This window comes from Simiduia sp., assembly GCF_058345725.1.
Genome location: NZ_JBTUOC010000019.1, coordinates 1 through 46,447, shown reverse-complemented (window position 1 = coordinate 46,447; position 46,447 = coordinate 1). Strand labels below are relative to the sequence as shown.

Below are 46,447 nucleotides of genomic sequence, written 5' to 3'. Positions count from 1 at the left end.
GCGGTTCTAACTGGACTACCTTCTACTTGCAGTGCAACGTGCGCTGATTCCGCTAAAGGCGCAGAATAGTAAAAAGGCGACCCCCAGGGTGTCGCCTTTTTGGGTTTAAACGCGTCGAGTACTTAGCGCAACTTGCCAAATACAGTCACAGCGGTTCCCTCGGCTAGCGCGCTGCCCGCCAAGCCCGGCACATGGGTAGCACCGGTTGCATCGGCTAAACGCGTCCAGCTACCTGTGGGCAGATTTATGTACTGATTGGCGCCGCTGTTATACACCACAAATAAGTCGTGGCTATCGCCTGGGTAGGTGATGTGCGCCGTTACAACCTGACCTCCAAACTCAGCCGGCCGCCCCACCGACAGATACTGCGCGATTGCATTTTGATCTGTTATACGCAGCCCGGCGTGGGCCCTTCGCAATGCAATCAGGTCGCGAAAATAAGTAAAGGTCGCGGCATTGTTCTGCTTGTTGTGCCATTTAATACTGTTAAAGCTGTCGGGCGAATTGTAACTGTTGTGGGTGCCGCCGTGCTGACCGTAATTCCACGCTGCGGGATTAGCCATCTGTTCATTCTGCGTTTTGGTGCGCAAAAACTCATCGCCGGCGTGCACAAACGCGATACCCTGGCTGGTAAAGATTTGCCCCATACCAAAATTCACCACGCGCTTGGGATAGGCGAGATCCGCGGGCGGCGTTAAGCTCAGCACCTGGTGCGAGCTGTTTTGAACTACATTGGTAGACAGACTCAAATACACTTTGTCCCACAAACCAAAGTTATCGTGCGCTGAAATGTAGTTGATACTTTGCTCCGGGTCAGCGGTAAAATTACGAAACCAGGTACCATTGCGACTGTCGTTGGCATTATAAGGTGAGCCGCGCAGACCGTCGTAGATAGCCCAGCCACTATCGGCAGGTGTTAAGTTGTTAAACATGTAGCCGGTGGCGGTACCATCATTATTACCTTTTAGCGCCTCGCGGTAGGCGCCATTAAAAACGCCCACATGTTCTTCAGCCATGAACCGCGTGGTGCCGTAGCGCACGCGCTGCCCCTCTTTGGGGTCGGAGGCATAGCCGTTCCAAGGCTCGCCGTAGAGCAACAAATTGCGCTGAGGAAAGCGGCTATTGAGATGGGCGCCCCACTTTTCCACTTCGGCGTGGGAAAAAATACCAATCAGGTCAAAGCGAAAACCGTCAATGTTGTACTCGTCCACCCAGTAGGCCAATGAGTCCTGAATCATGCGGCTAACCATTGGCACATCTGCATCGATGGCATTGCCAGTTCCCGACAGGTCTGTGGGCGTGTAATAGCGGGTAGAAATATTCTCGAACATTTCTTTGCTGTAGGTGTGGTTGTACACCACATCCATAATTACCCGGATACCGGCCTTGTGCAGTTCATTCACCAGGGTTTTGAATTCGCGCACACGGTTTTCATAATCCGTGGGTGTTTGCGAATAGCGGTCTTCCGGGACATTGTAGTTGCGCGGGTCGTAACCCCAGTTATAACAGGGATCTGAATCAGGGAGTCCATCGCAGGTGGCGTAGTCGTACACAGGCAGCAGCTGTACGTGCGTAACGCCCAACTCCAGCAAGTGATCAATCCCCGTTTTAACCCCATTGAACGCCGTACCAGTTTGTACCAGGCCCAAGTATTTACCGCGTTTGGCCGCATCGACCCCAGAACTCACATCGATTGTGAAGTCGCGCACATGCAGCTCGTAAATTACGGCCTCTTCGCGCGTATTTAATTCAGGCCTTTGCGCCCAGCCCCCGGCGGGCTCGATACGCGACATATCCATCACCACATTGGTGTCGCTCTGCGGTACTGCCATCTTGCCGTAGGGGTCGCGCACGCGCTGCCCGTTAACGGTGAAATAATAGCGCGCCAAGTGCAGGTCGCCTTCCACCTGCACCTGATAGACATCGGAATAGCCGTTGAAGTTGGCCACCTTGGCCATGGGGTAGGTGACGTTATTGAGTACCAATGCAATCTGGTCAGAGTCTGGCGACCACAGCGAGAAGATGGTCGACGCAGCACCGTAAACAGCGCCCAGCGTCGTAACTTGCGCCTCGCAGTGCGGCGTGCAGGACACAGGCTCCAAGCTGTACTGGCGAGTTTGGTCATTCACCGTCAATAAATAGTCGCCCGTGCCCAGCACATAAATATCAGCACCGGTTTGATCCAGCACGCCATCGCCACCGTTGTCGCCGTAGTTAACCGACCAATCGCCGTGTACATCCAGCTTGTAGCGCTGGTTCGCCTGGCCATCGAGCGTGACGGTCAACATCCAGGTGTGATCCGCCACCAACGACAGTGGCGCGGCACCCCAATCATTGGCAGTACCGCGAAAATTCAACGACGGCCAATTACTGACAAAACCGTTGCACTGTGCCACGGGGGTAGCGCTGATCGCTTTGGTTGTGCTGTCAAACGCAATTTCATAGGCAGTATTGGCGCTCACCGAAAAATCCGCCGCCGGATAGCTCTCCAGCCAATCGCCCAGCCGATCTATTTTGAATCGCGGGCCACCGCTGCTATCTCCGGCGCCAAACTGCTGGCACGTCGTTAAACTATTGGCACCGGACGGAACCAGTGCCGTAGTCCCCCAGCCATTAGTGGTTCCACGAAAAAACCAGTCGGCGTGCGCCTGGCTGACAACACCTGTTGCCAGCAGCACCATTAAGGATAAACAATATTTCATTATTCTTTGCCTCGCTTATTCACTTCAGATACAGGCCATCGACGCCAATTTTTCCCGGGCCGTTTAACACCCAAATTCGCGCACCGTAGGCCGGCACGTTAAAATTCAACTGCCCGTTATTTACCGTTTTTGTGGCGCCAGTCACCAGATCCACGTAGCTGCCGTTGGCAACAGACGCGACGTTGATGGACTGCCCGCTAGCGGCGGCAAGACCGACCACTGCATAGCTGCCTTCGCCAGACAGGTCGCGAATAAAACTCATACCGGCCCCCCATTCATTGACCTGACTCATCGGCGCTTTTTGCAATGCCGGCACGGCCTTGCGCATCTGATTCAAACGCTTAATGTGCTGATAGAGGGGATGGCTCTGAGTGGCGGTAAGGTCGTCGAGATGCGGTCCAAAATAGGCGCGACCGGTTTGGTCAATCGTGTCGTTGGCGCTGGCAATGTCTTGCGGCAGCCCGGCCTGAAACATGATTTCTTCACCGTAGTAGAGGGTGGGAATACCGCGCGCCGTCCACAATAGGTTGTACACCATGGCGGCGTGGGCCTGATCGCCACCAAAGCGGTATTTGAAATCATTGTCCGGACCGACGTCGTGATTTTGAAAAAACGTCACAAGCTTGGTGGCATCGCCATAGATCCAATCCATGGAAAAGATACCCCCCACGCCGCCAAAATGGCCGCGCGTCACATTGTCGCGAAAGGTCGAAAACAGCGAGAAATCCAGTACGGATAAACCGGAATCGCCACCAGCGTTCGGGTTGGACGGGTCTTGCGTGGTGCGGGTATACCACCAGGGTCGAATCACGGCCGAGGCATTGTCGTTCGCAATTTCAGAGCCCCAACCCGTACCCTTCACTAAGTTTTCGCCAAATACAAACAGCCCCGGCTTGTGCGCTTGCCAATTGTGAATATAGGTAAGCAGCTCGTCGCGCTCAACATGCTTTAGGGTATCGACGCGAATGGCATCCACGCCCATATCCAGATAGCGTTGAATTGCGCTGTTGAGGTAATCCTTCACATTTTGGTTTTCGGTGGCCAAGTCAATGGTGTCGCCGGCCATGTGTTTGCGCTGCAACGCGGTGGGATTTTCCCAATCGCCACCGGCCATGAAGCCATCCAGGTGGTACCAGGCGGGGTCCAGCGTCTGGGCATCAATTCCAAAGAAACGACTCGGGTTGTAGCCCGCCTGCGGCACGGTGACACCGGTTTTTGGATCGATCAAAGGTTCGATACCCTCTGGATCTGACTGACAGCGCGCGCGATACCAGGCCGGCGCAAGGTTGTTGTCGTCGTCACAGCGGTTAACGGTGAGGTAATCGCCCAAATTGCCTTGATAGGGGCCGTTATCAATCATGCCTTGGCTGGCGCCCGCGGGAACGTAGTACTTAATGGGCAGGTGATCAATCCACACCTGATTGCGCAAGCCGTATTGGCTGGAGTGATTAATTACAACATCCTGAATCACCTTCAAGCCCTTGGCGTGGGCGGCGTCAATAAAAGCCTGATAGTCCGCGTCGGGCGACTCGAGTCGCGGATCAATTTTGTTAAAGTCGTAGGCGTGATAGCCGTGATAATCCAGACCGGAACGGTTTTCCACCGGAGGCGTAATCCAGATGGCGGTAAAACCCAGGTCTTGGATGTAATCGAGCTTTTGAATCAAGCCTTTAAAATCGCCGCGCCAGTGCGGATCGCCAGCTTTGTAGCGATCGCGGTTGTAATAGTTGTTGCTGCTATCGCCGTCGTAAAAGCGCGCAGTCATTAAAAAGTAAATGGTTTCCGCCCGAAAATCGCCCGCCACGCTGTTCTCGCCAATGCGGTATTCGAAGGCTTGCCGTTGTTCATTGCCGCTGGCGTCTACCGCCAGAGTGCGCAGACGGAAATCGACACCCTCACCCACATCCTGAGCCAACAGCGATTGACCGCTGTACATGGACGACGCCGTAGTTGGCGCCGAGCCGTCCAGTGTGAAATACACTATGGGGTGCGGGTCTTGGTTATCGGTGACGGTCAGACTCAGCGACTGCGACTGCGCATAGCTGCCGGCTGGCGGCGTAACAGCGACCTGGGGCGGCTGGCTATCTGCGCCTTGCAGCAGCACAACGTCCAGCGCTTTGGTCTGAGCATTAAAGCAAATGTTGTATGCATTATTAGGCGCTACGGTGTAATCCTGCGCCGGATAATTTTCCGTCCAATCGCCATAGTGATCCACCTTAAAGCGCGGGTTGTTGGCGCCAAAAGATTGCTCGGTACAGAAACTCACCCCATCTTCGCTGTCCATGGCCGTTGCCCCCCAATTGTTGGGCGTGCCCCGAAAAAACCAACTGTCCGTGCTGGCATCTTGCACCTGAATGATGACGCTGTCGGTACCAGTCGCACCCAAATCATCGGTGACGGTCAGAGTCACTGCAAATTCGCCCACGCTGGTCGCCACGTATGTCAGCTGCGGTTGATCGCCGCCACCGCTCCAGGCATAGCTGGCGATCAGACCGTCGGCATCGGTGGAGCTGGCACCATTCAGTGTCACTTGATCACCCACCGTCAATTGCAACGTACCGCTGGGTGAAATGACCGCTATGGGCGGTTGATTGCTGCTACCTAAGGGACTGACGCTATAGGCCAAGCTTTGGTCGTTCACCGTCAGCCGGTAGTTGCCGGCACCGGCGATATACACATCCGCGCCACCGGCATCCAGCACACCGTCGTCATTGGCGTCGCCGTAGTTGTTGCGCCAATCTCCGCCGACATCAAACTTAAAGCGCTGATTGGCTTGCCCATCAAAATACACATCCAGCTGCCATTGGTGGTCTGCCACCAGCGCCATTGCCGAGTTTGACCAACCGTTAAATGTGCCTCTGCCGTATAGCGAGGGAAAAGTTTGCGTAAAACCGGAAGGCGCGCAATTTGCCACCGCCTGCTGTGTAATGGTTTGAGTCTGCGCGTTAAAAGTAACCTGTACAGCACCGCCTGCTACGGCAGCTTGATCTGCTGCCGGATAGCTCTGCGTCCAATCGCCCCAGCGATCTATTTTAAAGCGCGGCCCGCCACCGCCATCGCCACCGTCAAACACTTCGCAGTGGCGAAAAATATCATTGCCAAGCGCCTCCATAGGCGACGCCGCCCAGCCATTGGGCGTACCTCTGAAATACCAGTCTGCACTGGCGCTAAACGACAGCCCGGTACCGGCAATCGCCAGCAGAGCAAGGGGTAACAGTTTCATTGCTTTAGCCTCTAATTATTTTTTTAGGCTTGGATTTCTAACCGACAATCATCGCGCAGCCACAAGGACCGCTGGTAGGACGCTTACATTCACTCCATGGGAAAGCACCAGCTAAGGCACTCAGGGATACAGGCTTCTGAGGCAAATACGCTCAAGCCAAAACACTGTGACTTGTCGAGGGCATTGTGGATTAATGAACCCTCTGCCCCAAAGTGTCGGGTCTACACCGCGCCGGACGCAAGCCAAAGCGCCATGAATACGTATTCATAGCAGGCATCGCCAGTCGCTAAAAAGTCAAGCTGAACCAGTGCACCAACTGAACCAAGGCTATACTAAGAGATAAGTGATTCGCTCGTGAGACACCGCTGATGACGGCCACCTACGATTCTACGCAGCACCTTATGCAGGCCTGTTTTACTCACACCGGCGCGATCAGGTGCAGCCCATCCCTATGCTCACGGTACGACCACAGCGCGCAGTCGCTATTGGCAATTTTTTGTGCTGGGCGAGGCCGCCATGATTAAAGTCTACACGGCGCCCGATCTGTTCTGGCTGCAACATGCGCGCAACCAACTCGACTTTGCGGGAGTAGCCACGTTTGTGCGCAACGAATATGCCGCCGGTGCTCTTGGCGAACTTGCCTTCGTCGATTGCTGGCCTGAATTGTGGGTGACCGACACGTGCAGTGCCGTAAAAGCAAAGCAGGTACTAATGGACCTGTTTGACGATAGTGCCGCCGACGGGCCCGAACGGCTGTGTCGCTATTGCGACGTTAGTTGCCCAAGCAATTTTCAGCGCTGCTGGCAGTGCCAGTGCCCGCTGGATTGCGCGAATTCATCATAACCGTTGCACGCACTCACAGCCCTAGTCCCTGAGGGGCAGCTCCACATCGCGTTCGAGGCTGGCATCGCGCTGCCCGCGCCATTTTGCCCAACACCAATGGGGCAACGGTTTCAGCGGGGTTTTAGACTGCGTAGCAGACTGTGTTAATGGCCACCGCCCGGTAAACGCAACTCTAAAATCCCAGCTAGATAAACCTAGCTCTATGAATCTAGTTCTATGAATCTAGCTATGTGAATGTCGTTGTATGAACGTCGGACGGTGAAACTGTTACGCACATGCAGCGAATGGGGTACGCCGATCAGTTACTTTTTTGCAGTGCACAGATGTAAGTGATCTCACAAGCATTGTGTGGCGTATACCCTGTTAATGGCCAGGCGCCAAACGTGTCGCCCGGCAAGGAGTACAGCAATATGCATATTTTAATGACCGGCGGTACCGGGCTAATCGGCCAGGCAATTATTAAGGCCGGCTTGCTAGCGGGCCACCACTTTACCCTGTGGGTTCGCAATTACGCCAAAGCCTCGCGATTGTTCGGCCAAAAAGTGGCATACATTGATTCGGCCCTGCAACTTTTACACCTGGACACCGTCGACTGGGTAATCAACCTGGCGGGGGAACCCATTGCCGACCAGCGCTGGCGCACCCATCGAAAACACCAGTTGCTGGCATCGCGGTTGCAAATTACTCGCGCACTGGCGAGCTGGATCAACCAACAAACCAACCGCGAACTGGTGTTTTTATCTGGCTCCGCCACGGGCATCTATGGCGACACTGGTACTGCTTTGGTCGACGAGAATACGCCGCTAGAGGGCGCCAATGATTTTGCCAGTAATCTATGCCAACAATGGGAGGCCGAGGCCAACAGCGCCACGCGCTGCCGGAAAATTGTGCTGCGCACGGGGCTAGTACTGAGCGCACAAGGTGGCCTGCTGCAACGTCTTAAGCCCGTTTTCACTTGGGGGTTAGGCGGAAAACTCGGAGCTGGCCGGCAGTACATGCCGTGGATTCACATCGACGACTATGTGGCTGCTCTGTTTTATTTAGGGCAGCAGCCAGGGGCTACAGGCAGTGTCAATCTCTGTGCGCCGAATCCGGTTAGCAATGAGGAATTCACACGCACTCTGGCCGCCCTACTGCACCGGCCGGCCTGGCTACATCTGCCCAGCCCAGTGCTCAAGGTACTGTTGGGCGAGTTATCCCAGTTGTTGCTAACCGGTCAGCGCGCGCGTCCCGCGCGCTTGCTCGACGCCGGTTTTGCGTTTGGCTACCTGCAACTGTCGGATGCGCTAGCCATGTTATTATGTCGCCCCCAAAACACTATCGCTCGACACACATGACGTCACAACACACTCGCGAAGCCTTTGGCATTCAATATCTGACCAGTTCACATAAAGACATTCGACGCTTGCGTAAAGCTCAGGGCGTGGCCCAACTGCACGGCAACAAAGTGTGGAAATCTGCGCTGGTGTTAATGGACTATTTGCGAGAATGCCCGTTTGAACAGGGGAGCCGCGTGTTAGAGCTAGGTTGTGGTTGGGGCCTTAGCGGCATTTTTTGCGCTAAAACATTTAACGCCCAGGTGGTCTCGCTGGACGCAGACGAATCGGTGTTTCCCTTTGTCGAATTGCATGCCGCCTTGAATGGCGTCACCCTCCACACCTACTGCGAACGTTTCGAGCACCTAACGGTGGAAGCCCTGTCCGGCTTCGACGCTATCATCGGTGCCGACATTTGCTTTTGGGATGAAATGGTGGGACCACTGGAACACGTACTGGATTGCGCACTGGCGGCAGAAGTAGGCCGCATTGTGTTGACCGATCCCGGCCGGCCCACCTTTCGGGCGCTGGCCAGCGCCATGGAAGAGAGTTATGAGGATGTGGTTTACACCGATTGGGACGTGCCAGAGCCGCACAATCTCTGGGGCTTGGTGCTGGATATCTAGCGACTACATCTGCCTATCTAAAAGCACAATCCGCGAGCGCCGCCCATAAAAAAACCCGCAATAGCGGGTTTTTTTTATGCCTGAAATGCCTCAGATTTTTTCTTCGTAGGGCACCAGGGCAATGTTATACACATCGGCCTCGCGCGCGGCATCGGCAATGGCTACGTACATTTTGGCCGTAGACTTTACATGGGCCCGCACAACAACGGCTGCTTTGGGGTGCTCGGCGTGCATACGCTCGATGTTAGCTCGCACAGCGCGCACATCAATGCGACGATCTTCCATCCAGATTTCATCGTTGGAGCGAATGGTAACCACAATGGAAGGGTTGTCTTCATCTGGTGGGTTTTGCTGTTCGTTTTTGGGCGGAATAGACGTATCGATAACCGACTCTTTAACAAACGAAGCGGTTACGATAAAGAAAATCAACATGATGAAGACCACGTCGAGCATGGGCGTCAAATCGATTTCTGAATTATCTTCTGCATCGCCGTGCTTTCTTCTACGACTCACTTTTTATTCTCCTCAACTCACGGCAATCGCCGCGTCTGTTTACCACGATATTCCGGCCCAGCGCGCGCTGTTAACCCGATAACCACCAATCTCAGCCCGAGCCGTTCAGCTCCAAGCGCAATGGGCGGGTACGATACCCACTAAGCCCCATCGCAGGCAAGCCCCTATTGTGCCCCAAGTCGGGCCTATCAGTCACTAGAGCCCGGGCTAATCGCGGGAAATCCGTCTAATTTGCCGGGCAAAATTGGTCAAATAACAGCCAATCACACTTTAACAGCCCAGGAACTACCGGTTAACGCCGGCGTTTGACCCGTTCAGCCACCTTGGCCCGCTCGTCCAGTTTAGCCAAAATAGCGGCCATTTCATCAGCCTGTGCAGCCACACTGGCCTCTTTTTCAGCCTGACGAGCGGCTTTTTGCTCGGCCAGCGCGGCCTTAATTCGTCGTTCGCGCGCTGCGGCGCTCTCACCCTTTGCCGCACGCGAAGCCTGAGCCGCGACACTGCGCATGGCGCTGGTCCCTTTCTTAGGAGTTTTTGCCGGGCTTTTACGCTGCGACAGGCGCCGCGCTTCGATCGCCGCCATCACGGCCTTCATGTCTGCCGCCTGCGACGTACTGCGCGAATCGCGCAGTACCGGTTTTTCCACCGCCACTTTCACACTGGGTGCCTTAATCGCTGCCGGTTGGTTGGCTGCCGGCGCCGCCGCTTTGGCCTGGGCTTCGCGCCGATCGGCCAGCCAGCCGTCCACGTCGTCGTCATCCGATTCGGTAGCAACCTCAGCTTCCAGTGCGCGGGTATCTACTACGGGCTTCTTCACTTGCCGTACAGCGGCTTTAATTAGCTCACCGCCCAGCTCCTCCGCTGCTTCCCGACACAATTGGGCCAACTCGCGGGCCGAATCAGCTTCTGCATACTCGGCGACCTCAAAGGCCGTCACGCCGTCGGCGCGCAAGCAGTCAAACAAAGGCCCAGGTACATTTTCATCGGCCTGCGTCACCAGCATGGCCCAATGAAAATCCAAGTCTACCCGACAGCTACCCACGAATACCCGCCCGGAAGGCTGATGAGTGGCAGAAAAAACGATCACACAAATACCTCTGTCTCTTTCAAACAAGCAAAGGCGCGGAATTATATAGCTCAGCGTGAAAATCACCAGATTGACAAACCCGAAAAGGTCTGAAAAACGACAATGAGTTGGAATTGCGCGGGCTGAGTGATGTACCACACATTAAGTGCCTCACTCGCCGCTTTTACAGAGAATCATTGCACAGGCCGTCAGCACCTATCTTCAGGCTCAGACCGGCGCTACACAGCGCTATGCCCACAATGGTTAACCCCCACGCACGGGACTGAACTCCAACTAAAAGGCCCGGTCTTTTTGGCTGGCCAATGGCGTCCATTTTGTATGCATCTAGCGCCCGCCACCCGCGTCCAATGCTCGCGCTTTCGCAGATTTCACACTGCAAAAAACGCGCGGCCGACAGGCAATGTCGTCAGACAACTTTTACAGCGCCGCAAGTCAGGTATTACATTAGCACTAGTGGTGCCCAGGGCCTGCAAGTCAACGCGCTGACCTTTCCGCTGAGCGCCATCTTCTTAGCTCATTTTTGTAAGACCCTGCCACTAAGTTCTTTCTTCTATATATAGAAGGCTGTTCTTGGGCATGCACCTGGATGCCTGAGCAAAAAACGAAATGCTGTCTGGCGTGCAGAAAATCGTCTAGCGGGCGGGCGCCGAGGCAGTGCCAACTGCCAACACATTGGAAGGCTAACAGGGCGTTCGAACCAAACGGCTGATATCGGACGGCGCCCCGTCGATTCTTGCACTCAGTGAAGAAACAAATCCAATTGATCGGTCGCCGTACGGGCCGGATCAATAAAACGCACGCCCGCCCCCAATAATCGTACGGCTAAATTTTGGCGTTTAAGCGCCTCTAACAATAGCGTCTGAAAGGTCGCCTCGCTCACATCGGCCGTCACGCGCTCTAAGGTAGTGCTGGTGAAGTCGGAAAACTTTACTTTGACAAAACACTTATGTACCCGATAGTCGCCGTGCAACCGTTCCAGTCGCTCAGTCAATTCCGCCACGAGCGACGGCAACTTTTCAATACAGGCGTGATCGCCCACCAAATCCTGCTCATAGGTATGCTCAACACTCAGTGATTTGCGAACCCGGTGGGGCTTAACCGGCCGGTCATCCTCACCGCGGCACAAGCTGTATAACCGCTCACCAAAACTGCCAAAACGTTCGACCAGGTCCAGCAATGACCACTGCTGCAAGTCCCCACAACACTTAATTCCCAGCTCAGCCATCCGACCAGCTGTTACCTTACCCACCCCAAAAATTTTACCCACCGGTAAGGCCGTTACGAAGTTGGCAACCTGCTCCGGCCGCACTACAAATAGGCCGTCGGGCTTACGCCAGTCACTGGCCACCTTTGCCAGGAACTTATTGGGCGCAACACCGGCAGACACCGTAATACCGATTTCTCGCTTTACTGCTGCCCGAATGGCTTCTGCAATCCGAGTCGCGCTGCCCTGTAGTGCCGGGCACTCGGTCACATCCAAATAGGCTTCATCCAACGACAGCGGTTCTATCAGGGGGGTATAGCGCGTAAATATTTCCCGCATGGCCTGCGACGCCTCGCGATAGGCTTCAAAACGGTGCGGCACCAGGGTCAATTGGGGACACAACCGCAATGCTGTTTTGCTGGCCATAGCCGAGCGCACACCAAAAGCCCGGGCCGCGTAATTACAGGTAGAAATCACACCTCGACGATCAGGATCACCGCCTACGGCGATGGCCTTACTTCTCAACGTCGGGTTATCACGCATTTCCACGGCGGCGTAAAAACAATCGGCGTCGATGTGAATTATTTTTCGAGACATTCGCCCTCCTGATACTGTAATTATATACAGCAAAGATTTTGGCACCAACAATCCTTTTGCATTTGGGACTCTATTTTCTCACAGAGTCCCAAGGTGCTTCGTCAATGAAATACGGCGAAATTTTTTGCTCCGGCCACGCTTCCGCCCACCCCCTTGAACTGTCCACCGGATGAGTTCGCGGCGGATATCCGCCAAGCAATGGCAACCCACCTGCGGGTCTGGCCGTAAAATTCATCGACAATATCAATTAATCAACCAATTTGAGGACTCAATATGCCCTGGATTTTTGGCCCACCAGCGACGAAAATTGCGCGCCCGAAGGGGCCTGCTTTATGTTCGCTCAAGGTTTTGGCTAGCCACGCAAAACCGGTGGCTGAATGCGTATTTTTCTTAACAAAGGTCAACTCTGGGGCAATTTCGATATTTTTTTGGTTTTTTTTACAAATAAGTTCGTTTTTCGTCGGATTTTTTTTGTAATTTGCTTGAATTTTCACCACAATTGCTTAACTTATACACGCCTAATTATTTTTAGCTAACAGCTGGCAAATTTTTCACAAAAACAACCAAGGAAACACACCATGGCTGCACGTAAAACCAAAGCTGCTAACCCAGTTGCAGAACTGCAACAACAACTGGCCAAAGTTCAAGCGGATCTGGCCAAAGCTCGCGTTAAGCAAGAAGCTGACGCCGCCAAAGAAATCGCTGCTCTGACCAAGGCAGCCAACAAAGCTGCTGCAGATGCCAAGAAAGCCGCATCTGCCTTAGCCGCCGCCAAGAAAAAGAAGAAATCTGCCGCTTCAGTTAAAGCTGTAGCCGCTGCTTCAGCAAAAGCTGCCGCTGCTAAATCTGCCGCTGCCGATGCCAAAGCCGCCGTTGCCGACGCCAAAGCCGCGCTGAAGGCGATCAAGGCCGACAACAAGATTGCCGCACAGCTGGACAAGGCCTACGCCAAGCAACAAGCTGTAATCGCCAAGAAGAAGAAGGCAGCAGAGAAGAAAGCCGCCGCCAAGGCCAAGGCTAAAGCCAAGAAAGACGCTGCCAAAGCCAAAGCCAAAGCCAAAAAAGACGCGCTGAAAGCCAAGGCCAAGGCCAAAGCTCAAAAAGCCAAAGAGAAGGCCAAGGCTAAGAAAGCCGCAGCCAAAGCGAAAGTAGCAGCCCGTAAAGCCGCCGCTAAAGAAAAAGCCAAAGCCAAAAAAGCTGCCGCCAAAGCCAAATTAGCCGCCAAAAAGGCCGCTGCCAAAGAAAAAGCCAAGGCTAAAAAGACCAAGGCACCTAAGAAAGCTAAAGCCGCTAAGCCCGCAACTGCCAAGCCTGCTAAAAAAGCCAGCGCCAAGCGCGGTCGCAAGCCAAAGGCTGCCTAAGCACAGATGTAAGTCAGGTGCCTCGGCACCTGACTTATTTCTTCACCTCGCCGTTACCTCCCCCCCGCTCATTTAATAAGAAATCCGCAAACAACCGATTGGCAACTGACCGGTAGCTGTCTTTTCGCCACGCAATACCCAATTGCAAGTTGAACGATGGCTTAAAGGCTATCGCCTTCAAGCCAGGCTCTTGCTCCGCCACCCGCGCCAAAGCAAACCCAACCGCACCACGAGCCAAAACCAGGCTCATCATTAGACGCAGAATATTGGTCTCCAGCGCTATTGTCGGCGTCAGTCCTAATTGCGCGCATTGCTTATCGACCAGTTCGCGCAAATAGTAGCCTTCACCGTAAAGTGCCAAGGGCTCAGCTGCGAAGGTTTTAAAGTCGATGGCCGTTTGCGCAGCCAAGGGATGATCTTGCGCCACACACGCTACTATGGGCTCGTCGATTAAAGGATGCGCCTCTATGGCGGGTGACACCTTGTGCAGATTAATCATGGCCATGTCGATCTCGCCGGCCAATAATTGCTCTTGAGCCCGATTAGTACCTTCACCCGTCACCTGAAAGTTAATGCCAGGGTAGCGAGCGCGAAACGCCGCAATTTGCTCGGGTAAATAATAGGACCCCAGCATCGCCGACGTTCCCAGTCGAACGGTGCCCCGTTGCCCACCTTTTAATTCCTGCAACTGCAGTTCGGTTTGCTGAAACTCGTACAGCAGAAACTTCGCCCGCTCATACAGATGCTGCCCCTCCGCCGTCAGCTTAATTTTCCGTTCGGCTCGATCGAAGAGCGTCACGCCGAGCGATTGTTCCAGTTTCTTAACGGCAATGCTCACCGCAGATTGGGCAATATGCAGCTGCTCTGCCGCTGCGGTGAAACTCCCTGTGTGCACCACACTGCTAAACACCTTGAGCTGTCGAATATCCACTGTGCCTCCCAAAACAATCTCAATATGAAATGATTATCATATATTTAATATATTTTTTATATAGCTCTCCCATTGCTATACTCTCGCCATTGGCTATTGATCGCCGGACTCCTTCACCCTTTCCCGAGGCATGCAAGCATGAGCGCACAACAACATTGGTCAAAGCACTTTGACTGGGCTGATCCCTTTATGATGGATCAACAACTCACTGAAGAAGAGCGCATGGTGCGCGATACTGCCCGCCAGTACGCCCAGGCAAAACTCCAGCCGCGCGTTCAGGAAGCCTACCGCAACGAGTACACAGACCCGGCAATCTTCCGAGAAATGGGCGAGTTGGGGCTGCTGGGCTCGCCACTGGAGGGCTATGGTTGCCCCGGTGTCAGCTATGTGAGCTACGGACTGATCGCGCGCGAAGTGGAGCGCGTTGACTCGGGCTTTCGCTCCATGATGAGTGTTCAGTCGAGCCTGGTAATGTACCCCATTTACGCCTACGGCTCAGAAGCCCAGAAAGAAAAGTACCTGCCCAAGCTGGCCACCGGCGAATGGATAGGCTGCTTCGGTTTGACCGAACCCGATCACGGCTCAGACCCGGCGGGCATGGTAACTCGCGCCCGAAAAACTGACGGCGGTTACAAGCTTAGCGGCGCCAAAATGTGGATTACCAACTCCCCCATTGCCGATGTATTTGTCGTGTGGGCCAAAGACGACGAAGGTGTGATCCGCGGATTTATTCTAGACAAGGGCATGAAAGGATTAAGCGCACCTAAAATCGAAGGCAAGCTGGCATTGCGTGCATCGATTACCGGCGAGATTGTGATGGACGAGGTGTTTGTCCCCGAAGAAAACCTGTTGCCAAATGTCACCGGCTTGAAAGGACCTTTTGGCTGCTTAAACAGTGCCCGCCTGGGTATTTCCTGGGGCGCGCTGGGTGCTGCGGAGGCCTGCTGGCACTCGGCCCGCGAATACACACTCGAGCGCAAGCAGTTTAATCGCCCCCTGGCGGCCAATCAGTTGATTCAGAAAAAGCTAGCCATTATGCAAACCGACATTAGCCTTGCCCTGCAGGGGTGTTTGCGCGCGACGCAACTGAAAGACGCCGGTCAATTGGCACCAGAACTTATTTCGCTACTCAAGCGCAACTCCTGTGTAAAAGCCCTTGAGATTGCTCGCGAAGCGCGCGATATGCATGGCGGCAATGGCATTTCCGACGAGTACTCCGTCATGCGTCACATGATCAATTTGGAAGTCGTAAATACCTATGAAGGCACACAGGATGTGCACGCGCTGATCTTGGGACGCGCGCAAACCGGTATTCAAGCCTTCTATTAATGTACTCCGGGCCGGCAATCGCTGGCCCGCTCTTCCCGCCGTGCCAATCAAAAGTGGAGCCCTTCATGAATACCCCGCTCGCAGGCGTTCGCGTATTGGATTTATCCCGCATTTTAGCCGGGCCCTGGGCCGGGCAACTATTAGCCGACCTGGGTGCAGAAGTCATTAAAGTAGAGCGCCCAGGCGCCGGCGACGACACCCGCCAATGGGGGCCGCCCTACCTGAAAAACGCGCAGGGTGAAGACGCCGAGGCGGCCTACTACCTGGCCGCCAACCGGGGTAAACAATCCATTACCGTAGACATCACCCACCCCGATGGTCAGGCGTTACTGCGCGAATTGGCAAAAGAGGTGGACGTTGTCATTGAAAACTACAAAGTCGACGGGTTAAAAAAGTACGGCCTGGATTACGCGAGTTTACAGATCATTAACCCAGCACTTGTTTATTGCTCGATTACCGGGTTTGGCCAAACCGGCCCCTATCGGGATCGCGCCGGCTACGATTTTATGATTCAAGGCATGGGCGGACTAATGAGTATCACCGGCGAAGCCGACGGCAAGCCAGGCGCAGGCCCGCAAAAGGTGGGCGTGGCAGTGACCGACATTTTCACCGGACTGTACGCCACTATCGCCATCCAGGGCGCACTGTTGGAACGGCACCGTTCTGGGCTGGGGCAGTATATCGACCTGGCGCTGTTTGATGTGCAAGCCTCGGTGCTCGCCAACCAAGCCACCAACTATTTAGTGGGTGGCGTCACGCCACAGCGCATGGGTAACGCGCATCCGAACATTGTGCCCTACCAGGCGTTTGCCACGGCCGATGGCTATATTATTTTGGCCATTGGCAACGACGGCCAGTTTAAGAAATTTTGCGACATTGCTCAGCTGCCCGAGCTGGCCCAAGATCCCCGCTATGCCACCAACCCTGCACGGGTGGCCAATCGCGATGCGGTATGCGCCAAGGTTGCCGAGGCACTTGCACAACGCGACAGTGATTATTGGCTGCGCGAACTGTCGGCGCGCCAAGTACCCTGCGGACCCATTAATTCCATTGACCAGGTGTTCAACGACCCCCAGCTGTTAGCGCGCGACATGCGCATCCGAGTAACACACCCCAGCGCCGGCGACATAGAGCTTGCGGGAAATCCCATCCACTACAGCCGCAGCCAATTACAGCAGTCTGTACCGCCACCGCAGTTAGGTGAACACACGTCGCATATATTGCGAGAAAAACTGGGTTTGTCGGCAGACGCAATTCAAGCTCTGCGCGACAAAAAGGTCATCGATTAACAAGCTGTTCGCTGAGGCAGGTGGTTCGTTATCCGCCTGCCCAATGCATAGCGGCTACAGACGACGCGCCAAAACGCTAAGCCTAAATGCAATAGAGGAACTAAGGTGTGCGCCGAATATCAATACGGGTGCGCACGTCCACCAGACTGGTTGCTTCACACACCGCCAGGTAGCGCAATTCGACGCCCGCGGCATTGCGCGCATTGAAGCGGCGGCGCGCACTGTAGTGCACAACACCTTCGGCATCTTCCTCGGCCGCCATTGGTACAACCGGCTCCAGTGCATCCAGCCACACGAGTTTTTGCATAAGTTTGACATCGCTCTGCCATTGGTTCTGACAGGCAGCGTATATCGCCAGCGATATATCCGGTTCGGGCTCGGGCTCGAGCTCTAGCACCGCCTCCTCCTCCGTCGGCTCGGGTTCCGGTGGGCGAATAATGGCTTGTTCGTAGGATTCCAGCACCAAACCGTCAAATTTTTCCACATAGGTTGTCCGAAGGTTATCGCGACACATAATGGCAAATACCGGCTGCGTTTCACTGCTCTCTGCGCGGGCCAATTCCCCGCGGATCACTTCTGTGCAGCGCTCGGAGGCCAGCTGCATTTCGGCAATATGGCGCAGGTTCGACCAGTATTTAGTGTAGGAACTGGGCAGCCAAAGGCGGTCCAGATTGAGGGGCTTATCCGGGGTTTCGCTGACAGCTTCGGTAGCGGTCGACACTGGCGCGGTTGCCTCGTCCACCTGCTCATTGGCGTCTGTCAACGCGTGCCCTGCCTGCGCCCACCCAATCGCCGGCGCGATACAGCTAAGAAGCAGGAGTGTAATTAAGGGCCGTCGCATCTACTTCGCCAGCAGCGAAAACACATAGGCGTAGAGCAGCAACCGCTGCTCATCGCTCATGTCGGCAAACTCGATACCATAAATGGCGGGGAAATCGGCTTCTTGTTCCCGTGTGCTGCGCTCAATACGCGAACGAATCACGGCCGGCAGCTCCAGTTGACCTTGCAAGCGCGCGATAGTGACATCGCCGCTAATCGCAATGTGGGCACCCACCTCCCCCACTGACTGACTGAGCTCGATGCGCGCGCCCGATAGACTGATGTCAGAAATAAAGCCCTTGGCCGACACTGTGGTCAACCCCTGCGTCGATTGCACACTGATCGGCGTACGGCTTTCAACCCGTGTGGCGCCGCGCACTTCTTTAAAGCTCAGCTTGCTCGGATAACGCAAAAAAACCAGCGCGCGCGGTTGCGCATGAATCTGCTCCACAACAGAGGCAAAGGCCATGACACCATTACCCGCCATTATTTTGATCAGCAATTTTTGGCCCGAGCGCAACTGCGAAGCGCTGGCGGCCCGGGGTTGCGTTATGACAATCAGCTCGCCCGGCAAGCAGCCCACCAGTTTGCTGGCGTACTTAAAGGGCTCGCCACCTGCGCTGGTGCCTTCAATAGCGACGGGATAACCGTAGGGCAACTTAAACTCTTCAAACTTCATGACTGATCTTTCTGATTGTGTACCGGTTCATTCTAGCTGTTTACGCCCGCCTTTGCCGGTCTAATTCCCGCGCCTGCGCGAGCATAAGGTGACGGCTACTAGCCCCTAATGCCGTAGGCAGAAGAGCCTCGGCCTTTTATACTTAATTCATCCAATCCGCAGCTCATAGGCTCCACCATGCCACAGTTTCACCGCATTTCCGCAGCTGACGCTGCCGCCAAACGCCAACAACCGGGCACACACATTGTCGACATCCGCGATGCTCACAGCTATGCCGCAGGCCATATCGCCGGCAGCCAGCACCTAGACAACGACAGTTTCGCGCAATTTTTAGCAGACGCAGACAAACAAGCCCCGCTCATTGTGTGTTGCTACCACGGCAACAGCAGCCAAAGCGCCGCTCAATTTTTAACAGAACAGGGCTTTGCAGAAGTCTACAGTTTGGACGGCGGCTTTGAAGATTGGCGACTACACTACCCAAACGACTGCGCATCACAGGGCTAACACATGAGTGTCATCGTTATATTGTTGTTATTGGCTATTGTTTTTCTGTTGAGCCGGCTGCAGTTTTTACTCAAGGCTCAGCGCGATGATTTGGCAGATCTTCGCCAACAAGTCGCCTATTTGCGCACGGAGTTTCGCAAACCTGCCGTCGCCGCACTGCCACCCAGAAGTGACGTCGCGCCGGCACCGAAAGCGGCCGGCATTTCAGAGGAGCAACTAAAAACCGCCACCGAGCGTATAAACATCAACACCATTTCAAAAAACGGTCTGCAGAAAATTCCAGGGGTTGGCGCCACCTGCGCTCAACGCGTGATTGACGCCAGACCCTACCAAACCCTGGCGCAGCTCGACGCGGTAGAGGGCCTGACCAAAGCACAGCGCCACCAGTTAAAAATGCACCTTACCGTTTAGCGGCTTGATTGCGTCATCTTGTCGACCAGCTCGGGATTGGGCGCCGAGTGACCCTCTGCGGCCAGGGAGAGACTGCCAAACTGTTGGTTCCAATCCAATAAAAGGCGCGCAAGGGCCTGGGCCTGCTCGTAAATAGCGCGCAACTCTTCCCGGCCACCTTTTGCACCCGTGTAAAGTTTAATCGCGCGATGTTTAGACGCCAGTGGGTTTTCCGGGTAGCGCATCCGGTACACCTCCAGCTTCCAGCGCAAGCTGTGCACACAGTTGCGAAAATACGCCAATTTGGTGTTTAGACTAATGACCCCAAAATTTTCCAGCTCGCCAAAGGCTTTAAAGTCCGTACCGAAAACTACCACTTGCTTGCAATTGTGATCGGCCACTACCGTGGCAGAGCGCTCTTTTTGCACCAGCGCCGCCAAATCGCCAAAGACCTCGCCTGGGGTGATGTAATTAATAACCTGCTGCCCCTGTGCGTCGCTGGCGTAAACCGCTAACTGCCCCTTGAGCAAAAAATACAGCCACGGGTCGCGTTCGCCGCGGCGTAACACCACTTCGCCGGGACGAAATTCCACCAGGCGCGAATGGCGCAGTAACACCTCAAACTGGTGAGGGTCGTCTTGTTTAACAGCTTTATAAAAAGGGATGGGCGCCAAAAGAGATTCGAGAGCGGCTCTGGGAATCCGGTCTAGTAGCTTAATCTCCATGCAATACCTGCGTCGTCAAATGGATAGGATAGATATATAAAACCCCGTATAAGTTAGCACCAGTTGGTCTTAAGACAGGCCAAATTCAGTGCCAGCGCCCACTATACTGGTAGAGAAGTGGTGAGATTACACCACTAATTGTACCATTGTACTAAATATATCCCTATGCTGCTTGCGGGAGGCTTCCCATGCAACGCTTATACTACCTCGCCGACGACATTTCAGCCGCCGAACACCTCACAGAAGATTTACAAAGACAGGGCATTACACGCGACCACCTGCACCTAGTCGCCAACAACGATACCGAGCTCGAACGCCATCACATGCCCACAGCCTCGCCTCTGGAAACCACGGATCTATTGCCCGCCGGCGAAAGCGGTCTACTGGCGGGGGCCGCGCTGGGGTTATTAGCTTGTGTCCTGCTCTACACCGCAGGGATTGCCGGCGACGCGCCGCTGGCCTATGTGGGCCTATTCATATTTTGTACAGGTTTTGGCGCCTGGTTTGGTGGATTCGTGGGAATTGGGCGGCCTCACTACAAGCTCAACCCCTTCGCAAAAGCGCTCTCTAGCGGCAGCGTCTTGGTGATGATCGACACCCACGAGCAAGAGTCCGATCAAATTGAACGCTTCATGTCCCATCAGCCCCACGCTGCTCTGGCGGGCAAAGGCAGCACCTGGAACAATCCCCTACACCCTGCCCACCTGTAAACCAACAACAGCGGGTACCACCGGTGCCCGCTGCCACTGTCTCTCGGCCGCCGGCTCGGCCCCAAAATGCCTATTGAAGTTACGTCTAAACGCTGTAGAGTAAGCCTTTGGCATGATTACAAAAACCACAAGGCCACATAACGTTACGCTATATAGCGATTCAGCTGACAAAAACAGAGTGACTTTCCGCCATGACAATTCGCTTCCACCGCTGGCTACTGGCTCTTTGCGCCGGTCTCGCCGCTATGACACTTCAGGCAGAGCCGTTACTGAACGGTATTTCCCCCTACACCAAACTCGGCAAAGAGCAGTTTTTGGCCGGCCTGTATCTACCCGCTGGCACCACTGATGTAGGTTCGGCCTTAAACGTGGGTGGCGAGCGGCGCCTGGAGTTGCGCATCACCGCCAGTAGCGTGTCGGCGCGCAGCCTGAGCCGCATGTGGATTGAAGGTATCGCTATCAACATCGCCGGCGATCAACTGCAGGCCAACGCCGACGGCATGGTGGAATTTACCCAGCTCACTAAAGGGCGTCTGCGCAATGGCGATGTTTTGGTAATTGACGATATCCCCGGCGAAGGCATCAGCGTCAGTGTCAATGGCGTGGACATGGGTAAAATCCGTCGCGCCCCCAACCTCTTTAACATGTTGTTATCTACCTGGATCGGCTCGGTGCCCCTGTCCTCAGAATTCCGCGAAGGCGTCATGGCCGGTGCTGAAATCGATGCAAACCTGCTCGGACGCTATCGCGCTATCACGCCCTCCGAGGAGCGCATTGCCGAAGTCGAAAGCTGGAAGTCGCCCAAGCCCGCCGCTTCGGTTGCGGAGGCCAAGCCCGCTGCCCCTGCCGTAGCGACACCCAAAGTCAGCGCGCCCAGCGTCGCTGCTCCCACGCTGGCCGCGGCGGCAGTGGTCGCCAAGCCCGAAGTGACAGCACCAGCAGCCGTGGAAGACAAGCCTAAAATTGAACAGCCCAAGGTGGAAAAGCCCACGCCCGCACCTACGCCTACGCAAGTGGCAGCAGCCAAACCCGTCAATAATGCATTTTTAGATGACGAAGAGTTAGAGGAAGAGGAGGAGCCGCTGCTCACGGCCGCGTCGCTGGTGAGCCGCCAGTTGTATCACTCTAAATTGTTGCGCTGGACTTACAAGAATATCCGCTATCCTAAACGCGCGCTGCAGCGCGGTCAGGAAGGCTCCGTGCGTATTGCAGTGATCATCGACCGCAACGGCAAGGTGTTGAATATGCAGCCCTTAGAAGAGTCGCGTCATAGCCTGCTAAACTCTGAAGCCGTAAAAGCCGTGGAGCGCTCAGACCCCTTCCCGCCCATGCCGCAAGACCTGCAGGGCGAGCGCTTTGAGTTCACTCTGCCAATTACCTTCAGCATTCCAAAGGGTTAATCAACCACCCATAAAAAAACGGCCCAAACGGCCGTTTTTTTATGGGGTCTCGCCCAGCGCCGCCAACCGTTCGGTGATTACGCGCGCAATGGCCGCTCGATCCAGTGCCGACAGATCTGTCAGTTTTTCAAGATTCAGCGCATGCAAGTGCAAACAGGGGGTTGCGGCATCCATCTCGCGCAAATCGCCCTTCATGAGCACCGGTAAAAATGGCTGGCCAGCGGGGCGCTGCTGGCTCACTAGGCGAATACCCACCTGCAACGGCACCAGCCGCTCCTTAGTTTTACCACTTTTAAAGGGAATGCTCAGCAGTAGACTTTTACCTCGCCCAGGCACAATGTGCAGCCCCGTTGCCATGAGCGCCGCCGGGTCGAGATTATTAAAGGTGTCAAAATGCGCATAGGGATTGGGCAAAATCACGAGTTTACGGTTTTCTTCTCGGGGCACAAAAATATTGTAATTGGTATACAGTTGATTAACGGACTGGGAAAACACGCACAGCTTATTTTCAAACCCCATCACAAAGGCGTGCGCCCGCTCGCGTTCGGTGAACGTATCCAGATCCCAAACCAGGTCTTTATTTTGCGCCATTTGCCCTTTATCTCCATGGTAGCCGGCCACCGCCACAACACGGCGTCACTGCCCGTAGCGCGCATGTTGCAATCCGCGCTGCCCCCTGGCGCAACACCCGCCGCGCCGCCATCTGTGGCATCATAGTTAACCACTGCCTTCGAGTATAAAAGTAATGACTGCCGAGTTCGACAACTCCTTTGCCAATTTGGGTGCTAACTTTGGCACGCACTTGGCACCGCAGCCGCTGGACAATCCCACACTGATCCACCTGAATCGCGCCTTGGTCGAAGCGCTGGAATTACCGGCAACACTGGTGGAGCAACTGGTGCTTGGGCAATCGCTTCCCACCGAGTGCACCCCCTTCGCTATGGTCTACGCCGGTCATCAATTCGGCGGTTTCAGCCCCCAGTTGGGCGACGGGCGCGGACTGCTCTTGGGCGAGTGGCGCCTTAGCTCGCAGCGCTGGGACTTGCACTTAAAGGGCGCGGGGCGTACACCCTACTCACGGTTTGGCGACGGCCGCGCGGTGTTGCGCTCCAGTATTCGCGAATACCTGGGCTCGTGCGCCATGGCGGGCCTTGGCATTCCCACCACCCAAGCCCTGGCTTTGGCCGGCAGCAGTCAACAGGTTGTGCGCGAATCCCTAGAGACTGGTGCCACTTTGTTGCGCGCCAGTCGCTGCCACATTCGCTTTGGGCACTTTGAATACTTTTTCTACCAGAATCAAACTGAGCCATTGCGCCAGCTGATCGACTATTGCGCACAACGCTATTTGCAACTGCAGGCACGCAGTGCAGAACAAGCGCTGGCACTGTTGACGATGGCCGTCACACGCACCGCGCATCTCATTGCCCGTTGGCAGGCAGCCGGTTTTGCGCACGGGGTGATGAACACCGACAACATGTCGCTGATTGGCGAAACCTTTGACTTTGGCCCCTTTGGCTTTTTAGACGACTTTGAGCCCGGTTTTATTTGCAACCACTCAGACGACCAGGGCCGCTATGCGTTCGATCGCCAACCCAACATCGGACTGTGGAATTTAAATGCGCTGGCTCACAGCCTATCGGGCTTTATCGCCATCGACGACATCAAAACACAATTGGCCCGCTACGCACCGCAACTCACAGAAACCTACAATCATTTGATGGCCGTTAAGCTGGGGCTAATTGCTTCCACGAGGACAGCCGAACCAAACCAAATTTCGAGCGATCACCAGCAATTACTGGCCGATTTGCTCGCGCTTTTGGCTGCACATCGCATTGATTACCACGGCTTTATGCGCACACTTAGCCATGATCCCGAACTCGCATGCGACATGATCCCCGACAGCAACGCCGCGACCAGCTGGCTAACACGTTATCGCGCGCTATGTCTCTCTGAGACCGCCAGGCAATCGCAGATGCTGACCCACAACCCGAAATTTGTCTTGCGCAACTATTTAGCACAGCGCGCCATCGAATCGGCCCAGGCCGGGGATTACGGCCCGTTAACGGAGCTGTTTACCGTATTGACTGCGCCTTTCGACGAGCACCCAGAGCTGGCACACCTCGCCCAACCGCCGAGTGAAGACCAGAAGCACCTGCCGGTGAGTTGCTCAAGTTGATCTACACTTGGTGAGTCCACTGCCCGATAACCCTGTAAGCCGTCGAGACGCACCATGACCCAGAGCCCGCTATCACCGGCCGCACAGGCCATTGCCCAATCGCTGCAAGCCAGCATCGACAATCGTCAATTGGAGGTGCCCATGCTGCCCGAGGTGGCCAGTAAAGTGGTTACCCTCTCGCAAGACCCAGAGTCTGACGCCACACAACTGGCCAGACTAATTCAAAGCGACCAAGCGCTGGCGGGCCATGTAATGCACATAGCCAACTCGGCCGCTTACTCGCCCAATGCGTCGCTCGTGTCGCTGCAGCAAGCTATCACGCGCTTGGGCATGAACTTGATCAGCGATATCGCGCTGGCTGCGTCCATATCCGCCAAAATGTTTAAGGCACCTGGCTATGAAAAACACATTGCCGGCATTTGGCGCCACGCACTGGCGACGGCACTTTGGGGCAAAGAGATTGCACGCTTGTGTCGACGCAATGTGGAAGCCACCTTCCTGTGCGGCCTACTACACTCCATTGGCCGCCCGGTGGTAATTCAAGCCGCACTGGATTGCGCCAAAAAAAATGGCATCAATCTCACCGAAGCCGACATGCAGGTGCTCGAGTCGGACCTGCACACAGCCGTCGGCGTCGCCGTGGCGCAGCGCTGGGAAATGCCGCAGATAGTGTGCGAATCCATTGAGTTTTTTCACGAATACGACAAGGCCACTCTCGCGCGCGAGCAAACCACCATGATTAACGGTGGCGCAGCTTTTGCCACCCACCTATTGATGCCCGAAGCCCTGACAGCGAAAGATCTCATCGCCAAGCCCGTATTGGCCGATTTAAATTTGTACGAAGACGAAGTGGACAGTCTGCTAGACAAAAAAGACGATGTGAAAAGCACCATGGAGGCGATGCTCGGGCGATGAGTTACGACTACGATTTAATCGTCATTGGCAGTGGTCCAGCGGGACAAAAAGCCGCCATTCAGGGCGCCAAGGCCGGTAAAAAAGTGGCGCTTATCGAGCGCGATCGCGTATTGGGTGGGGCCTGTGTACACCGCGGTACCATTCCATCCAAAACCCTGCGCGAAAACGCCCTGCGCGTGAAAAACATGCGCGCAAATGCCGCGCTGGCCAATTTCGAATTGGCCGAAGACACGGAAATGACTGCGTTAATTACGCGTCTAGACGAGGTGCTGTCGGCGCACGATGAATACATGCGCCGGCAAATAGAGCGAAATCGCATCGACACTATTCACGGGCGCGCCAAATTTTTGGATACCCATCGACTTGGCGTCGCTAAAGTGCGTGGCGAAGCAGAAGAGTTGAGCGCCGAAAATTTTGTCATCGCCACCGGTTCCTTTCCGCGTAAACCAGACAATATCCCGGTAGATCACGAGTACCTGTTCGACAGCGATTCCATTCTGTCGATGCTCTATCTGCCCAAAAGTCTAACGGTGCTCGGTGGCGGCGTCATCGCCAGCGAGTACGCCTCGATTTTTCAGGCGCTGGGGGTCAAAGTCACCATGATCGATAAATACCCCCGCCCCTTGGGATTTCTGGATCAAGATCTTACCGATAAATTTGTGCACGCCTTTGAGGCGATGGGCGGCACCTGGCTGGGTCAACACACAGTCACCAGCGCAAAGTTCGATGGACTGGCGGGCGTCATTACCGAGTGCGACAACGGCGTGCGCGTTCACAGTGAAAAATTATTGTGCGCCGCAGGTCGCATTGCCAACGTTAAGGATTTACATATCGAAAATGCGGGCCTGGCCTTGAACGAGCGCGGCCTCATTTCAGTGGACAGCAATTTGCGCACCAGCACACCCAACATTTACGCCGCCGGCGATGTTATTGGCCCGCCTAGCCTCGCGTCCACTTCCATGGAGCAGGGCCGGCGCGCCACTTGCAATGCACTGGGGATGGCCATGGGTCGCATTGCCAGCACCATTCCGTCGGGCATTTACGCCATTCCCGAACTGTCTGCCGTGGGGCTCACCGAACAACAGGTGCGCGAGTCCGAAGGTGGAGTCGTCGTCGGGCGCGCCAATTTTGAAGAAATTGCCCGCGGCCAAATTTCCGGTATTCAAGACGGCATGTTAAAACTCATTTGCGATGCCCAGGGCAAAAAGCTCTTGGGCGTGATGATCGTAGGCGAAGGCGCCACCGAGCTGATTCATATCGGCCAGATGGCACTGCTGTACGAAGCCGACGTCGACATTTTTGTGGAAAGCATTTTTAACTTCCCCACCCTGGCGGAGGCCTACCGGGTCGCGGCCCTGGCGGTAATCGGCCAGCGGGCCAAAATGACAGCTAGCTAGCGGGCCACACACCTGCCGGGCCACTTAGCGCAGCGGCGATGGACACCCCTGAGCACGGAAAAATACCACCCGGCTAAAGGCCTCGGGCTCGCCGAGGTCGGGCCAGGTGCAGGCGCTGGCCGTGCCCACCGCGTCAAATCCAGGGACCTGCGCGTCGCGCACTCGCGAGTCGGCCACCGTGACCCGCGTCGCCAGCTCCCCGAGCCGATCGAGCAACGGCCAATTTTCCACGTCGTAGAGCACATCTGCGGCAAAGGCGACATCCAAACCTGCCGGCGCCTGCGCCAGATCGCTCACGGGGATTAGCGTTACCTGGTTGAGCGCTGCATTGGCCTGGGCTGCCGCCAAGGCCAGGGGATCGTTATCGCAAACCCATACCTCCGCCGCCCCTGCGCGCGCCGCCGCAATGGCGACCACCCCGCTGCCAGCGCCAAAATCCAGCACCCGGGCGCCGCTGACGCTATCGGGATTGGCAAGGATATGAGCCGCCAGCGCCTGTCCACTGGCCCAGCAAAACGCCCAATAGGCGGGCGCCGCCAGCACCCGGGCCGTGGCCTCAGGACAGAGCGGCGGGGCCGAGAGCGACGCCTCATCCAGGAGCCAAAGCGCGATGGGTAGGCCGGGTAGCGACGTGATTTTCAGCCTTCCAGCGGGCAGTGTCTGTCGCAAATTGGCCTGCAACTGATCAGTCATTGCCCAACGCCTTACAACGAATTTCTAGCATAAGCACCTAACTTATAGGCATAAAGTATTAAATTCGGAACTGGTGCACAGAAATTGACCGGTCCTTGAGGCACAGTTAAGGCATGGAGAAACGGGAAGGGAAGCGCCAAGATTACCCCGTAGAGAGCGGCCAACATGAAAGCAGCCACATACGCCAGTTTACTGACCTCCGCCTGCCTCGCGCTTGCCATCACAGCCGCGCAAGCCGGCGAGACCTTCTCTCAAACCTTTTACGCCGGCGAAGACAGTGCACTCGACCAGGCCCGCACCCAGGCCATTCACTTTTATCAGCACGCCAATACCCGCCAGGCTAAACGCCAGCAGAGCCACATCAACGGCCTGACCGGTCTGCTGGCCAAGGCGTTAACGCCCAGCCACCTGGAGCGCCCTGTGCACCAGTCCGGCTTTCGCATTCAGACGCAGTCGAACGACAACGGTTTTGAGCTAAACGCGGCCTACCGCTTTTAAAAACTCGCCGCCTTAGGGCGTTTTACCCGCAGCCACTTCTTCGGCTGCCTCCACCAACGCTTTTACCGGGCTGTTACCCATTGGCTCGCCATCGGCGGGCACATCGCCCAACACCATGCCCATCCAGGCAGTCCCAGGATAGCTTTCCAATGCAATTTTTACGGTCATAGTTAATGGGACCGACAGCAACATGCCCACCGGGCCCAGCACCCAGCCCCAAAACACCAATGAAAGAAATACCACCAAAGTGGACAAGTTGAGTCCACGCCCCATCACCCGCGGCTCGATCACATTGCCAATCAGCAGATTAATGGCCACATAGCCGGCTGCGGTCCACAGGGCATCCGGCACGCCCAATTGCACCAGCGCCAACAGCACCGCAGGCACTGCCGCCAACAGCGAACCCAGGTTGGGGACAAAATTCAACAGAAATGCCATGGTGCCCCACAGCAAGGCGTAATCCACCCCCAGCACCCATAACCAGAGGCTCACGAGCGCGCCAGTGGCCAGGCTCAGCCCGCTTTTCAGCGCCATGTAGTGATTCACACTTTTGGTAAACCGGTTAATGCCGTTGATAGTACTGTGCATGTCTTCGTGCGCGCGCGCCAGCCGATCTGCGAAGCGCATCTCCTCGGCCAAAATAAAAATTACGGTCAGCAGAATTAAAAACGCATTGGTCATCAAGTTACCCAGCGACGAAAGCGTGTTGCCCGCTAGCGCCAACGCCGCCGAAGGCTTAACGTTGTCTGCCCAAAAACGGCTATCGATTTGCAGGCCACGCGCTTCGAGCCAGGCGCGCAAGCCCGCACTCATCTCCTGCAGCCGCGCCTGGTACTCGGGTAAATCTGCGCGGAAGGATGTGATTGACGCCCCGACTACCGCGCCCACAATGGCGCCCATCAAAACGATGAGCAGTATCATTACAATCACCGCCACCGCGCTGGGTACACCGCGGGCTTTCATCCACAAGAGCGGCGGCGAGCAAATTACGGCAATAAACAACGAGAGTAAAAACGGCACCAGCAGTGATTCCGCCGCGCGCATGCCCGCCACCACCACCACAAAGGCCGCCAGGCCCAGCATAAACATCAACACCGGTCGGTTGTGTGTGTCACTCATGAACCAATTCCTAGAATAATTTGCGGCGGGCCACGGAGCCGGGCACACCTGTGTGGAGGCGATTGAACCACCAATGGCGCCGCCGAACAACTGTGCCTGGGTTAAGTGTGCGGCCCTAACGCCTCCACTTCGCGCAATATCTCCGCCAGTTTCTCGCGCCCTCGCGCGTCAAACAGATAGCGCCCCTGATCGCCCAACAAGTGCGCCTCTTCCACGGCCAAGCACCGCAAGCGAATGGCTTCCAGCGCCGGGTCGTAACGAATGGGTATAGCAGTAAACACCAACCAGTCCTGGTGGCGCGCCTCACCTTCAGCAACAGCGCGCAGCAATCGCGCCACATTCTGGCTATCGATACGGTAGAGTGGCCGACGCAAATAAAGCATTAAGCCCAACACCAATGCAAATAATAAAAGGCTCGCCGCCAGCGTCAGGAAAACCATGCCCGCCATACCAAATTGAGCGCGATCAACAGAGTTACCCCCACTAGCATTGGCTTTACTAAACGCGCGCCCTGGCTAATCACCAAATTAGAACCTAAGCGCGCGCCAACTATCTGGGCCACCGCCATAAGCAGCGCCAAGCCCCACCATTGATAGCCCGCCAGCACAAACACCACCATCGAAGTGGTATTCACAACCAGTACAAAGGGCTTGGTACTCGCGGTGGCCGCGCGCATCGGCATGCCCCGCCAACGGGCAAAGGCCGCCGCGTAAAATGACCCCATACCGGGCCCAAAAAAACCACCGTACACCCCCAGACCGCCGCCCACCAGCGCATTAAATCGCCGCTGGCTAATACGCTCGCCGCGCGGGCTATCGGAGATATCGGGTGAGACGGCGAAATAGAGCGCCAGTGCCAACAGTAAAACCGGCAACAGCAGCGTCAGCCATTGCGAGGGCAGCCGCTGAATGAGCCAAGTACCTAAGAGCGCGCCCAGCAGTGCCCACAACAAGCCCGCACGCAGCGGTTGCAGATCCAAGTGGCCCTTGCGGAAAAAGTTAACTGTGGAACTGAGAGTGCCAAACACACTCTGGAACTTATTGATGGCCAGGGCATTCAGCGGCGGCACGCCCGCCCACAGCAACACAGGCAGCACGATTAAGCCGCCGGCGCCGGCAATAGAGGAGACAAAGCCCGCGATAAAAGCCACGGTGGCTAGCGCCACATACACCCACCAAGCCCATTCCATCTACGCCCTCCGGTGGGTAAGTACTTACTGCATTGCGGGTCGTTTACCGCGAAAGCTCTGGATAAAGGCCTTAACTCGCGCCAAATCGGCTTCCATGTCGTCGCTGACAGTGAATAGATCGCCAAAGTAAATGGACTTGCTGGGGTAGTCCATCCCCACCAGCAGCACGGGCACGTCGGCGCCTTTGGCAATGCGCAGAAACCCGGTTTTCCACTGTTCGACCTTGGAGCGCGTGCCCTCGGGCATCAGCGCTACTATTTGGTTGGCATTGGTTTTAAAACTGTCTACGGCCTGCTCAACCATGCCAGTGGCCGCCGAACGGTCGACGGGAATACCACCCAACTTCAACCACAGCCCCGTGAGCGGCCAGCGAAAAATCGTGTGTTTGCCCAGCCAGGACACCTTTACACCCAGAGCCAGAATGGCGAACATCGCCACCACAAAGTCCCAGTTTGAGGTATGGGGCCCACCGGCTATCACCAGTTGGCGCGCATCCGGCACCTGGCCCGCACAGCGCCAGCCCATCAGGCGCAAACCGGTACGGCCCAACCAGCGGGTAAAACCATTGCCCATGCGCGGCCAGCCCGGAGGCAACTCGGTGATTTCCTGCTCTGAATGAGGGGGCTGGGTCATGGGCCTCTCTTGCTTTGTCATCTATTGATACATCTATTGGTATTGCGGCTGGGCGCCTCGGTAATGGGCGTTGATGTGGGTGCGTATGCGCTCGGCATCGGCCTCGTGATCGCCGGTGGTTTCCCAAAGGCGATCCACCACTAACGACTTAGAGGGGAAATCCCAGGCGATGGTGAGTACCGGTACACCGGCGGCGTGAGCAATGCGCACAAAGCCGGTCTTATATTGGCCCACTTTGCGCCGTGTACCTTCTGGGGTAATCGCCACCCACACGGCATCGTGCTCCCGATACCAGGTCGCCACCTGCCCCACCACATCCTGCGAGGCGCTGCGGTCCACGGGAATCCCGCCCCACCAGCGAAACAGTATGCTAAAAGGCCAGATAAACGCCTCTTTCTTCATCAGGTAAGACACTCGGATACCCAGCGCCATGATCACCGGCATCGCCACCACAAAGTCCCAGTTAGACGTGTGCGGCGCCAGCGCCACCATCAATTTCTTCTCGTTGGGCAGCTCGCCCTCCAGGCGCCAGCCCAGTAATCGCAACAGGCCCCGGCCGCAGGCCCGGGTCATTTGGCCGCCAAACCGAGGGGCCAATTCAGGGAGTTGGGGTACGACAGACATCTTATTATTCTAGTCAGTTAACGGGAAAACGGGGATTTTAGTACTTTTGTAGGATTTTGGCGACACTCAGGCGGCTTAATGCGCCTTCGCCAGTACCGGTACCCCGCGCCCACACCTGCCTGCGGCTAGTGGCTCAACGTTCCCCCAAGACATCGCCACGCCAAGCCTCCGAACCGCGCGGCTTCTGATCGACTATCGCTGCGCAGAATTTACAAAATGCCAAGGCCCCGTATTTTCATTTTTACAAAACAACGGGTATCCATCGCCGTAGTCACCCACAAAGCCGCACCCTGCGCGCATTTTTTTGCCTGGCACAGCACTTGCAATCTCCCTAGTAACACAGCGATTTATTCCATCATCGCGGTAGCCTACCGCACCGAATAAATCGAAGTTTTCACCCACAAGAAAAGGAAATCACTATGCAGTTTACTCAAAAATTATTAGCCACTGCCTGCCTGTCGGCCGCGATTGCCGCCGGCGCACACGCAACCGACACACACAAAGACCAAGTGCTGAAAGATGCCTGGCTGGACGGCAAAGCCGAAGCGACATTACTGATGAGCCAACATTTAAATAACTTCACCATCGACACACTCGTTGAAAACGGCGTAGTGACTCTGCGCGGCGATGTAGACAGCGAAGTCGATAAACACCTGGCTGAAGAGCTGGTGTTGAGTCTTGACGGCGTTAAGGATGTGCATAACCAACTGCGTGTAAATCCCGATACCTACGCCACTGATTCGCTACTGGCCGACATGCAAGACTCCAAAACCGAGTCGCTGATTAAAGCCCGTCTATTAATCGATACCGAAGTGTCGGGCACCGACATTGAGGTTGAAGTCGAACAAGGTAAGGTCATTTTATCTGGCGAAGTTGACAGCAGCGCCGAAAAATCGCTGGCCGAAGCCATTGCAAAAAATACGTCAAACGTTGAGCAGGTTGTAAACCGGCTGGAAATTAACAGCTGAGCTTAGCGGCGCGGGCGCTGTGCGCCGGCGCCATCCCTAAGCAGCTAAATCCAACACCAAGGCACGCAATAGGAGTAACCATGAAAACAGCAACTGTACTCAGCACCAAACCCAAAGAGCAAAACACGAAAAACGGCATTAAGCGCGCAGATCGCAGCGAGCTAGCCCGCTTTTTATCAAAAGCCCTGGCCGATACGGTGTTGCTCAATGTCAAAACCCTGAACTTTCACTGGAATGTTATGGGCCCGCTGTTTTACAGCCTGCACAAACTGACAGAGGACCAGTACCAGGATTTAACCGCCGCCATCGACGTGATTGCCGAGCGTATTCGCGCCCTGGGATTTGTCGCTCCCGGCAGCCTGACGCAATTTGCCGCATTAACCGACATTGTCGAGGAAACTGGTACCCCCAGTGCAGAAGACATGATCACTCAGTTGGCCGACGATAACGAGCGCTGCGCGCGCAACCTGCGCCATGCAGTCGCCGCCGCAGAAGAAATTGAAGATGTAAAAACCGCAGACTTGTTAACCGATCGCATTGGGCAACACGAAGAAAATGCCTGGATGCTGCGCGCCATTGTGTCGGCGTAATCGGTCGGCATTGTCGCAGCAAGGACGAGAAATTTTATGAATAGCTTACACAGCACCTGTAAACTCCCGCCCCAGCGCCTGAATCACGACGATAAGGTGCGCAAGGTGGGCGTTGAAATTGAAATGGCGGGCTTAACGCCGCTGCAAATTGTAGCCGCCATCAAGCGCCACTTCGGCGGCGATGAAGCCTTGCAGGGCCCGCTGGAATACGGCGTGCTCGATACCCGCATGGGCGACTTTACCGTAGAACTGGACTCGACGCCGGTAAAAAAAGCCTACCAACAGGCCTGCGAAATGAAGCTGCCTTCGCCACTGGACGATGCCGGCAGCATCATTAAAGACCTGGCCGAAAATTGGGTGCCCTGGGAGCTGGTCAGCCCACCGATACCGGTCACGCAGTTAGACAGCCTGAACGAATTGGTGGCCGATCTGCGCAGCCAAGGCGCACTGGGTACTCGCAAGGCGCCGCAGTATGCCTTTGGCGTACACCTTAATCCCGATCTGCCAGACCTCAGCGCCACCGCCATTGTGCGGCACTTGCAAGCTTACCTGTGCCTCTACGACGGCATTGTTGCGCGCGAGCGCCCGGACTTTTCCCGCAAGCTCACGCCGCATATTCGCCACTTTGATGAAGACTATATTCGCAAGGTAATCGCCGAAGATTATCAGCCGGATTTAGCCACCCTGATGGACGATTACGTCGCGCACAATCCCACGCGCAATCGAAGTCTGGATTTGCTGCCGCTGTTTAAATTTTTGGATGAGGATTTTATTGAGCGCACGCTCGATGACGCGCGCATCAAAGCCAGGCCCACCTTTCATTTTCGCCTGCCCAATTCAGATATCGATAATCCCAACTGGGGCATCCATATCGCCTGGCACGAATGGTTAGCAGTGGAGTGGCTGGCGGAAGACCCCGAGCGCCTGGCGCAAATGTGCCTGGCTTATACCGAAGAGCTGGACCGCTTTGGCCACCACCTGGACAACCGCTGGCAAACACACGCCTCCAAAGCCCTGCAGCTATGATACAGGCCAAACCCCACATTGCCGTGACCGGCCCAGATCGCGGCCTGAAGCCGGGCTGGTGGGCCTGCCGCTTGCTGTTGCGCTGGCTCGGCGCCAAGCCGCACTATATCAGCCCGGCGCAACCCCAGCTGGCGCGCCCTGTGGATGGCGTGATCATCGGCGGCGGCAGCGACATTCAGCCCGCCCACTACCAGGGCGACGACATACTGGGCTATCCCTATGACCCCGCGCGCGACGCGCTCGAAATTGCGGTCATTGAACAAGCACTTGCCCAGCAATTGCCACTGTTGGGTATTTGTCGGGGCGCGCAGCTTTTGAATGTGGTCAAGGGCGGCAACCTGCTCACCGATGTGCGGCCATTGCGGCGCCACACCAGCAACAGAAATTTTATTACCCCCCTAAAAGGCGTGCGCCTTGCACCGGATTCGCAACTGGCTAAACTCACCGCGCGCCGGCGATTAAAGGTGAACAGTTTGCACAAGCAGGCCATTGCCACACCCGGCGAGGGTTTGCGTATTGTGGCGCGCGATAACGATGATTTAGTGCAGGCGGTGGAGGCCGACAACGGCTTTACCCTGGGCGTGCAATGGCACCCTGAATACTTGCCCTACAAAGGCGCCCAGCGCAAATTGTTCCGCGGCCTCTGCCAGGCCGCCGCCCGCGATCCCCAGCAGGCGCGCCTAACCCTATCCCAAACGCGCAGGGTTTTTACCGCGGCTAATCGCTCACCAGAATTGTAGACCGGCGCCGCTAAAGCACCGGTCGCTGCAAAAAATACAGGATAAGTCAGGGGCGAGTGGGTGTCAGTGCTCGCGCGTAGCGCGAAAGCGCACTTCTGGGTAGCGCTCTTCGGCCAGCGACAGATTCACCCGCGTAGGCGCCAGATAGGTGAGGTGCCCGCTGCCATCCAGGGCTAAATTGTCGTGGCACTTGCGCTTGAACTCTTCAAATTTTTTCGGGTCTTTGCTGTCTACCCAGCGCGCGCTGCTCAGGCTGATAGGTTCGTAAATGGCGTCCACCTTGTACTCGTCTTTCAACCGGTAGGCCACCACCTCAAACTGCAGCACACCCACGGCGCCCACGATGATGTCGTTATTGGCCTGCGGGAAAAACACCTGGGTTGAACCCTCCTCCGACAACTGCTGCAAGCCCTTTTGCAGCTGCTTGGTTTTCAGCGGATCTTTTAGGCGAATGCGGCGAAACAGTTCTGGCGCAAAATTGGGAATGCCGGTGAACTTCAGGTCTTCGCCCTCGGTAAAAGTATCGCCAATCTGAATCGTGCCATGGTTGTGCAGACCAATAATATCGCCCGCCATGGCCTCGATCACCTGCTCGCGGTCGCCCGCCAAAAAGGTCACGGCATCGGCAATTTTCACATCTTTGTTCAAGCGCACGTGGCGCATTTTCATACCCTTGGCGTAGGCGCCAGAACACACCCGCATGAAGGCAATCCGGTCGCGGTGCTTGGGGTCCATATTGGCCTGAATTTTAAATACAAAACCCGAAAAGCTCGTCTCTTTGGCGTCGACCAGCCGGGTTTCTGTTTCGCGCGCGCGCGGTGCTGGCGCCCATTCCACAAAGCCGTCTAACATTTCTTTCACGCCAAAATTCGACAGCGCCGTACCAAAAAATACTGGCGTCTGCTTGCCCGCCAAATATGCCTCAACGTCAAACTGGTGTGTAGCGCCGCGCACCAACTCGATTTCATCGCGAATATCGTCGGCCTCGTCGCCCAGCAGCGCGGTGGCTTCGTCGCTGCCCAGCCCCTGGATTTCCCGGAAGTCGTGCAATGTGTGGCCGTGGCCGCTCTCGTACACGGTAATCGTGTCGGTATACAAGTTGTACACGCCCTTAAACAGCGACCCAGACCCCAGCGGCCAGTTGATGGGCGCTGCGGCAATGTTCAAGACTTCTTCAATCTCATCCATGACTTCAATGGGGTCGCGGATGTCTCGGTCCAATTTGTTAATAAACGACAGGATGGGGGTATCGCGCAATCGGCACACATTCATCAGTTTTACGGTGCGGTCTTCCACACCTTTGGCGCCGTCGATGACCATCAGTGCCGAGTCCACCGCCGTCAATACCCGGTAGGTATCCTCCGAGAAATCCTCGTGGCCGGGTGTATCCAGCAGGTTAACTACGCGATCGTGATAGGGAAATTGCATGACCGACGAAGTCACCGAAATACCCCGCTCCTGCTCCATGCTCATCCAGTCAGAGCGGGCGTGGGGGCCGCGCTTACCCTTGACCGAGCCCGCCATCTGAATCAACTGGCCCAATAGCAACAGCTTTTCGGTGACGGTGGTTTTACCAGCATCGGGGTGCGAGATGATGGCAAAGGTGCGGCGCTTATCGACGGCGGCCTGAAACTGACTCATGGCAAAAACTCAAATGAAGGCATAAAGCCCGCCATTATAGCGGGGAAGGCTTGCCGTGGGATAGTCAAACTCCGGTAGCCCCGGCAATCGGCACCAATCAATGTGGGCCTCCTTAGGGGGTGTACAACACTCGCCCATGTCAGGTAAGACACAGCCACCAAAGCGGGTCATTTCAGGTTTCAGAATGTGGAGAATTGCACCATAATGCTGGCTCGGATTTGCAATCTTTAACCCTTTACGGAAAGGAAATAACCGTGCTCGACTACGCCGCCCTGATAATGTTGGTGTTTGTTGCGATAACGATGTTCTACGGCATTATCGTCATTCACGACATTCCCTACGAAATTGCCAAACACCGAAATCACCCCCACCAAGATGCCATCCACGTCGCCGGCTGGATCAGCATCCTCACCCTGCATGTGATTTGGCCCTTCCTCTGGATATGGGCCACCCTCTACCGCGAAGATCGCGGCTGGGGCTTCAATCACACCGGCGCAGGTGCCGCGGAGACGAGCTCCGAGCTACAGGCCGAGCTGCAGGAACTGCGCGCGCGGGTGCAAGCGCTCGAATCCCGCCAACAAACCACTCAGGAGGCCTAAGCCATGGAAACCTTAATGATCCTTAGCTATGCCGCCCTGTGCGTGTTGGTGTTTAAAGTCTTTAAGCTGCCGCTGAATAAATGGACGGTGCCCACCGCCGTGCTGGGCGGGGTCGTACTGATTTCGGTCATCATGTTCACCATGAACTACAACCACCCCTACTCCGAAAGCGCGCGAGAATATTATGTCACCACGCCCATCGTGCCCAACGTCAGCGGTACGGTGATCGCCAAGCACGTACAGCCCAACCAGCCGCTAACGGCCGGCACGCCGCTATTCACCATCGACCCAGTGCCCTTTCAGGCCAAGGTCGATGCGCTCACCGCCCGCGTGGAAGCGGCCAAGCACGACTACGAACGTCTGAAAACTCTGTGGGGAAAGCGCGCCGTTAGTCTGCGCGATTACGATCAGGCCATGGCCACCTACCACGATCTAAACGCTCAGCTAAAAACCGCGCAGTTTGAGTTGGACAACACCGTCGTGCGCGCACCCACCGATGGCTATGTCACCCACGACTTTTTGCGCCCCGGCATGCGCGCCGTTGCCGCACCACTGCGGCCAGTAATGGTCTTTGTGCACAGCGAACAGGTCTACTTTACCGCCTTCTTTCGCCAGAACGCGCTGTTAAGGCTTAAGCCCGGCTACCGTGCAGAGCTGGCGCTGGATGGCATTCCCGGCGAAGTTTTTGCCGCCGAAGTGGTGCAAGTGGTACCCGCCCTGCGCGAGGGCCAAGTACAGGCGTCGGGCGACATGCTGGGCTTTAACCCCATCGCACAACCCGGCAGGGTGGCGGTAACCATGCGCGTCACCGACGAGCGCTACGCAGCGCTGGCCCACGAAGTTCCCCTGGGAGCCTTTGGTCAGGCCGCCGTTTACAGCGAACACGCCGAGCACTTTGCCATCATCCGCAAAATTCTGCTGCGCATGAGCGCCTGGGTAAATTACCTATACCCCTTTCACTGATTCACTGCCAAGTAAACCGGGCCGCGCAAGCGGCTCGGTATCTTCATATTCCGCAGACCTGCACGCACACCATCGCCAATAGCGCGCTGCCCACCATGGCCGCCGGCAATAAAAACTCCAGTTGCCGCAAACGCCACAATCGCCACCCCAGCGACCAAACGGATATTTGCCGCGCCGCTTTCAAGCGGGGAAAGACCCAGTCCGCCAATTGCTGCTCGTCAAACACTCGCTGCCCCGGGCGCCCAAGCGCAATGGCAAGACCGTCGGCAACTAGGTAGTGCTCGGTGTAACACAGCTGCACCGGCTGCAGGGCTTGCGGCGACTCCCCGTCGTCTGCGGCAAACAATAGCTGATCGTTTACCACCCCCAAACGCAGGCGACTTAAGCGCAGCAACAGCACATAGGCCAGCGCCGCAAGCAGCACCAGTAGCAGGCCCATGGCCATCAATGGCCACAACAGTTCCAAGGGCAGCGTCGCCCACTCCGGGAACAAGGCCAGTCCGGTAAAGGCGCAAGCGGCCATGGCGACCAACGCCCATTGAAACTGACGCAGGCGTTTAACCGCGATGTTAGTCAGCCACAAAGGCTGGTCGACCGGCGCAGCCGGCGCATTCACCCGGCTGGCCAGGGCAGAGGTGCGCCCTGAAAACACCGCTACCGAGGCGTCGCGCTCGAGAACCAGCGCGGCAACGACGCCCAATACCAGCACGCTCACAAAACCAATCAGGCCCCACTGCTGCCAACGCTGCCCCTTGTCTACCTGGGCCTGGCTGTGCGCCGCCAGGCGCGCAAGCGTGGGCGACGCCACTGGGCCGGCCGATGTCAGCACCTGATTAAGTGCGCGATAGCGATGCAGCAGCGGCGAGGAAAAATCGGCAACCCAGAGTTGATCGCGCCAGACCGCCAGCGCCATGGGGTCGGCCAGTGCCAAGCCCTGCGCCTCGCCAAGCAACCGGCCCGCGTCGTCAAGCACTGCCAGGCGGCCATTGCGCAGAGCGTTGTCGCCCACTAGCACCCAAAACTGCGCCGACGCCGGCCACCAGGCAACCTGGTGTGGCCAGTGGTGCTGACCGCTCAGGCGCACCGGCAACTCGGCGAGTACAGCGCCAAAATCTTCCGGCGTGGCGGCCAGCTGCACCAAACGGTGGTGATTGGTATCGGCCAGCCACAGCTTGCCCTCGGTCAGCGCCAGCGCATTGGGAAACTTAAACCGATTGTCGGCGCCGGCCCGGGCCAGCACTCTGCCCTCGACATCCAGTAAAAAAAGCCTGAGTGCCGATGTGTGGGCCACATACACTTGAGACTTTGCGCGATCGACGGCCAGCCGGAAGGCGCTGTCAAAACGCGGCAGCTGCGCGGCAAAGGGGCTACAGCTGCGCGCTGGTAAATCACAGCGGTAAAAGCCCTCGTCGCCGCGCGGCTCATAATCCAGTACCGCCTGTTGCCGAAACAGCCGCTGCAGCGAAAACCAAAGGCTTGACGTATGCGCGCGGTGATAGGCCAACAGTTGCGTACCGCCGCCATCAAAGAAATCGAAATCCCCGGCGAGTTGAAGCCCGAGCGCCGCCAAATCTACCGCCTGAGTTTCCTCACCCTGTGCATTTAGCCAAACGAGGTGGTTGTCATAGTGCACCACCACGGCATCGTCTAGGGCCCGAATAAATCCGTAGCGCGGCGCCTTGGCCGAGATGTCTTGTCCCGCCACCCAGCAGGCCCCTGCCAGGATGGCGCCTATGACAACGGCCACACCCACAACCAACGACCATCCCTTCATGCTTTCCTCTTTTCACTCTGTAATCGCTTCATGCATCTGCCGCCGTATGGCGTGAATATCGACTCACTGGCGCCACTATGCCAATGCGCAGCCCAGCTGCGAACTTGGGTTGTCACCTCGGCGCAATCTTGGCCTGCTACTTTCTGCTGACGACAATAGCAGCGCCTCGCACACACCATTATCAGAAATTGCAGCGCTGACCACAGCGGTCGCTCAAAAAACTGCGCAACCGATCAAAAACCTGACAATTTGATCCATTTTTCCGCAAACCCTTATTGCCAGGGACTAACGCCGCCACTAAGATCAATCGAGGATCGCTGCCGAATTGCCGTCAATACAAAAGTATTAAACACAATATTAACAATGATGACACGCGCATCGGGCAGCCCGAACCCGCTAACCTGCACAGAGAACTGGATGACAAAATTTGCCGTTGCGCTGCTCTGCACCCTTTGCTTGTCTTGCAGCGCCGATTCATCTCAACCCAACAAGGAGTCAAATGTGCTGCTAACCGGCGAAAACGAAACCTATGTGATTGCCTCTGAATTTTCCGGCACGCTACTGCGCGACGGGCAGCCACTGACCCACACAAAAATTTTTCGCCGCCTAACTTGGAATGGCAACGAAGACGGCACTGAACAACAATTTGAAACCGACGCCAATGGCCACTTCACTCTGCCCACCCACGAAGAAACCCTGGCCTTAAGCGCGCTTGTACAGTTTACAGCCTCGGCAAAAGTAGAAGCAGAGATTGACGGCGAGCGCTACGACGTCTGGTACAACAGCAAACTGGCACCCGAGCTCTACGCCGAAACCAACGGCCCCCTGCGCCAGTTAGTGTGCGACATTCACGCAGAAGAAATTCCGGTTTACCTAAGCAACGCAACAATCCCAAACGTGTTGACCTGCTGCCGCTGGGAGAACATGCCCGTAGAGGACTAGCAGCGCACCCACCAGAATAAGGAGTGTTTGAATGGCAACTGAACTCAACCCGACCATGGCGGCAGATTTAGCCAACAATGTGTATGCCGTCAACGGCAATGACAAAATTGCACTGAAAACCTTCTTAATGGCGCGCATTTTTAAAAAGCCGGATAAGTCCTCACCCAAAGATAAAGCCCAGACGCCGCCACACCAAAAAAAGCTCACCGCACACGTAGGCGGGCGCATTTTTCGCGCGGCCAAAGATGGCTTTGGATTGTGCGCCATGGGCGCCGGCACCTATGACGGCGACATTTTTCTAATCTTTCGCGGCACCACCGATGCCAACAACAACGCCGACGTTATTACCGATGCCCGCATTGGCATCACCACCTCGAAAGCCGGTCTGCCGGTGCACATTGGCTTTAATCACACTTTTAACAGCATGCTGCCCGACATCAAGCAGTTTGTGGCCGAATCTAAAGCAACGGGCACGATCCATTGCATTGGCCACAGCTTAGGTGGCGCCGTGGCCTCGCTCGCCGCCGATTGGGCCTCGCGCAACACCAGTTGCACCACCAAGCTCTACACCTTTGGCGCGCCGCGCGTCGGCACAGACTGGTTTGCCAGCAGCACCACCTCATCGGTGGGCGAGCCCAATTTGCACCGGGTATACCATCGCACAGACCCCGTTACCATGGTAGCGCTCTACCCGTTTATGCACGCGCCCTACAAAAAAAATGGCCACTACCTTTACTCTGCCGACCCGCTCACCACCGGCACGGCCCACAAGATGGCCAACTACATCCAGTCGGTTAAAAACAAAACCTGGAAAGACCTCAACGATATTCCAGAGCAGGCCTACAATATCGAATCTTTTGTGGAGGAGTGGTTGCGCTCCAAATCACCGGTGGATATTAACAGCGCCAGCTTCTGGCAATGGGTGGATTCCGCCTTAATCTATGTACTGAAAAAGGTCGCTATGGTGGCTATCATGGCTCTGCAAAGCGCCTTGATTGGCGCCTTCACTCTGGCCGACAAAATTGCCTACATCCTTGCCAAAGGTATAGATCTGGCGGAGAACATCAGCATTTGGGTAGAGTTACTGATGCGCAAGCTGATGCAGGCACTGGGCATGAAGGTGGCCGCAAGCCGTAAAGAATTAACCCAAAGTCTGATCAAGCAAGTGCTGATTCGCATCACTGAAAAAGCAAACCGCGAGGCCCGCAACGCCTTGCGCAAACTCTAGCCATAGACAGCCGGGTCACTGACCCGGCTGTCTCCACACCCAAACACGCGCGAAATTGACTGCAGGCCCCATGGCTCTATTGATTCTCACTGGCAAATTATTGCTGTCGCTTTTTTTGGTATGCTTTCTCATAGCCGGCGTCATGAAAGCCCACCCCAAAACACACAACCCCGAGCTGAGGCCGCTGGCCGAATATGCCGCTGGTTTTCTGATTTGCTTTGCCTCCTGCCTGGGGCTTTACTATCTCTGGCGATAAGCTCCTGCAACAAATGCACTGGTCACAGATGTGCAATCCGTTGCGTCGAGCCACACACCAGCCACGCGAATCGTTACAATGGCGTTAGTCCACCCTAGCGTGCCCGCACCAACCGCCAACAGATACCCACAGTGAAAACTCCCACACCAGGCCCAGCCGCATCACACCAACTCCGAGCCAAAGGGCTAAACCCTCACAACCTGCACCGCCAAGGTTATGACTTCAGCGCGCTCACCGTTCATTGGCCCCAACTGGCGACGTTTGTTCACGCCAATGCCCAGGGTGAACTATCGATCAACTACGCAGAGCCACAGGCCGTCAAAGCGCTCAATGCCGCGCTGCTGTCCTACCACTACGGCATTGCACAGTGGGATATACCCGAAGGCGCGCTCTGCCCTCCCGTGCCGGGCCGCATAGACTATCTGCACACCCTTGCCGACTGGCTGGGTTTGGCGCAGCCCTCTGTCAACACGGCGGGCGACCACACAACCACCTCGCCAATAATTAACCTGCTGGATATTGGCACTGGCTACAACGGCATCTACGCGCTGCTCGCCGCCCAGCACTTTGGCTGGCACTGCGTCGCCACGGATATCAATGCGCAAGCCCTGGCCAATGTGGCGCGAATACTCGCGCACAATCCGCGCGCCGCAGCACGCATTCAGCTCCGCCAGCAAACCGAGCGACACCAGATTTTTGCGGGAATTATTCATGCCGATGAAACGTTTGATCTCAGCGTGTGCAATCCGCCCTTTCACAGCTCGGCCGAGGCGGCACTCAAAGCCAATCGCCGCAAACGAGTTAACCTAGGCGGGCAAGCCACTGCCTCAGCACCGCTCAATTTTGGCGGCACTGCCGATGAACTTTGGTGCAATGGGGGCGAAAAATTATTTTTGAAAAAAATGGCCAAGGAAAGCCAGGCCTTTAAAGATCAATGTCAGTGGTTCACCAGCTTGGTATCAGACTGCGACAGCCTAAAACCCACAGAAAAAACATTGAAGAAACTTGGGGCAACATCCATTGACGTACTGGACATGCACCAGGGCAATAAAAAAACGCGGGTACTGGCTTGGCGCTTTTAAGCTCCACAGCCTCATGCTGCCATCATCACCCGCCTATTAGCATCGCCCACTTGCATCACCCATTTACCCGTATTGCCGAGCAGCGAACAGACAGCGCCCTATTCTGTAACAACACCGTGGGCTAACTTAGCCTTGCCCAAACCTGCCACAGGCCCACCAGGTGCAAACCGCCCAAAACCAGGCAAATACCAGAAGACCACAACCAAAAGCTAAGCCCCTGAGCCGCCACATAGGGGTTATCTGCGACAAAGGGTAAGAGCATGCCACACACACCGCGCACGCAATAAACGGTTGTAATGGCCACTAACCCAAGACGCACCAACGGCAGCTTTACCAAAAGCCCGGCGCCAGACAGGGCGTACAGGCCCCACACCGCCAGTAACGCACCTATGGCTAATGTCAGCAATACTGGATACATATCGCCCCGCGCTGCCATTTGTGCCATGCCTTCGCCTGCACCAAAAAAGCGATACCAAGCGGGCCCGCCAAAAACTATACCCACATGCATCAACGCCGCTAGTAAACTCAATACCCCAGCCGCCAACAAGGACTTGTTAACGGGCATTGCCAAAACATCCATATCAATTTGCCTTGCTTAAATGTAAGTGGCCGTAAGCTACCTGCGATGTATTGCTCGTGTCAAATCGCGTGCGATTGATCTTGACCTAGAGGGAGACACACCCAACCATCAGTAGCGATGCCACTTTCCCCGTCTGTGGATTCACTGGCTCCTGAATCGCAGTGAGCGTCATCCCGCATTCGTGAAACAACGCAATCCACGATGCCAAGGTTCGGAAGTACCAGGGCGCAGGGTCAACAAACGCATCGCTAAAACCCGACCAAGATCCTTCTCGCCAACCGTCTACGTAAGGCGCATCGCCACAGCTCGCATGCGGGTGCAGTGTCTGAATGACCAGACGACCGCCGCTATTCAACAGTTTAGGGACTTGCTTAAACACATGCTCAACGGACGCTTTTCCAAGCAGCGAGAAGTTGCATACAGCAATATCAAACTTTTCTGTAATGCTACTCTCTGAAATCTCTTCATACGCCATAACATGAAACTCGCCGCCGCCCCGCTGTCGCGCTTTTTCTACCAAGCCAGCAACAGCATCAATCCCCGTGACGCTAAAACCGCGAGCACCAAGCGCCCGAGCGAGCCAACCCTCACCGCAGCCAATATCGAGCAGCCTATTGCCGGGCAATGAAGACAACAAGCTGACCACAGCCTCGTCTGTCACCACCCGCCTGCTCTCTATCTGCCGTTCACGAACGGCTTTCGACCAAGGCTCAACGTTACTTCTCCAGGATTTCAATATTCGACTTTCACTCATGGGGCCAAATCCCTCCTGAATAGCGGGCTACCAACCGCAGCGGCTTTGATTGTAGAATCATCCGCTTTAAAACCAGTAAGGCAACGACACTCTAACATTCTATTAGAGGTCTAAACTTACCGTTCGATATCTTAAATCAAGAAACTATTAGAGTCAGGTAACATAGAATCTCAATTAGAATTTCGATAAAAGAGTCAAACCCTTCGGTCCCGATTTTCAACTTCAAGCTTCTTCAGGCGTGCCATTAAGGATGCATCCATGCCGCCATGCTTAGCCCGCCACTTTCAGAAGGTGGCAGAACTCATGCCGTGCTACCAGCAGAACTGACAGGTTGAGGTGCAAGCTTCTACCTACTTGAGCATGGGCAGAATCTAGCTGTCGCGGCTCATTGCTGTATTTTCTGCACATAGATTACTAAAATATTCTACTTTTGGCCTCAGCTATTTATTGGCATCACTGGGCTGCTAACATGCCAACAACGTTAGCACGCAGATTAAACTAGCACTTACTTCCACCTCTCAAGCGTGGCGAGGAATAAAATAAAGCGGAAACGGACTAAACGGCAATTAACTACTACAGAAGTTGTAGGGCGCCAACCACTTTACTATGCCTATCTCCTTCAGGCTTATAGGATGGATCATCTGGCCAACGCTCCTCAGGGCATTCACCTTCGACAGCGCTTTGTTTTATAGCATTCTCTACATTTTCATAAAACATACTCGATAAAATATCAAAAGGAATGTCTATAAGTAAGCATGAAAGAAAATCTCGCCCACAAATCTTTTTATCCTTTTCATCATTGTATGATGAAGCACCTCGGCGCTCCGCCTCCACACCCGTGTCGCTAACAGAACAATCACGATAGTCGGGGGTTGCAGCGCAACCTGAAACCGCCAAAATAACTAGTGCAATAATGTTTTGCTTCAAATACAAAGTCATCCTAAACTGAAACCTATGTACGAGAGACTGGTGGAAGCAGGGAAGCCTAAGAAAGTAGCGCTTGTTGCCTGTATGCGAAAGCAACTGACAATCCTAAATATGATGGTAAAAAACAATACTTACTGGGATGAGAAAATGGCCTAAGTGCTTGACTTTCGACCATAGTCACTTGTTATGCATTTTTCATCTTAGATTCATTAAGAATGATCTTCATTTTGTGATAAGTGACCATACTTCTCATGCCGGACATCATAAAAAACAGAGAAATAAAGCTTGCTGCACTAGAAAGCATAACTAAGCTAGAGCCTCTTGCTATAATGACAACTACCACCCCAACCACCATAATAAAAATACTTTCCAATCTCGCTTCAATAGCCTCTAGGTGATATGAATAGCGCTCTTCCTGAGAACCCTTTAGCCTAGAAATGGTAGCAACTTTAGCAGCATTCTCTATTTCTAGTTTTTCCTTCTTTTTTGATGAATATCTCGCCCAGAACGAATCCATCGATGGTTTTACGTAAGCCGAAAACAAATTAATACCAATGCCTACAATAACTACCGAAAACCACCAATGTAGGGACTGAATATCCGAAATTATATTTTCCACTATTTACTTCCTAGAGATGCATAACGAGGCTGTAGAAAAACGTTTTTAATATCCACTTATCCACAGCCCCTTTGAATTAATTTTACCGATCATAAAACAAACAGGTACACTTTACATAATCTCTTCTTATGCGTACTTTTTTGATTTTTAGGTGTAGTTACTGTGGATAACTAGCGTTACCAACCTATCGAACTGTGTTTCATGAGCTTTTCGATGTTATGCACCATACTATATAAACGCCACTGCCCCTGAACCTTCTCTTTTCC

General features: G+C 55.3%; 46 protein-coding genes and 2 pseudogenes. 24 read left to right on the top strand and 24 right to left on the bottom strand.

Annotation, left to right across the window (positions count from 1 at the left end; genetic code table 11):
• Positions 1 to 122 precede the first annotated feature (122 nt).
• Together ACW8F6_RS04600 and ACW8F6_RS04595 are read right to left on the bottom strand one after the other, a co-directional pair.
• A complete protein-coding gene (locus ACW8F6_RS04600) occupies positions 123 to 2,702 on the bottom strand; it encodes an alpha-amylase family glycosyl hydrolase (RefSeq protein WP_491574671.1) in 2,580 nt (859 codons plus the stop codon).
• Between the two features lie 19 nt (positions 2,703 to 2,721).
• Complete coding sequence (locus tag ACW8F6_RS04595; protein WP_491574670.1) at positions 2,722 to 5,925, bottom strand: alpha-amylase family glycosyl hydrolase; 3,204 nt, start codon at positions 5,923 to 5,925, stop codon at positions 2,722 to 2,724.
• 516 nt (positions 5,926 to 6,441) lie between these two features.
• On the opposite strand from ACW8F6_RS04595, the gene ACW8F6_RS04590 reads away from it, so the two are divergent.
• The 3 genes from ACW8F6_RS04590 to ACW8F6_RS04580 all read left to right on the top strand — a co-directional run bounded on the left by ACW8F6_RS04590 (position 6,442) and on the right by ACW8F6_RS04580 (position 8,710).
• On the top strand, positions 6,442 to 6,768 hold the full coding sequence (locus ACW8F6_RS04590; RefSeq protein ID WP_491574669.1) for a putative signal transducing protein: 327 nt from the start codon (positions 6,442 to 6,444) through the stop codon (positions 6,766 to 6,768).
• Between the two features lie 410 nt (positions 6,769 to 7,178).
• Positions 7,179 to 8,105 carry a TIGR01777 family oxidoreductase gene (locus ACW8F6_RS04585; protein WP_491574668.1) on the top strand — a complete coding sequence of 309 codons (927 nt, stop codon included), beginning with the start codon at positions 7,179 to 7,181 and terminating at the stop codon, positions 8,103 to 8,105.
• Positions 8,102 to 8,710, top strand: coding sequence for a class I SAM-dependent methyltransferase (locus tag ACW8F6_RS04580; RefSeq protein WP_491574667.1), 609 nt, complete (start codon positions 8,102 to 8,104; stop codon positions 8,708 to 8,710). The genes ACW8F6_RS04585 and ACW8F6_RS04580 overlap by 4 nt, the downstream gene beginning before the upstream one ends.
• A 90-nt stretch (positions 8,711 to 8,800) precedes the next feature.
• Here ACW8F6_RS04580 and ACW8F6_RS04575 read toward each other — a convergent pair whose 3' ends face one another.
• The 4 genes from ACW8F6_RS04575 to ACW8F6_RS04560 all read right to left on the bottom strand — a co-directional run bounded on the left by ACW8F6_RS04575 (position 8,801) and on the right by ACW8F6_RS04560 (position 12,605).
• Positions 8,801 to 9,223: an ExbD/TolR family protein gene (locus ACW8F6_RS04575; protein WP_491574666.1), complete on the bottom strand. Its 423-nt coding sequence runs from the start codon at positions 9,221 to 9,223 to the stop codon at positions 8,801 to 8,803.
• Positions 9,224 to 9,515: 292 nt separating this feature from the next.
• Complete coding sequence (locus ACW8F6_RS04570; protein ID WP_491574665.1) at positions 9,516 to 10,310, bottom strand: GIY-YIG nuclease family protein; 795 nt, start codon at positions 10,308 to 10,310, stop codon at positions 9,516 to 9,518.
• A gap of 739 nt (positions 10,311 to 11,049) precedes the next feature.
• Entirely contained in the window at positions 11,050 to 12,111 is a 1,062-nt protein-coding gene (gene dinB, locus ACW8F6_RS04565) for a DNA polymerase IV (RefSeq protein ID WP_491574664.1), read from the bottom strand.
• Positions 12,112 to 12,362: 251 nt separating this feature from the next.
• Entirely contained in the window at positions 12,363 to 12,605 is a 243-nt protein-coding gene (locus ACW8F6_RS04560; protein ID WP_491574663.1) for a hypothetical protein, read from the bottom strand.
• Positions 12,606 to 12,689: 84 nt separating this feature from the next.
• Here ACW8F6_RS04560 and ACW8F6_RS04555 point away from each other — a divergent pair, with 84 nt between their 5' ends.
• On the top strand, positions 12,690 to 13,472 hold the full coding sequence (locus ACW8F6_RS04555) for a hypothetical protein (RefSeq protein WP_491574662.1): 783 nt from the start codon (positions 12,690 to 12,692) through the stop codon (positions 13,470 to 13,472).
• A 34-nt stretch (positions 13,473 to 13,506) separates the two neighbouring features.
• On the opposite strand, the gene ACW8F6_RS04550 is transcribed toward ACW8F6_RS04555, so the two are convergent.
• A complete protein-coding gene (locus ACW8F6_RS04550; protein WP_491574661.1) occupies positions 13,507 to 14,403 on the bottom strand; it encodes a LysR family transcriptional regulator in 897 nt (298 codons plus the stop codon).
• 138 nt (positions 14,404 to 14,541) lie between these two features.
• On the opposite strand from ACW8F6_RS04550, the gene ACW8F6_RS04545 reads away from it, so the two are divergent.
• Positions 14,542 to 15,732, top strand: a complete 1,191-nt coding sequence (locus tag ACW8F6_RS04545) for an acyl-CoA dehydrogenase (protein WP_491574660.1) — start codon at positions 14,542 to 14,544, stop codon at positions 15,730 to 15,732.
• Between the two features lie 65 nt (positions 15,733 to 15,797).
• Positions 15,798 to 17,021: a CaiB/BaiF CoA transferase family protein gene (locus tag ACW8F6_RS04540; RefSeq protein ID WP_491574659.1), complete on the top strand. Its 1,224-nt coding sequence runs from the start codon at positions 15,798 to 15,800 to the stop codon at positions 17,019 to 17,021.
• 100 nt (positions 17,022 to 17,121) lie between these two features.
• Here ACW8F6_RS04540 and ACW8F6_RS04535 read toward each other — a convergent pair whose 3' ends face one another.
• Both ACW8F6_RS04535 and ACW8F6_RS04530 read right to left on the bottom strand, forming a co-directional pair.
• Entirely contained in the window at positions 17,122 to 17,784 is a 663-nt protein-coding gene (locus ACW8F6_RS04535) for a hypothetical protein (protein WP_491574658.1), read from the bottom strand.
• 78 nt (positions 17,785 to 17,862) lie between these two features.
• Positions 17,863 to 18,519, bottom strand: a complete 657-nt coding sequence (locus ACW8F6_RS04530; protein WP_491574657.1) for a flagellar brake protein — start codon at positions 18,517 to 18,519, stop codon at positions 17,863 to 17,865.
• A 177-nt stretch (positions 18,520 to 18,696) separates the two neighbouring features.
• On the opposite strand from ACW8F6_RS04530, the gene glpE reads away from it, so the two are divergent.
• Both glpE and ACW8F6_RS04520 read left to right on the top strand, forming a co-directional pair.
• Complete coding sequence (gene glpE / locus ACW8F6_RS04525) at positions 18,697 to 19,023, top strand: thiosulfate sulfurtransferase GlpE (protein ID WP_491574656.1); 327 nt, start codon at positions 18,697 to 18,699, stop codon at positions 19,021 to 19,023.
• A gap of 3 nt (positions 19,024 to 19,026) precedes the next feature.
• Complete coding sequence (locus tag ACW8F6_RS04520; RefSeq protein ID WP_491574655.1) at positions 19,027 to 19,434, top strand: ComEA family DNA-binding protein; 408 nt, start codon at positions 19,027 to 19,029, stop codon at positions 19,432 to 19,434.
• Here the strand turns inward: ACW8F6_RS04520 and ACW8F6_RS04515 are convergent.
• Positions 19,431 to 20,138: a cyclic nucleotide-binding domain-containing protein gene (locus ACW8F6_RS04515; RefSeq protein ID WP_491574654.1), complete on the bottom strand. Its 708-nt coding sequence runs from the start codon at positions 20,136 to 20,138 to the stop codon at positions 19,431 to 19,433. The two genes, ACW8F6_RS04520 and ACW8F6_RS04515, sit on opposite strands and share 4 nt — an antisense overlap.
• Before the next feature lie 188 nt (positions 20,139 to 20,326).
• On the opposite strand from ACW8F6_RS04515, the gene ACW8F6_RS04510 reads away from it, so the two are divergent.
• The gene (locus ACW8F6_RS04510; RefSeq protein WP_491574653.1) at positions 20,327 to 20,848 is read left to right on the top strand and encodes a hypothetical protein; all 522 of its coding nucleotides are present in this window, start codon (positions 20,327 to 20,329) and stop codon (positions 20,846 to 20,848) included.
• 191 nt (positions 20,849 to 21,039) lie between these two features.
• On the top strand, positions 21,040 to 22,248 hold the full coding sequence (locus tag ACW8F6_RS04505; RefSeq protein WP_491574652.1) for a TonB family protein: 1,209 nt from the start codon (positions 21,040 to 21,042) through the stop codon (positions 22,246 to 22,248).
• 39 nt (positions 22,249 to 22,287) lie between these two features.
• Here the strand turns inward: ACW8F6_RS04505 and ACW8F6_RS04500 are convergent, their stop codons facing one another.
• A complete protein-coding gene (locus ACW8F6_RS04500; RefSeq protein WP_491574651.1) occupies positions 22,288 to 22,839 on the bottom strand; it encodes a hypothetical protein in 552 nt (183 codons plus the stop codon).
• Positions 22,840 to 22,993: 154 nt separating this feature from the next.
• On the opposite strand from ACW8F6_RS04500, the gene ACW8F6_RS04495 reads away from it, so the two are divergent.
• Genes ACW8F6_RS04495 through sthA form a run of 3 tightly spaced genes read left to right on the top strand, consistent with a single transcriptional unit; the run spans position 22,994 to position 26,736 of the window.
• Complete coding sequence (locus ACW8F6_RS04495) at positions 22,994 to 24,424, top strand: protein adenylyltransferase SelO (protein WP_491574650.1); 1,431 nt, start codon at positions 22,994 to 22,996, stop codon at positions 24,422 to 24,424.
• A gap of 54 nt (positions 24,425 to 24,478) precedes the next feature.
• Positions 24,479 to 25,339 carry an HDOD domain-containing protein gene (locus tag ACW8F6_RS04490; protein ID WP_491574649.1) on the top strand — a complete coding sequence of 287 codons (861 nt, stop codon included), beginning with the start codon at positions 24,479 to 24,481 and terminating at the stop codon, positions 25,337 to 25,339.
• Positions 25,336 to 26,736: a Si-specific NAD(P)(+) transhydrogenase gene (sthA, locus tag ACW8F6_RS04485; RefSeq protein WP_491574648.1), complete on the top strand. Its 1,401-nt coding sequence runs from the start codon at positions 25,336 to 25,338 to the stop codon at positions 26,734 to 26,736. Before ACW8F6_RS04490 ends, sthA begins: the two co-directional genes overlap by 4 nt.
• 24 nt (positions 26,737 to 26,760) lie before the next feature.
• On the opposite strand, the gene ACW8F6_RS04480 is transcribed toward sthA, so the two are convergent.
• Positions 26,761 to 27,429, bottom strand: coding sequence for a 50S ribosomal protein L11 methyltransferase (locus tag ACW8F6_RS04480; protein WP_491574647.1), 669 nt, complete (start codon positions 27,427 to 27,429; stop codon positions 26,761 to 26,763).
• A gap of 165 nt (positions 27,430 to 27,594) precedes the next feature.
• Here ACW8F6_RS04480 and ACW8F6_RS04475 point away from each other — a divergent pair, with 165 nt between their 5' ends.
• Entirely contained in the window at positions 27,595 to 27,927 is a 333-nt protein-coding gene (locus tag ACW8F6_RS04475; RefSeq protein ID WP_491574646.1) for a hypothetical protein, read from the top strand.
• 12 nt (positions 27,928 to 27,939) lie between these two features.
• Here ACW8F6_RS04475 and ACW8F6_RS04470 read toward each other — a convergent pair whose 3' ends face one another.
• The 5 genes from ACW8F6_RS04470 to ACW8F6_RS04450 all read right to left on the bottom strand — a co-directional run bounded on the left by ACW8F6_RS04470 (position 27,940) and on the right by ACW8F6_RS04450 (position 31,492).
• Positions 27,940 to 29,046, bottom strand: coding sequence for an AI-2E family transporter (locus ACW8F6_RS04470; protein ID WP_491574645.1), 1,107 nt, complete (start codon positions 29,044 to 29,046; stop codon positions 27,940 to 27,942).
• Positions 29,047 to 29,147: 101 nt separating this feature from the next.
• Positions 29,148 to 29,486: a hypothetical protein gene (locus tag ACW8F6_RS04465; RefSeq protein WP_491574644.1), complete on the bottom strand. Its 339-nt coding sequence runs from the start codon at positions 29,484 to 29,486 to the stop codon at positions 29,148 to 29,150.
• Positions 29,474 to 30,235, bottom strand: a complete 762-nt coding sequence (locus ACW8F6_RS04460) for a TSUP family transporter (protein ID WP_491574643.1) — start codon at positions 30,233 to 30,235, stop codon at positions 29,474 to 29,476. The genes ACW8F6_RS04465 and ACW8F6_RS04460 overlap by 13 nt, the downstream gene beginning before the upstream one ends.
• 24 nt (positions 30,236 to 30,259) lie before the next feature.
• Entirely contained in the window at positions 30,260 to 30,868 is a 609-nt protein-coding gene (locus ACW8F6_RS04455; RefSeq protein ID WP_491574642.1) for a lysophospholipid acyltransferase family protein, read from the bottom strand.
• Positions 30,869 to 30,901: 33 nt separating this feature from the next.
• Complete coding sequence (locus ACW8F6_RS04450) at positions 30,902 to 31,492, bottom strand: 1-acyl-sn-glycerol-3-phosphate acyltransferase (protein WP_491574641.1); 591 nt, start codon at positions 31,490 to 31,492, stop codon at positions 30,902 to 30,904.
• A 419-nt stretch (positions 31,493 to 31,911) separates the two neighbouring features.
• Here ACW8F6_RS04450 and ACW8F6_RS04445 point away from each other — a divergent pair, with 419 nt between their 5' ends.
• The 4 genes from ACW8F6_RS04445 to ACW8F6_RS04430 all read left to right on the top strand — a co-directional run bounded on the left by ACW8F6_RS04445 (position 31,912) and on the right by ACW8F6_RS04430 (position 34,816).
• Positions 31,912 to 32,460 carry a BON domain-containing protein gene (locus tag ACW8F6_RS04445; protein WP_491574640.1) on the top strand — a complete coding sequence of 183 codons (549 nt, stop codon included), beginning with the start codon at positions 31,912 to 31,914 and terminating at the stop codon, positions 32,458 to 32,460.
• Between the two features lie 80 nt (positions 32,461 to 32,540).
• Positions 32,541 to 33,050, top strand: a complete 510-nt coding sequence (locus ACW8F6_RS04440; RefSeq protein WP_491574639.1) for a Dps family protein — start codon at positions 32,541 to 32,543, stop codon at positions 33,048 to 33,050.
• 36 nt (positions 33,051 to 33,086) lie between these two features.
• Positions 33,087 to 34,076, top strand: a complete 990-nt coding sequence (locus ACW8F6_RS04435) for an amidoligase family protein (protein ID WP_491574638.1) — start codon at positions 33,087 to 33,089, stop codon at positions 34,074 to 34,076.
• A complete protein-coding gene (locus tag ACW8F6_RS04430; RefSeq protein WP_491574637.1) occupies positions 34,073 to 34,816 on the top strand; it encodes a gamma-glutamyl-gamma-aminobutyrate hydrolase family protein in 744 nt (247 codons plus the stop codon). Before ACW8F6_RS04435 ends, ACW8F6_RS04430 begins: the two co-directional genes overlap by 4 nt.
• Before the next feature lie 63 nt (positions 34,817 to 34,879).
• Here the strand turns inward: ACW8F6_RS04430 and ACW8F6_RS04425 are convergent, their stop codons facing one another.
• Entirely contained in the window at positions 34,880 to 36,457 is a 1,578-nt protein-coding gene (locus ACW8F6_RS04425; RefSeq protein WP_491574636.1) for a peptide chain release factor 3, read from the bottom strand.
• Between the two features lie 254 nt (positions 36,458 to 36,711).
• Here ACW8F6_RS04425 and ACW8F6_RS04420 point away from each other — a divergent pair, with 254 nt between their 5' ends.
• Both ACW8F6_RS04420 and ACW8F6_RS04415 read left to right on the top strand, forming a co-directional pair.
• Positions 36,712 to 37,056 (top strand): DUF3302 domain-containing protein, encoded by a 345-nt coding sequence (locus ACW8F6_RS04420; protein WP_491574635.1) that lies wholly within the window; start codon positions 36,712 to 36,714, stop codon positions 37,054 to 37,056.
• A gap of 3 nt (positions 37,057 to 37,059) precedes the next feature.
• Complete coding sequence (locus ACW8F6_RS04415) at positions 37,060 to 38,019, top strand: HlyD family secretion protein (protein ID WP_491574634.1); 960 nt, start codon at positions 37,060 to 37,062, stop codon at positions 38,017 to 38,019.
• A gap of 43 nt (positions 38,020 to 38,062) precedes the next feature.
• Here the strand turns inward: ACW8F6_RS04415 and ACW8F6_RS04410 are convergent, their stop codons facing one another.
• On the bottom strand, positions 38,063 to 39,793 hold the full coding sequence (locus tag ACW8F6_RS04410) for a hypothetical protein (RefSeq protein WP_491574633.1): 1,731 nt from the start codon (positions 39,791 to 39,793) through the stop codon (positions 38,063 to 38,065).
• A gap of 417 nt (positions 39,794 to 40,210) precedes the next feature.
• Between ACW8F6_RS04410 and ACW8F6_RS04405 the strand changes: the two genes are divergently transcribed.
• The 3 genes from ACW8F6_RS04405 to rlmF all read left to right on the top strand — a co-directional run bounded on the left by ACW8F6_RS04405 (position 40,211) and on the right by rlmF (position 43,301).
• Positions 40,211 to 40,735, top strand: a complete 525-nt coding sequence (locus ACW8F6_RS04405) for a DUF6795 domain-containing protein (RefSeq protein ID WP_491574632.1) — start codon at positions 40,211 to 40,213, stop codon at positions 40,733 to 40,735.
• Positions 40,736 to 40,766: 31 nt separating this feature from the next.
• The gene (locus tag ACW8F6_RS04400; protein WP_491574631.1) at positions 40,767 to 41,963 is read left to right on the top strand and encodes a lipase family protein; all 1,197 of its coding nucleotides are present in this window, start codon (positions 40,767 to 40,769) and stop codon (positions 41,961 to 41,963) included.
• A gap of 387 nt (positions 41,964 to 42,350) precedes the next feature.
• Positions 42,351 to 43,301, top strand: a complete 951-nt coding sequence (gene rlmF, locus ACW8F6_RS04395; protein WP_491574630.1) for a 23S rRNA (adenine(1618)-N(6))-methyltransferase RlmF — start codon at positions 42,351 to 42,353, stop codon at positions 43,299 to 43,301.
• Between the two features lie 121 nt (positions 43,302 to 43,422).
• Here the strand turns inward: rlmF and ACW8F6_RS04390 are convergent, their stop codons facing one another.
• The 4 genes and pseudogenes from ACW8F6_RS04390 to ACW8F6_RS04375 all read right to left on the bottom strand — a co-directional run bounded on the left by ACW8F6_RS04390 (position 43,423) and on the right by ACW8F6_RS04375 (position 45,562).
• Positions 43,423 to 43,881: a hypothetical protein gene (locus ACW8F6_RS04390; RefSeq protein WP_491574629.1), complete on the bottom strand. Its 459-nt coding sequence runs from the start codon at positions 43,879 to 43,881 to the stop codon at positions 43,423 to 43,425.
• An 85-nt stretch (positions 43,882 to 43,966) separates the two neighbouring features.
• Complete coding sequence (locus tag ACW8F6_RS04385; RefSeq protein ID WP_491574628.1) at positions 43,967 to 44,635, bottom strand: class I SAM-dependent methyltransferase; 669 nt, start codon at positions 44,633 to 44,635, stop codon at positions 43,967 to 43,969.
• Positions 44,636 to 44,844: 209 nt separating this feature from the next.
• A pseudogene (locus ACW8F6_RS04380) lies at positions 44,845 to 44,946 on the bottom strand (transposase); the annotation flags it as partial.
• A gap of 262 nt (positions 44,947 to 45,208) precedes the next feature.
• Entirely contained in the window at positions 45,209 to 45,562 is a 354-nt protein-coding gene (locus ACW8F6_RS04375) for a hypothetical protein (protein WP_491574627.1), read from the bottom strand.
• Positions 45,563 to 45,592: 30 nt separating this feature from the next.
• Between ACW8F6_RS04375 and ACW8F6_RS04370 the strand changes: the two are divergent.
• Positions 45,593 to 45,718, top strand: a pseudogene (locus ACW8F6_RS04370) (IS110 family transposase); the annotation flags it as partial.
• Positions 45,719 to 45,746: 28 nt separating this feature from the next.
• Here ACW8F6_RS04370 and ACW8F6_RS04365 read toward each other — a convergent pair.
• Positions 45,747 to 46,181, bottom strand: coding sequence for a hypothetical protein (locus ACW8F6_RS04365; protein WP_491574626.1), 435 nt, complete (start codon positions 46,179 to 46,181; stop codon positions 45,747 to 45,749).
• Positions 46,182 to 46,447 lie beyond the last annotated feature (266 nt).

Bases quoted from the DNA above. Each gene is read 5' to 3' on its own strand.
- ACW8F6_RS04390 (WP_491574629.1), bottom strand. From the start codon at position 43,881: ATGGATGTTTTGGCAATGCCCGTTAACAAGTCCTTGTTGGCGGCTGGG.
- ACW8F6_RS04595 (WP_491574670.1), bottom strand. From the start codon at position 5,925: ATGAAACTGTTACCCCTTGCTCTGCTGGCGATTGCCGGTACCGGGCTG.
- ACW8F6_RS04430 (WP_491574637.1), top strand. From the start codon at position 34,073: ATGATACAGGCCAAACCCCACATTGCCGTGACCGGCCCAGATCGCGGC.
- ACW8F6_RS04590 (WP_491574669.1), top strand. From the start codon at position 6,442: ATGATTAAAGTCTACACGGCGCCCGATCTGTTCTGGCTGCAACATGCG.
- ACW8F6_RS04545 (WP_491574660.1), top strand. From the start codon at position 14,542: ATGAGCGCACAACAACATTGGTCAAAGCACTTTGACTGGGCTGATCCC.
- ACW8F6_RS04505 (WP_491574652.1), top strand. From the start codon at position 21,040: ATGACAATTCGCTTCCACCGCTGGCTACTGGCTCTTTGCGCCGGTCTC.
- ACW8F6_RS04580 (WP_491574667.1), top strand. From the start codon at position 8,102: ATGACGTCACAACACACTCGCGAAGCCTTTGGCATTCAATATCTGACC.
- ACW8F6_RS04520 (WP_491574655.1), top strand. From the start codon at position 19,027: ATGAGTGTCATCGTTATATTGTTGTTATTGGCTATTGTTTTTCTGTTG.
- ACW8F6_RS04510 (WP_491574653.1), top strand. From the start codon at position 20,327: ATGCAACGCTTATACTACCTCGCCGACGACATTTCAGCCGCCGAACAC.
- ACW8F6_RS04460 (WP_491574643.1), bottom strand. From the start codon at position 30,235: ATGGAATGGGCTTGGTGGGTGTATGTGGCGCTAGCCACCGTGGCTTTT.
- ACW8F6_RS04495 (WP_491574650.1), top strand. From the start codon at position 22,994: ATGACTGCCGAGTTCGACAACTCCTTTGCCAATTTGGGTGCTAACTTT.
- ACW8F6_RS04465 (WP_491574644.1), bottom strand. From the start codon at position 29,486: ATGGTTTTCCTGACGCTGGCGGCGAGCCTTTTATTATTTGCATTGGTG.
- ACW8F6_RS04410 (WP_491574633.1), bottom strand. From the start codon at position 39,793: ATGAAGGGATGGTCGTTGGTTGTGGGTGTGGCCGTTGTCATAGGCGCC.
- ACW8F6_RS04585 (WP_491574668.1), top strand. From the start codon at position 7,179: ATGCATATTTTAATGACCGGCGGTACCGGGCTAATCGGCCAGGCAATT.
- ACW8F6_RS04515 (WP_491574654.1), bottom strand. From the start codon at position 20,138: ATGGAGATTAAGCTACTAGACCGGATTCCCAGAGCCGCTCTCGAATCT.
- ACW8F6_RS04400 (WP_491574631.1), top strand. From the start codon at position 40,767: ATGGCAACTGAACTCAACCCGACCATGGCGGCAGATTTAGCCAACAAT.
- ACW8F6_RS04480 (WP_491574647.1), bottom strand. From the start codon at position 27,429: ATGACTGATCAGTTGCAGGCCAATTTGCGACAGACACTGCCCGCTGGA.
- ACW8F6_RS04530 (WP_491574657.1), bottom strand. From the start codon at position 18,519: ATGAAGTTTGAAGAGTTTAAGTTGCCCTACGGTTATCCCGTCGCTATT.
- glpE (WP_491574656.1), top strand. From the start codon at position 18,697: ATGCCACAGTTTCACCGCATTTCCGCAGCTGACGCTGCCGCCAAACGC.
- ACW8F6_RS04415 (WP_491574634.1), top strand. From the start codon at position 37,060: ATGGAAACCTTAATGATCCTTAGCTATGCCGCCCTGTGCGTGTTGGTG.
- ACW8F6_RS04435 (WP_491574638.1), top strand. From the start codon at position 33,087: ATGAATAGCTTACACAGCACCTGTAAACTCCCGCCCCAGCGCCTGAAT.
- ACW8F6_RS04405 (WP_491574632.1), top strand. From the start codon at position 40,211: ATGACAAAATTTGCCGTTGCGCTGCTCTGCACCCTTTGCTTGTCTTGC.
- ACW8F6_RS04450 (WP_491574641.1), bottom strand. From the start codon at position 31,492: ATGTCTGTCGTACCCCAACTCCCTGAATTGGCCCCTCGGTTTGGCGGC.
- ACW8F6_RS04445 (WP_491574640.1), top strand. From the start codon at position 31,912: ATGCAGTTTACTCAAAAATTATTAGCCACTGCCTGCCTGTCGGCCGCG.
- ACW8F6_RS04600 (WP_491574671.1), bottom strand. From the start codon at position 2,702: ATGAAATATTGTTTATCCTTAATGGTGCTGCTGGCAACAGGTGTTGTC.
- ACW8F6_RS04555 (WP_491574662.1), top strand. From the start codon at position 12,690: ATGGCTGCACGTAAAACCAAAGCTGCTAACCCAGTTGCAGAACTGCAA.
- ACW8F6_RS04540 (WP_491574659.1), top strand. From the start codon at position 15,798: ATGAATACCCCGCTCGCAGGCGTTCGCGTATTGGATTTATCCCGCATT.
- ACW8F6_RS04385 (WP_491574628.1), bottom strand. From the start codon at position 44,635: ATGAGTGAAAGTCGAATATTGAAATCCTGGAGAAGTAACGTTGAGCCT.
- sthA (WP_491574648.1), top strand. From the start codon at position 25,336: ATGAGTTACGACTACGATTTAATCGTCATTGGCAGTGGTCCAGCGGGA.
- ACW8F6_RS04490 (WP_491574649.1), top strand. From the start codon at position 24,479: ATGACCCAGAGCCCGCTATCACCGGCCGCACAGGCCATTGCCCAATCG.
- ACW8F6_RS04470 (WP_491574645.1), bottom strand. From the start codon at position 29,046: ATGAGTGACACACACAACCGACCGGTGTTGATGTTTATGCTGGGCCTG.
- ACW8F6_RS04455 (WP_491574642.1), bottom strand. From the start codon at position 30,868: ATGACCCAGCCCCCTCATTCAGAGCAGGAAATCACCGAGTTGCCTCCG.
- ACW8F6_RS04425 (WP_491574636.1), bottom strand. From the start codon at position 36,457: ATGAGTCAGTTTCAGGCCGCCGTCGATAAGCGCCGCACCTTTGCCATC.
- ACW8F6_RS04500 (WP_491574651.1), bottom strand. From the start codon at position 22,839: ATGGCGCAAAATAAAGACCTGGTTTGGGATCTGGATACGTTCACCGAA.
- dinB (WP_491574664.1), bottom strand. From the start codon at position 12,111: ATGTCTCGAAAAATAATTCACATCGACGCCGATTGTTTTTACGCCGCC.
- ACW8F6_RS04475 (WP_491574646.1), top strand. From the start codon at position 27,595: ATGAAAGCAGCCACATACGCCAGTTTACTGACCTCCGCCTGCCTCGCG.
- ACW8F6_RS04440 (WP_491574639.1), top strand. From the start codon at position 32,541: ATGAAAACAGCAACTGTACTCAGCACCAAACCCAAAGAGCAAAACACG.